This window comes from Noviherbaspirillum humi (assembly GCF_900188095.1).
GTDB lineage: Bacteria > Pseudomonadota > Gammaproteobacteria > Burkholderiales > Burkholderiaceae_D > Noviherbaspirillum > Noviherbaspirillum humi.
This window is the reverse complement of record NZ_FZOT01000009.1, coordinates 113934-169329: the sequence shown is the minus strand read 5'-3', so window position 1 is coordinate 169329 and position 55396 is coordinate 113934. Positions and strand designations below refer to the sequence as shown.

At 56.6% G+C, this 55396-nt stretch carries 48 protein-coding genes and 5 pseudogenes (1 of these 53 running past the window's edge); 24 read left to right on the top strand and 29 right to left on the bottom strand.

The genetic code is table 11. From position 1 onward, the window contains the following. From CHB88_RS14615 to CHB88_RS14600, 3 genes are all read left to right on the top strand, one after another. Nucleotides 1–123, top strand: a 123-nt coding sequence (locus tag CHB88_RS14615; RefSeq protein WP_143131300.1) for an integrase core domain-containing protein, incomplete at its 5' end; no start/stop codon positions are given. A gap of 880 nt (nucleotides 124–1003) precedes the next feature. Further along, nucleotides 1004–1369, top strand: coding sequence for a surface-adhesin E family protein (locus CHB88_RS14610; protein WP_089400059.1), 366 nt, complete (start codon nucleotides 1004–1006; stop codon nucleotides 1367–1369). A gap of 643 nt (nucleotides 1370–2012) precedes the next feature. Next, the gene (locus CHB88_RS14600; protein WP_143131299.1) at nucleotides 2013–2429 is read left to right on the top strand and encodes a hypothetical protein; all 417 of its coding nucleotides are present in this window, start codon (nucleotides 2013–2015) and stop codon (nucleotides 2427–2429) included. Between the two features lie 552 nt (nucleotides 2430–2981). On the opposite strand, the gene CHB88_RS24570 is transcribed toward CHB88_RS14600, so the two are convergent. Beyond that, a complete protein-coding gene (locus CHB88_RS24570) occupies nucleotides 2982–3968 on the bottom strand; it encodes a hypothetical protein (protein ID WP_143131298.1) in 987 nt (328 codons plus the stop codon). 747 nt (nucleotides 3969–4715) lie between these two features. Between CHB88_RS24570 and CHB88_RS14595 the strand changes: the two genes are divergently transcribed. Together CHB88_RS14595 and CHB88_RS14590 are read left to right on the top strand one after the other, a co-directional pair. Beyond that, on the top strand, nucleotides 4716–5114 hold the full coding sequence (locus CHB88_RS14595; protein ID WP_217900174.1) for a rhodanese-like domain-containing protein: 399 nt from the start codon (nucleotides 4716–4718) through the stop codon (nucleotides 5112–5114). A gap of 88 nt (nucleotides 5115–5202) precedes the next feature. Continuing rightward, nucleotides 5203–5739, top strand: coding sequence for an OsmC family protein (locus CHB88_RS14590; RefSeq protein ID WP_176442490.1), 537 nt, complete (start codon nucleotides 5203–5205; stop codon nucleotides 5737–5739). A gap of 726 nt (nucleotides 5740–6465) precedes the next feature. Here CHB88_RS14590 and CHB88_RS24565 read toward each other — a convergent pair. The 4 genes from CHB88_RS24565 to CHB88_RS14575 all read right to left on the bottom strand — a co-directional run bounded on the left by CHB88_RS24565 (nucleotide 6466) and on the right by CHB88_RS14575 (nucleotide 10585). Then, nucleotides 6466–6990 carry a hypothetical protein gene (locus CHB88_RS24565; RefSeq protein WP_143131296.1) on the bottom strand — a complete coding sequence of 175 codons (525 nt, stop codon included), beginning with the start codon at nucleotides 6988–6990 and terminating at the stop codon, nucleotides 6466–6468. 325 nt (nucleotides 6991–7315) lie between these two features. Then, nucleotides 7316–8662, bottom strand: a complete 1347-nt coding sequence (locus CHB88_RS14585; protein ID WP_089400055.1) for a hybrid sensor histidine kinase/response regulator — start codon at nucleotides 8660–8662, stop codon at nucleotides 7316–7318. 91 nt (nucleotides 8663–8753) lie between these two features. After that, nucleotides 8754–10157 (bottom strand): RAD55 family ATPase, encoded by a 1404-nt coding sequence (locus tag CHB88_RS14580; protein ID WP_089400054.1) that lies wholly within the window; start codon nucleotides 10155–10157, stop codon nucleotides 8754–8756. A gap of 11 nt (nucleotides 10158–10168) precedes the next feature. Continuing rightward, nucleotides 10169–10585 (bottom strand): hypothetical protein, encoded by a 417-nt coding sequence (locus CHB88_RS14575; RefSeq protein WP_143131295.1) that lies wholly within the window; start codon nucleotides 10583–10585, stop codon nucleotides 10169–10171. Nucleotides 10586–11525: 940 nt separating this feature from the next. On the opposite strand from CHB88_RS14575, the gene CHB88_RS26010 reads away from it, so the two are divergent. The 3 genes from CHB88_RS26010 (at nucleotide 11526) to CHB88_RS14560 (ending at nucleotide 13094) form a co-directional block, all read left to right on the top strand. Further along, on the top strand, nucleotides 11526–12080 hold the full coding sequence (locus CHB88_RS26010) for a BON domain-containing protein (RefSeq protein ID WP_089400052.1): 555 nt from the start codon (nucleotides 11526–11528) through the stop codon (nucleotides 12078–12080). Then, on the top strand, nucleotides 12035–12304 hold the full coding sequence (locus tag CHB88_RS14565; protein ID WP_089400051.1) for a BON domain-containing protein: 270 nt from the start codon (nucleotides 12035–12037) through the stop codon (nucleotides 12302–12304). Before CHB88_RS26010 ends, CHB88_RS14565 begins: the two co-directional genes overlap by 46 nt. A gap of 199 nt (nucleotides 12305–12503) precedes the next feature. Further along, nucleotides 12504–13094: a DUF1003 domain-containing protein gene (locus tag CHB88_RS14560; protein ID WP_089400050.1), complete on the top strand. Its 591-nt coding sequence runs from the start codon at nucleotides 12504–12506 to the stop codon at nucleotides 13092–13094. 104 nt (nucleotides 13095–13198) lie between these two features. On the opposite strand, the gene CHB88_RS14555 is transcribed toward CHB88_RS14560, so the two are convergent. Next, nucleotides 13199–13924, bottom strand: a complete 726-nt coding sequence (locus CHB88_RS14555) for a Crp/Fnr family transcriptional regulator (RefSeq protein ID WP_089400078.1) — start codon at nucleotides 13922–13924, stop codon at nucleotides 13199–13201. Between the two features lie 492 nt (nucleotides 13925–14416). On the opposite strand from CHB88_RS14555, the gene CHB88_RS14550 reads away from it, so the two are divergent. Beyond that, nucleotides 14417–15295: a slipin family protein gene (locus CHB88_RS14550; protein WP_089400049.1), complete on the top strand. Its 879-nt coding sequence runs from the start codon at nucleotides 14417–14419 to the stop codon at nucleotides 15293–15295. A gap of 291 nt (nucleotides 15296–15586) precedes the next feature. Here CHB88_RS14550 and CHB88_RS14545 read toward each other — a convergent pair whose 3' ends face one another. Then, entirely contained in the window at nucleotides 15587–16048 is a 462-nt protein-coding gene (locus tag CHB88_RS14545; protein ID WP_089400048.1) for a universal stress protein, read from the bottom strand. Between the two features lie 422 nt (nucleotides 16049–16470). Here CHB88_RS14545 and CHB88_RS24560 point away from each other — a divergent pair, with 422 nt between their 5' ends. Beyond that, nucleotides 16471–16785, top strand: a complete 315-nt coding sequence (locus tag CHB88_RS24560; RefSeq protein ID WP_143131294.1) for a hypothetical protein — start codon at nucleotides 16471–16473, stop codon at nucleotides 16783–16785. A 47-nt stretch (nucleotides 16786–16832) separates the two neighbouring features. Here the strand turns inward: CHB88_RS24560 and CHB88_RS25665 are convergent, their stop codons facing one another. From CHB88_RS25665 to CHB88_RS14525, 6 genes and pseudogenes are all read right to left on the bottom strand, one after another. Further along, entirely contained in the window at nucleotides 16833–17054 is a 222-nt protein-coding gene (locus tag CHB88_RS25665; protein ID WP_245844976.1) for a c-type cytochrome, read from the bottom strand. Between the two features lie 32 nt (nucleotides 17055–17086). Beyond that, on the bottom strand, nucleotides 17087–17371 hold the full coding sequence (locus tag CHB88_RS25660) for a c-type cytochrome (RefSeq protein WP_245844975.1): 285 nt from the start codon (nucleotides 17369–17371) through the stop codon (nucleotides 17087–17089). A 100-nt stretch (nucleotides 17372–17471) separates the two neighbouring features. Beyond that, nucleotides 17472–17615 carry a hypothetical protein gene (locus CHB88_RS25655; protein ID WP_245844974.1) on the bottom strand — a complete coding sequence of 48 codons (144 nt, stop codon included), beginning with the start codon at nucleotides 17613–17615 and terminating at the stop codon, nucleotides 17472–17474. Beyond that, nucleotides 17612–18568, bottom strand: a pseudogene (locus CHB88_RS26005) (cbb3-type cytochrome c oxidase subunit I); the annotation flags it as partial. The gene CHB88_RS25655 and the pseudogene CHB88_RS26005, both read right to left, overlap by 4 nt. Nucleotides 18569–18602: 34 nt before the next feature. After that, nucleotides 18603–19381 (bottom strand): annotated as a pseudogene (locus CHB88_RS14530) (IS5 family transposase). 48 nt (nucleotides 19382–19429) lie between these two features. After that, a pseudogene (locus CHB88_RS14525) lies at nucleotides 19430–20101 on the bottom strand (cbb3-type cytochrome c oxidase subunit I); the annotation flags it as partial. 145 nt (nucleotides 20102–20246) lie between these two features. On the opposite strand from CHB88_RS14525, the gene CHB88_RS14520 reads away from it, so the two are divergent. Then, the gene (locus tag CHB88_RS14520) at nucleotides 20247–21248 is read left to right on the top strand and encodes a chemotaxis protein CheB (RefSeq protein WP_176442488.1); all 1002 of its coding nucleotides are present in this window, start codon (nucleotides 20247–20249) and stop codon (nucleotides 21246–21248) included. A gap of 193 nt (nucleotides 21249–21441) precedes the next feature. Here CHB88_RS14520 and CHB88_RS14515 read toward each other — a convergent pair whose 3' ends face one another. Next, nucleotides 21442–21840 (bottom strand): response regulator, encoded by a 399-nt coding sequence (locus tag CHB88_RS14515; protein WP_143131293.1) that lies wholly within the window; start codon nucleotides 21838–21840, stop codon nucleotides 21442–21444. A 67-nt stretch (nucleotides 21841–21907) separates the two neighbouring features. Beyond that, nucleotides 21908–22171, bottom strand: coding sequence for a hypothetical protein (locus CHB88_RS14510; RefSeq protein WP_143131292.1), 264 nt, complete (start codon nucleotides 22169–22171; stop codon nucleotides 21908–21910). A 469-nt stretch (nucleotides 22172–22640) separates the two neighbouring features. Here CHB88_RS14510 and CHB88_RS25640 point away from each other — a divergent pair. The 3 genes and pseudogenes from CHB88_RS25640 to CHB88_RS14500 form a co-directional block, all read left to right on the top strand. Beyond that, nucleotides 22641–22820 (top strand): annotated as a pseudogene (locus tag CHB88_RS25640) (integrase); the annotation flags it as partial. Nucleotides 22821–23046: 226 nt separating this feature from the next. Beyond that, nucleotides 23047–23523 (top strand): NuoB/complex I 20 kDa subunit family protein, encoded by a 477-nt coding sequence (locus CHB88_RS14505; RefSeq protein WP_089400044.1) that lies wholly within the window; start codon nucleotides 23047–23049, stop codon nucleotides 23521–23523. Nucleotides 23524–23766: 243 nt separating this feature from the next. Next, nucleotides 23767–24144, top strand: a complete 378-nt coding sequence (locus CHB88_RS14500) for a GYD domain-containing protein (protein WP_089400076.1) — start codon at nucleotides 23767–23769, stop codon at nucleotides 24142–24144. A 779-nt stretch (nucleotides 24145–24923) separates the two neighbouring features. Here CHB88_RS14500 and CHB88_RS24555 read toward each other — a convergent pair. Continuing rightward, nucleotides 24924–25115, bottom strand: a complete 192-nt coding sequence (locus CHB88_RS24555) for a hypothetical protein (RefSeq protein WP_143131291.1) — start codon at nucleotides 25113–25115, stop codon at nucleotides 24924–24926. A 729-nt stretch (nucleotides 25116–25844) separates the two neighbouring features. On the opposite strand from CHB88_RS24555, the gene CHB88_RS24550 reads away from it, so the two are divergent. Next, nucleotides 25845–26060, top strand: a complete 216-nt coding sequence (locus tag CHB88_RS24550; protein WP_143131290.1) for a hypothetical protein — start codon at nucleotides 25845–25847, stop codon at nucleotides 26058–26060. Between the two features lie 196 nt (nucleotides 26061–26256). Here CHB88_RS24550 and CHB88_RS14495 read toward each other — a convergent pair whose 3' ends face one another. After that, on the bottom strand, nucleotides 26257–26829 hold the full coding sequence (locus CHB88_RS14495) for a hypothetical protein (RefSeq protein WP_089400043.1): 573 nt from the start codon (nucleotides 26827–26829) through the stop codon (nucleotides 26257–26259). Between CHB88_RS14495 and CHB88_RS24545 the strand changes: the two genes are divergently transcribed. Both CHB88_RS24545 and CHB88_RS14490 read left to right on the top strand, forming a co-directional pair. Then, nucleotides 26816–27172: a hypothetical protein gene (locus CHB88_RS24545; RefSeq protein ID WP_143131289.1), complete on the top strand. Its 357-nt coding sequence runs from the start codon at nucleotides 26816–26818 to the stop codon at nucleotides 27170–27172. The two genes, CHB88_RS14495 and CHB88_RS24545, sit on opposite strands and share 14 nt — an antisense overlap. Before the next feature lie 133 nt (nucleotides 27173–27305). Then, a complete protein-coding gene (locus tag CHB88_RS14490; protein ID WP_143131288.1) occupies nucleotides 27306–29444 on the top strand; it encodes a putative bifunctional diguanylate cyclase/phosphodiesterase in 2139 nt (712 codons plus the stop codon). Nucleotides 29445–29815: 371 nt separating this feature from the next. On the opposite strand, the gene CHB88_RS14485 is transcribed toward CHB88_RS14490, so the two are convergent. The 5 genes from CHB88_RS14485 to CHB88_RS14460 all read right to left on the bottom strand — a co-directional run bounded on the left by CHB88_RS14485 (nucleotide 29816) and on the right by CHB88_RS14460 (nucleotide 37165). Next, on the bottom strand, nucleotides 29816–31213 hold the full coding sequence (locus CHB88_RS14485) for a DUF1501 domain-containing protein (RefSeq protein WP_089400041.1): 1398 nt from the start codon (nucleotides 31211–31213) through the stop codon (nucleotides 29816–29818). Nucleotides 31214–31221: 8 nt separating this feature from the next. Next, nucleotides 31222–32916: a DUF1800 domain-containing protein gene (locus CHB88_RS14480; RefSeq protein WP_245844972.1), complete on the bottom strand. Its 1695-nt coding sequence runs from the start codon at nucleotides 32914–32916 to the stop codon at nucleotides 31222–31224. A gap of 64 nt (nucleotides 32917–32980) precedes the next feature. Next, nucleotides 32981–33772: a hypothetical protein gene (locus CHB88_RS14475; protein WP_245844971.1), complete on the bottom strand. Its 792-nt coding sequence runs from the start codon at nucleotides 33770–33772 to the stop codon at nucleotides 32981–32983. A gap of 1213 nt (nucleotides 33773–34985) precedes the next feature. After that, nucleotides 34986–36185, bottom strand: a complete 1200-nt coding sequence (locus CHB88_RS14465) for an FAD-dependent monooxygenase (RefSeq protein ID WP_089400040.1) — start codon at nucleotides 36183–36185, stop codon at nucleotides 34986–34988. Between the two features lie 14 nt (nucleotides 36186–36199). Next, nucleotides 36200–37165, bottom strand: a complete 966-nt coding sequence (locus CHB88_RS14460; RefSeq protein WP_143131287.1) for a Bug family tripartite tricarboxylate transporter substrate binding protein — start codon at nucleotides 37163–37165, stop codon at nucleotides 36200–36202. Nucleotides 37166–37948: 783 nt separating this feature from the next. Between CHB88_RS14460 and CHB88_RS14455 the strand changes: the two genes are divergently transcribed. Continuing rightward, on the top strand, nucleotides 37949–38584 hold the full coding sequence (locus CHB88_RS14455) for a glutathione S-transferase family protein (RefSeq protein WP_089400073.1): 636 nt from the start codon (nucleotides 37949–37951) through the stop codon (nucleotides 38582–38584). A gap of 348 nt (nucleotides 38585–38932) precedes the next feature. Then, nucleotides 38933–42112: a bifunctional diguanylate cyclase/phosphodiesterase gene (locus CHB88_RS25890; protein ID WP_089400038.1), complete on the top strand. Its 3180-nt coding sequence runs from the start codon at nucleotides 38933–38935 to the stop codon at nucleotides 42110–42112. Between the two features lie 135 nt (nucleotides 42113–42247). On the opposite strand, the gene CHB88_RS14445 is transcribed toward CHB88_RS25890, so the two are convergent. From CHB88_RS14445 to CHB88_RS14425, 5 genes are all read right to left on the bottom strand, one after another. Then, a complete protein-coding gene (locus tag CHB88_RS14445) occupies nucleotides 42248–42436 on the bottom strand; it encodes an integrase core domain-containing protein (protein ID WP_425436109.1) in 189 nt (62 codons plus the stop codon). 4 nt (nucleotides 42437–42440) lie between these two features. Further along, nucleotides 42441–43586 carry a glutathione-independent formaldehyde dehydrogenase gene (locus CHB88_RS14440; RefSeq protein ID WP_089400072.1) on the bottom strand — a complete coding sequence of 382 codons (1146 nt, stop codon included), beginning with the start codon at nucleotides 43584–43586 and terminating at the stop codon, nucleotides 42441–42443. A 177-nt stretch (nucleotides 43587–43763) separates the two neighbouring features. Then, on the bottom strand, nucleotides 43764–44528 hold the full coding sequence (locus CHB88_RS14435) for a type 1 glutamine amidotransferase domain-containing protein (protein ID WP_089400036.1): 765 nt from the start codon (nucleotides 44526–44528) through the stop codon (nucleotides 43764–43766). Between the two features lie 18 nt (nucleotides 44529–44546). Beyond that, nucleotides 44547–45110, bottom strand: coding sequence for a hypothetical protein (locus tag CHB88_RS14430; protein WP_217900173.1), 564 nt, complete (start codon nucleotides 45108–45110; stop codon nucleotides 44547–44549). A gap of 34 nt (nucleotides 45111–45144) precedes the next feature. Next, on the bottom strand, nucleotides 45145–46314 hold the full coding sequence (locus tag CHB88_RS14425; RefSeq protein WP_089400035.1) for a zinc-dependent alcohol dehydrogenase: 1170 nt from the start codon (nucleotides 46312–46314) through the stop codon (nucleotides 45145–45147). A gap of 1571 nt (nucleotides 46315–47885) precedes the next feature. Here CHB88_RS14425 and CHB88_RS14420 point away from each other — a divergent pair. The 3 genes and pseudogenes from CHB88_RS14420 (at nucleotide 47886) to CHB88_RS25195 (ending at nucleotide 51696) form a co-directional block, all read left to right on the top strand. Further along, on the top strand, nucleotides 47886–50936 hold the full coding sequence (locus CHB88_RS14420; protein WP_089400034.1) for a PAS domain S-box protein: 3051 nt from the start codon (nucleotides 47886–47888) through the stop codon (nucleotides 50934–50936). 74 nt (nucleotides 50937–51010) lie between these two features. Further along, nucleotides 51011–51115: pseudogene (locus tag CHB88_RS26000) on the top strand (hypothetical protein); the annotation flags it as partial. 11 nt (nucleotides 51116–51126) lie between these two features. Next, nucleotides 51127–51696 carry a transposase gene (locus CHB88_RS25195; protein ID WP_176442487.1) on the top strand — a complete coding sequence of 190 codons (570 nt, stop codon included), beginning with the start codon at nucleotides 51127–51129 and terminating at the stop codon, nucleotides 51694–51696. A gap of 272 nt (nucleotides 51697–51968) precedes the next feature. Here the strand turns inward: CHB88_RS25195 and CHB88_RS14405 are convergent, their stop codons facing one another. After that, entirely contained in the window at nucleotides 51969–52883 is a 915-nt protein-coding gene (locus CHB88_RS14405) for an SMP-30/gluconolactonase/LRE family protein (RefSeq protein ID WP_089400032.1), read from the bottom strand. Between the two features lie 253 nt (nucleotides 52884–53136). Further along, nucleotides 53137–54030, bottom strand: a complete 894-nt coding sequence (locus tag CHB88_RS14400; protein WP_089400031.1) for a LysR family transcriptional regulator — start codon at nucleotides 54028–54030, stop codon at nucleotides 53137–53139. A 326-nt stretch (nucleotides 54031–54356) separates the two neighbouring features. Here CHB88_RS14400 and CHB88_RS14395 point away from each other — a divergent pair, with 326 nt between their 5' ends. Continuing rightward, entirely contained in the window at nucleotides 54357–55316 is a 960-nt protein-coding gene (locus CHB88_RS14395; protein WP_089400070.1) for a Bug family tripartite tricarboxylate transporter substrate binding protein, read from the top strand. Nucleotides 55317–55392: 76 nt separating this feature from the next. Further along, nucleotides 55393–55396: the 5' end (the start) of an RraA family protein gene (locus tag CHB88_RS14390; RefSeq protein ID WP_089400030.1), read on the top strand. It continues 695 nt past the right edge of the window; 4 of the gene's 699 nt are visible here — the first part of the coding sequence; its start codon is at nucleotides 55393–55395; its stop codon lies beyond the right edge, outside the window.

Below are 55396 nucleotides of genomic sequence, written 5' to 3'. Positions count from 1 at the left end.
TTCGACACCATCGAGGACGTGCAGGAATTCGCAACCCGATGGCTATGGACCTATAATCACGAGCGTCCCAACATGGCCATCGGCGGCATCACGCCGAAACAGAAACTGGCGTTGGTCGCATAGTCTCTACCTTCAGCTTGCTTTAAAAATGGGGGGATTACCGTGCTACCTACCGCGCATATTAGTTGCGCGTGTAAGAGCGGGATGAATCATATCCATTCAATGTGACGATAGCATGACATTGAGCAACAAATTATGACTTTGGCTTCCTTATTACCTTTGCCATCGAGCTGGAGGCGTTAGTAGCTTCCACCGTTGGAGATTGTTCACCAGTTGGGACGTATGGACCTTGTGTCCACATCTGGTTTCGCGCTTCCCCTTGTGGACCTCGGTATACGAGTACCCACAGCAGTCCGCCGACAACCGGCGCACCTATCCCAACTGTCCATGTTGCAAGTGATTGCCAGTTTCCCAATTTCCACCCTTTGCGCGATAAAGTGCCTCTGCACTGATTCATCAATCATGGAACCATTAGGCACAAATAGCAAAGCACCTTTCTTCGTCGAAGTACAGTAAGGGAAAGGGCGTTTTGTTATAGCGCTAAAAAGAAGGCCCAGGTCACCTTTCGATGCCTGGGCCGAAACCTTTAAGGAGACAGCAATGTTGAAGGTCATCACTGTGCTTTCAACGTAGCAGGCGCAGACTGGATTTTCCAGGCTGTCTCTCAATCTCTTGCCGATAATCAAGTGTCAGCTCAGAGGGTGAAATCGCCCGGCGTCCAGTTCGAGGTGATATCTCGAATTGTTGCGGCAAAACTTTTTGATCCTTCCCCGACTCTCTACTCAATACCTTTTCCTTTTGGCAATCAAGAGAGGCCCATAGAACCTCTGCCGTAATGCTATGAGCCGATTTCTGAGGAAATCCATAGGAAGACACTAGGACAGCCGGAACGAGGCTCGTAGAATCATGGCACCTGTAGCGTGATAAAAAGGCCAATTACCTGATGAAAAAACTATTCCTTCTTGCCGCGTTTGTTATTTCCCCCGCTTGGGCTAGTTGGACACAAGTGGCAGTCCATGAGGCTGCCGATGTGTACATCGACCCGGCAACCGTCGAGTCATCAGGTAATTCCAAACAGGTTTGGATGCTGGCTGACTTCAAGGAGCGCGGGCAGGGCGGCGAACTTTCTATGCGATCCCATGTTGAATTCGACTGCAGTCGGCATGCCACACGACAGTTACAAGGGTTTGGCCATGAAGAAGCAATGGGAAAAGGTCAGATGGTGTTCAGCGTCTTCAAGCCAGGGGAATGGAAGGAAATCGACGGAGTTACTGGAGACGCAATGCTGAAAGCTGTCTGTTCTCTATGAGCCGCCAAGCCTTCTTCATCTCGGGATTGTCCGATGAGAGTGTGACCTACTAGCGCTGTGGGAAAAGGAGAACCCTTGAAGCCTGTCGATGCAACTGAGGGGCTGATATGTTTTCAGCAGACGGAGCGGTGCTGGGCTAGCTGTCGCGCAGGAGCTGATGGATCATTTCCCGTAGATGAGGATCGTCTATTGCTTGAAGAAGGTTTTCCAGCGAGTAGTGAACCTGTTTGCGTTCCCTCCTGAAGTACAAGACCGCTAATGGAGTGACTGTCCCATTCGGCCACTTATGCGAAGCATAGGCTCCAATCTGGTAGTCGGAAAAAGACTCGTATAGGAAGTCACCCATCACCCTGATCTTTCGGAGCTGTTCCTCAACCCACTCGTTTTCATCCATTTCTGCACAGACCCTTATGACTGCCCAAGGGTTGATCCTAGTCTTAAAACCTGAACCGGGACTGACATCCTGTGGTGTTTCTTGCGAGGCTGACTGCATAACCAATTACCTGATTCGCAAAGAACAATCCAAAGAATCTTTCGATGCTTAGGGCTTCGTTAAGTCCTACCACTGAAATGCTTGCAATTCTGCAATTTCGGCATAGACTCTCAGAACATATTGACTAACTGTAGAGAATTCTGGTGCTTTATGGGTAGCCTTAGAAAGACCGTTCTCGTTGCGATCACTGATCCAGATAACCGGCAGGCTCTCCAGTTTCTGGAAGAGTCCTATACGCTCTACTATGCCAGCAACATGGGAGAAGCGAAAGCATGTCTAAAGGGTCCGATTGACTTAGTCATTTGCGGCCTGACATTTAATGACAGCCGGATGTTTGAACTGCTTGGCCTTATCAAAGCGTTACCATTTGGCCAGATTCCACCCGCCATCTGCATAAGGATGAAGCCTGGCCGGCTCGAACAAAACTATACGTTGCTTATTGAGCAAGCCATCGAGCTTAACGGGGTCGGTGAATTTGTAAATTTCTCAAGCTGGGTGCATGAGAAGGGTAGAGAAACCGCACAAGCTCGCCTGTTAAGCAAAGTGCGGGGTTATCTTGATCGCTGACGTACCTAAAACGCGGGCATGCTGTCCGTAATGACAGCAGTCGAAGAATTACTCTTCATCGTTATCACGTCTCCCGAAGTCCAAGTGCAACGCCTGACGTACCTTCGCCACCGAAGCCTCTCTAGACACTCCAGATTCATATCTATCCCCCAGACATGCCAATAGGTATGGGCAGGGGCGACCGGGCCAGCATCCTGGCTGCCGGGATCAACCATCACCTCGTAAAGCCAATCAATACCGCAGCCCTAACCTCGATTCTGGTTGCAATAAGGACGAACTGAAGGGCCGCTTTGGGTCGGAAGCGGTCGTACGCCAAACTCCTTTATCGCCCGCAAGCAAATGATTGCTGCTGAGGAATGTTCGTCAGAGTTAGTCGGTAACTATGCCGATATGTGCGTCTAATTCAGAGGATGTTCACTAATGTCATCAACGTCATTGCCATCTCCCCTGGACCGCTTGGCGGATTGATGCATGCTCGCACTGCGGTTGTTTCGCTGCGAGTAGATCTACGCTACCGGCGGCATTAAGCACGATTGCTTGACGGGGGAAGCCCTAGCTCGCAGTGCAGACCGCTTCCCCAGAAGACGATAACTTACATCCAAAAAGATAGCGACCATTCAGCACGCAAGCAGCGCCGTCTGGCGTGAACATAAATTTTCCCTTCGGCTGCTCGGAGCGGCACCGGCAACCAACGTTGTCTTGAATTCCAGCGATCGTGTTGCCAGGCCGAGGACACGATGCGGCCTTGCTCGTTTCGGTGGCTGATGCCCCTCCGACAGTAATGGTGGGCTCATATGCAGTAATCGTCGGTGGCGTTCGCTGCACGGGGGTAGATTGGCTGCCTGGGACAGCGGGGGTTTGGCCGGGAGGCCGCGGAAGCGGTTTCTGGACTTTGGCAGTGCCGCTTTGTATTTGCGCGGATGTCTGTGCCACCTGCATCTGCTGCAGTTGTTGAAGCTGCTGCAGAATGTTTGCTTTGTCATCTGGGTTGACGAAATCCGGAACGGTCTGCGTTGCAAGCTGCAAGATGTTGGTCGGCGGCGCAGCCATCATTGTAAAAATACTGACGATGCCCTCGTTGCGAGACTTTTCACCACGAGCTTGTGCCGCTTGAGTCGCTTCCTCGGGATTGCCCTTGAGCCTGCGAATGGATGTACCTGGTATCGGGATATCGGCAAGCTTTCCGTCACCAATGCAAGAGTCAATGACAAATGCGCAGGCATATTCACCCGTTGAAAGCCCACCCGGATTATTCGACCTGTGTGTGATTTTGCTCACTAGAAGATTATCAACTTGGAAATCAACAACGCAATAAGATCCCGCACCTGACATTATTTGTTCTACACCATAAAACATGTGTGCAGACTTGTTCGCATTCGCAGTGACCTGCATGGGTGTACCAGCGCACGCTAACAACTGCTCTACTGGCATGCCAACCATCTTGTCCTTTTGGGACCACAAATCATTTCCTTTGGAAAACTGAACAGCCGCGCATCCATTGAGGGCGAAACACAAGAAAATGACGATAAATTTGCGCATGATTGCTCCTGGTTTATTGATAGAATGCAACTATCCTTTCTAGCTGTCAACAGGCCGGTTTGATATGTGCTGGCGCCAAATGCTTCGCAACTCTCATTGGACGCACCAGATCGAGGATGAGCGAGCTCTCCCAAAACTTATGGTTTCGGCCGCCGCGGTAGTTCTGCCGGCGCTCCAAGACTTACTTCCCCGTTGTCCGGTGGTTGCTGTTCGGTGCGATATAAGTCATGCAGCATCCGTGTCGATTCAGTTCGCGCCCTATGGGAGACGCGAGGGAACGTCCCGCGAAGGAAGATCCAGTCGCGCGCGACATGCTGGGCACGCTGTTTTCGAAACTCCTCCGCCGTCGCCATTCTGAACGTCTGCTTTAGCCATAAAGCGGACAATTTCTTTCAAATGAGTCATGCCAGCAAATTAGACGCAGTCCCATGTTGATGCGTGGCGTCATGATGCCAAGTTTGCCAAGGAAGTAGATCCTCCTCCCGTCATCGATTTGGTTTCTATTTAGGTTTTCCCCGATAAGTCGAGGGAATGTGAGCGAACTACTGTATACGCCAACCTGAGGGTCGAAAAGACTGCCTCGTATTCGCACTGACGAATCCCACGCGCTGCCGCAGGCCGTTCGATCTTGATTTTACGCAAATGTCTCGTTTGCCAAAGTACTAGATTGACTTGGCAATAAACATCATTTCTGGCGCCTGCGCGGGCCGAAAGAACATCCTCGATTCTTTCTGTCAGGAGATAACCATGAACGATTCAAATAGCATGAAAACTGCCTCTGGAATGGTCGCCGACGCGAAGGCGCGCATACAAAATCTGAATCCTATGCAAGTATCCGAAGCGCTCAGGCGGGGAGCGACGCTGGTCGATATTCGAGAGATGGAAGAAAGAAAAAAAGAGGGAACGATCGAGGCCGCCGTCTACGCCCCAAGAGGCATGCTGGAGTTCTATGCGGATCCGACCAGCACATATCACCGACCGGAATTTTATCCGGATAAGCAAATTATTCTGCATTGCGCCTCTGGAGGACGATCGGCACTGGCGGCCGATATGCTGCAGCAAATGGGATATAGGAACGTTGCGCACCTGGATGGCGGCTTTAAGGCGTGGAAGGAACAGGGCCAACCGGTACAGACATTGCCTTGACTTGGCGGTTTGCATCGACGATTTTTCCAAGGCCCGCTTGGGGGCCGGCACGGATCGAAACCAGCAGGGCTTGATAAAGGAGATGGTAATGAATCCAGATCGCATCAAGCAATCTCTTGAAAAAATGACTGCCTACTTCGAGGCGAACCCGCAGCGGGCGATCGCTGCCGATAAGCCGGCGACGGCCACAATCGAGTCAGGGTTGCGTGTAAAGGCGCTAGGCCCCAAGGGCGAGTCGATGATCACCGATATGCCACCGGGAATTGGCGGCGACAATACCGCTCCTACACCAGGCTGGTTTCTTCGAGCCGCACTCGCCAACTGCGACGCGACCATGATCGCCCTGAGGGCAGCACAACTCGGCATGGAACTCACGACGCTTGAGGTTACCGTCGTCAGCGATTCCGACAGCCGTGGTCTGATTAGCGATGAATCGAATATTCCGGCTGGGCCACTTGGCTTTCAGGTCACTGTTCGGATCGACGCAAAAGGCGCCGCTACTGGGGAACTGCAAGACCTAGTTCGCTGGGCCGAGAACCACTCGCCCGTCGGAGATGCCCTGCGACGGGCAGTTCCTGTCACTGTCACTGTCACTGTGATGACAGGTGAACCCGCTGCGTCCTGAGTTCCCTATTGGCCTTGAGCTTAAATCCTCGACTTAAAATCCTATAAAGGCATAAGTCCCGGTCGGGTCCTATCTATAAAATAGACGTGTTTGAATTTTAACGAGCCCATAGCGCTGAACTTGCGCTATGGGTAGTTTTGAGTCGGTCAACGTCGGCAACTTTCGGTCACAAGCAGTCAGTCGCTACCGCAGGCGCGTTGCCGTCATTCCAGTGCAACGACCCGCGATTGCACACCCTCCTTCCCAAAATTACCAGTGACTTGCCACTTCGTTCAGCGCCACCGACACGAGGTTTTTACTAATCTGCCTAATAATGATCTATTCGGTTGGCGTGCTGGCGGTGAAAACCATAAGACAAACGCAGTCCTACAGTGTCTTTCCTCAGTGGCTTTGCCGCCCATCAACCGATACGCGTGCTTTGATTACCCCCAGTAGCCGAAGAGATACTAAAGGTTCAAACCTCGACAATAGCATCCGATCAACCGCCGCTAATCAGAGTAACAACTGTGCTGGTTGACGTTGCGCCGGATTGTTGCTGTTGCACCTCGGCTGCTATCTGGGATGGATCGGGTGCTGGGTCCGGAGTTGGTGCAATAACCGCCGGTGGTGTTGAGGGACTTGCCGGTTCGGGGGAACTGCTCGATCCTGATCCGCAAGCATGGAGGAGCGGCGCAGCAATCAAGATGCTTGCCAGTTTGATTATCGAGCGGCCTTTCATGGCATGCCTCAAAACTGGCAGACGCCGGTCCAAGTTCCGTCCGCTGAACCAGGCGCTTTGGCTCTCATTTGCAGCAGCAGGGTATTGCTATTATTGACGGGTACAGCATTGAATGAAATCGGGAACGTATCTCCCACAGTTACGCCAGTGGCATAAGGAGTGCTTCCGCTGGCAAAACCGATACCAGTTACCGTAGCAGTGCCCTCGATGCGTTGAAATCCATTGCCGAGTGTAGGCATAGCCGTCACTGTGAGCGGTGCTGTGATGGCGATGTTGGCCTGTTTGCTTGCTGATGCGTTTGGATTCATCAAGACCATCACACCCTTCAGCGTATTTGTGCTGAAATCAATTGATGCAAGAATGTTCAATCCCCATCCAGGACCAGCCGTTGCGCCATATTGATAAGCGAATGAGTAGACAAAGTTACCTAGCACAGCACAACTACCTGTCGTTGGCATAGCGGCAACAGCGAGAGCATTTGAACTTGCAGCGATAGAAGCGGCCAAGAGGCTAGCTTGAAGAAAACGGCGCATGAATATCTCCTATGTTGATCCCGATTATTTTTCGGAATGGAAACATAGAGTTACTCGATACCTCTAAGAGGTCAACATTTGCGCTATATCAAAGCAATAATGAGCTATGAATTTTGCTGAAAAACGACACTAATTAATATATTTACAATCAGAATATTGTAATTTTGCAATTAAACTGCTATGGGTAATCGATGTTTTGGTTGCCCTTCACGATCCCTTAGAGGATAGGTTCGGAGGGACCGCTTTGGGTCGTTTTGGTCCGGTCAGATAGGACGACTCTCGGCCAAAAGCGGACCTTCTGAAATTCAAAATATCCAGTGCCAAGCTATGGATTCGTGATGGCACTGATGCCGCCATACGTCAGCGATCGTGCTGCAATCATGGAAAGCAGCGTAGGGTGATGTACCGGCTTGACCAAATAGTGATTGAATCCGGCCATCAGTGCCCGCTCCCGGTCATCGGGCTGGCTATAACCAGAAATGGCAATGGCGTAGACATCCACGCTGGCGAGCTGCTGTCTGATCTGCCGTATGAGTTCGTAACCGTTAAGGCCCGGCAGCCCGATGTCGCAGACTATGACCTGATAGGTGTTGCAACTAGCAAGCTTGAGGGCTGAAACGCCATCGACGGCGGTATGCACTTGGTGGCCGTCCAGTTCCAGTAGCAGTTGCAAGGTCGCGAGCGCATCTTCATTGTCTTCGATAAGTAGGATCTGGCAGCACTGCACCGGCAAGCTTTGCTTGGCATGAGACAGCTCCTCCGCAGGAGCCGCTTCAGAAGCCAGCACGGGTAAAAAGATGCTGAATTCGCTTCCTAGGTTGGTGCCCGCACTATGCACAGTGATACGGCCACCGTGCATTTCCACCAGGCCCTTGGCCACCGACAAGCCGATTCCAAGTCCTCCTTCGGAGCGCGCAAGGGACCGTGGTCCTTGTCGGAAAAGATCAAAGATGTGCGGCAGCAAGTCGGTGTCAATCCCCACGCCATTGTCGCGTACGGTAATTAACACGGTGGTCGCCTGATGTGTCACTTCGAGCGTGATGGTGCCGCCGTCGGGCGTAAATTTGCAGGCATTGGCTAGAATATTGCTAAGCGCTTGCGACAACCGCACCAAATCGCCCTCAATCAGCATTGTCGCCGCCCCAAGCGGTAGCACAAGATGTTGCTGTCGCTGGTCAACCAGAGGACGAATTATTTCCAGTGAGCGTTCGAGTACGTCGCTGACCGCGATGGGCTTTCGGCTCAGTTTTACTTTCCCGCTGGTGATGCGGGAGGCGTCCAGCAAATCGTCGATCAGGTGCGCCATGTGACTTATCTGGCGATTGATGACGCCGTGGATGCGCGGCAGCAGCGGATGCGCCGAAGTCAGTTTTTCAAGCAGGCTGGCGGCATTGCTGATGGGCGCCAGCGGGTTGCGCAGTTCATGGGCCAGCATCGCGAGAAACTCGTTCTGTTGGCGGTTACGTGTTTCTGCTTCCTCCTGCAGCACTTGCGCCCGTACCGCTGCCAGCACCAGGTGTTGGTTTGCTTCGCGCAGTTGTGCCATGAGCGTCAAGATCGCCGTCGTTTCGCCGGCGCCACTGCCGCCGGCGCGCACCGCTTCGACCAAGGCATCAATAGCTGACCTCAAGGGCGCATCGTTCAGGGAAGGCGACAGCAACGGGTTATCCATGTAAGGCTGTCAAGCGTTGAAGAGAAGGCATTATACCAACGACATGCTTCGCATCCTTAACGGCATTCAATTTTCCCGAGTTTGGGGACCCTTAGGCAGGTGGGACCATCTCGATACCGTTCTCAGTGACGACATAAGGTCTTACGTCATTGCTATGTGAGCTGCCGCGCAGTTTCGGGACCGAGATGAGTTTGACGAGTTTGCCATTCGTCTCCTCATAATTCATGTAAATGATGCCATCTACCATAAATGCCCCCGGCCCCAATCCTTGGATCGGTGTCTCCGCCACATTGCGAATCATGACCGTGGTGACGCCTTTCACATACAGGCTGGAGAGCATGCGGAAGAGCGATTCCTGGAAATTGGCACGAAACTGGGGGGCCAGCACCAGTTCCAGTGCGTTAAGGGAGTCGATGACAATCCGCTTGGCCCCGGTACGGTTGACCTCATTTAGCAGTTTGGTCATGAATTCTTCGATCGACAGGTCCAGCGTCGTGTTGTGGACTGCCGTCACCGTTCCTGCTTCCAGCAGTGCTTGCAATCGCGCATTGGGTGCCGACGACAGGATATGTTCAAACGAAGCGATTATGCCGATGTTCCCCGTTGTTGCCCCACTTGCCAGAAACGACGTCGCCAGCATTGTTTTGCCACAACCAGGCAATCCTGCCAATACCACGGAATAACCGGCCGGCAGGCCCCCACCTAGCATCTTGTCAAGCTCCAAGCAGCCAGTGGATAAGCGTGCCAGAGTGGCACGCCCTGCATCTGCAACGACGTTGGTGTCGGCACTAGCTAGCTGCCGTGGGTAGACCTGCACGCCATCCTGGGTAATGCGCATGCTGTGCAGGCCAGTCATATGGTGAGAGCCGCGCATTTTCACGACGCGAATCTTGCGCACGACGGCATTCTGATCCATTTCCTGGCACAAATGAATCATGCAGTCGGCCACGGTGAAGATCGGGTTTTCGTCGTGGTTGGCGTCCGGGTATTCGCCCAGCAGGAAGGTAGTGGCTTGCCAAGTAGCAAGCTGGACGCCAAGACGCTGCACGAAATATTGCAGGTGGGCGCGGCTCAGGTCATCCTTGCGCGTTGCCTGCACCACCGATTTGAAGGAATCAACAAAGATAAACTCTGGCTGGAAGCGTTCTACCTCCGTCATGATGCGTTCGAGCACGCCTTCGAAGCCGTTGTTTTGCAGGTCGTCTGCTAAATTGATGTACTTGATGTTACCGCCAACCCGCGCGCCGTCGAAGAAGGAGTATTGCTGTTGGTAACGCAGCATCTTCAATGGCGGCTCGCCCATGACAGTAAAGAAGATGGCTTTTTTTTCTTGGGCGGCATTGGCAAACATGATCTGGTGTGCCAACGTGGTTTTGCCGCTTCCCGGCGCACCGGTAATTACGACAAACGAATATCGAGGAATACCACCGTCGAGCAGACGATCAAATCCCGGTACTCCGGTCTGTATTTTTTCCAGAGAAACTTTGCTAATCATGGTTGAAGCTGTCAGGAGTCAGGCTGTGTAGTATGTTCTTGCCAGGCAGAACGCAAAATTTGGTTCATCAGAACATCACCAATCATGGACGCAACCAAGTCCGTAAATTTGGTGATCAGGAGGGTACTGCACTGGTGAGCGATGTCATGCTCAAGCGTCACCAGATCTTGTCTAAGCCGGTCGATAACGCCCTCAGTGGAATCGCCTTGCTTGGATAAGGTAAAGCTGCCGCAATGCGGCAGCGCTAGGTGGACTGCGCGGCCGTACAGCGATTGGAAGCCTGTCTCGCCTATCAATGGAACCAGTTCGCTGGCAATCCGCTTCCAAAGCCACAGAGAGCGCTGCACGATATCGTCGGGGCGCGTCTTGACGCCTTTTTCCAGCGTCAACACATCGGAGATCATCTGCTTGCGATTATGGGGTGTCATTGTTTTAACGTGCTGCAATAAGCTGGTCTGTATAGTGCCCTTGTCTAATCAATCCAGCAAGGAATATGCAAAATCGGTGCCATCGTCCGCATCATAGGCGGCCGTTCGCGATGCAATTAACATAAATGCAGCAATTATCTTGAACACAGAAGCGATTAGCTACGAAACCGTCACGCCTCCTTTCCACGCCGCAATGGACTTTCAAAGATACAAACCGGGTGCGGGAGCGTGTACCAGTCGTGCTTCGCGTCATCTAAGTAACGTATGGTCTACGCAAATCGTCCGGCTGGTTTGGGTCGTTAAGCGCCCTTTCCCGCAGCTAAAAGGGGATTCCTTTTGCTGAAGGAGAATCACATGAAATCCCATGTCGATGAACTAAAATGATTTGTTCCTTGGAACAAGGAACGGTTGATCGGACAGATGCCGCCGCTCGAGCTAAAGGAGATCTGGGCGTTCCGCATACGGCTCCAGCTAACCGACAAGGTCCGTGACTTGACCCTGTTCAATCTTGCCATCGATAGCAAGCTGCGCGGCTGTGGCTTGGCCAACCTTCGAGATTGCGTCATTGCCTAAGGCAAGAGCCTTCTGCCGCGGCTCATGGTCATGCAGCGCAGACACACCGCCCGGTGCTGTTCGAAACTACCGAGCTGACCCACCGATCAGTGGCTAACTAGACCGAGAAGGCGCATCCCATGGTTGTGCCCTTTCAGCATGATGCTGCTTTGGTCAGCCGCCTCGGATCGTGCCATTGAGGCCTGAAACAGGCTGCATAGGCGCTCAGGCATCGATCAGATGCTTGCCTACGTTCGGCAGCGCACAGACAAAGTGCCGCTGCCGCCCCACTCTGTTTTAAGGATATCGAAGTCTACTCTGTGCTGCCAAATCAACTTATGCACGCCATGCGCAGTCGGCTTCACAGGATTCACTGACGGGGAATTATATGTCTCATCCTCAATCGGATAACTGGCCCCCAAGGCAGTCTTGTTCCAGATTCTTGAGCGAACTGTTTGACCGCCGCCGAGAGCCCCCCTCGCTCCTCAAAGGTTCGGGCGCCGGGTTCACGGCGTCGGCGAGACCGGATGCACAGATTGAGCAGGACCTGAAGGACGAGCTGAGATTGGAACCATCTGTTCGCACTATCGCAATTGACGTTCGAGTCAAGGACGGCGTGGCAACATCGACAGGTCCTATTGACAGTGACGGTGAACAGCGACGCATAGAAACCGCAGTGCAACGCATCGCAGGCGTAAAAAGCTTATCGACAAAACTGCAGGTTATCGTTCCCGAGCCGGGAGTGCGTACCGACGATGATATCGCGCGCGAGTGCGAGGACGTACTGGCTACCCTAGTCCCGCGATTCGACTATGCCATCCAGGTCATGGTTTCAAACGGCTGGGTTACCTTGTCGGGGGCGTCGCCTGGGGCTACGAGCGCTGGATTGCAGAAAAGATGGTCAGCGATCTGTCCGACGTCTGCGGAGTCAACAGTCAAATAAAAGTCCGACCGACGGTTATCCAGAATGATGTCGATGCCATTATCGAAGCCGCCATTGGTGAGCAAAAGGAGGGGATGCGCCATACTGTTAAGTCCATGGTCGACCGTGACCGTGTCACGTTGAATGGCAACGTTCATTCCTGGGCGGAGCGTCGCGCAGCACTGAATGCAGCCGGGTCCTCTACCGGCGTGAAACGCGTGATCGATCGTATGACATTGGTCTAGATGTTTAGTCCTAACGAGGCCATGCGGCAGGCCCGCACCAGTAGGGTGTCCCGCATATAACTTCATTAAAGACCGTATTTCAGATGGCTCTATGCCACGGCATTCGAGCAAATGAATATATGAAGTTATTTGCAGGACACCATACTAGGGCAAATTTAACAACTTCCACCGGCTCGACTACTGCCGGTTACGGGCGACCATGAGACTTAATTCTAACGATATTGCGCTAAACCTACTTGGCACGCCGTATGAGTTACTCGACAACCATGCCAAGCGGGTGACCAGCCACATTGCAAAAAGGACCCACCTTGCACGAATTGTGTTCAGGGAAGACGATGCTGCACCGACCTTAGGACAGCGTGCCGCTGATGCAGTGGCAAGTTTCGGGGGATCGTGGACCTTCATTATAATTTTCGCGGCATCCCTGATTCTCTGGATAGCGCTGAACTCATTCATCCTCGTCAGATACGACCGGATATTTGATGCCTATCCCTATATTTTGCTGAATCTTTTTCTATCGATGCTGGCCGCCATTCAGGCCCCTATCATCCTAATGTCGCAGAACAGACAAGCGCAGAGGGACCGGCGCGACGCAGAATACGACTATGAAGTCAATTTGAAGGCAGAATTGGAGATTATGTTACTACACGAAAAACTGGATTTACTACGAGACGGTCAGTGGGGTGAACTGCTGGAAATGCAGAAAGAACAGTTAAAATTATTGTCCGACTTAATTTCACAAAGAACAACAAACCAAACAGGCGGAGGTTACCACTCCCCTTTTCCTTAAGGACGCTGCATATAGGCCGTTGAAGTAAATTTCGCGGAACGGGCGTCGGAAATTTTCCAATTCAGCGCCCAGGAGCTTGCTTCCAAACAATGCACATTGACAAATCAACAGTCAACTTCGACAGGATACGGCAATAGACGATCGAACTCCTTCTTCACCACAGCATAACATTCGCAAGCGCGTGCCTCCACGCCGGCCCGGTCGATCACGGTGATATGACCGCGTCGATAGTGAATCAGCCCCGCGCTCTGCAGCTTGCCCGCTGCCTCGGTGACCCCCTCACGCCGGACTCCAAGCATGTTGGCAATCAGCTCCTGGGTCATGGTAAGTTCGTTGGAAGGCAGTCGATCCAGACTCATCAACAGCCAGCGACACAACTGCTGGTCAACCGAATGGTGCCGGTTACAGACTGCGGTTTGGGCCATTTGCGTAATGAGTGCCTGCGTGTAACGCAGCAGCAAATGCAACATCGGACCCGCCCGATTGAACTCATCCTTGAGCCGCTCGCCCGGCAGCCGGTAACCCTGCCCGCCACTTTGGACGACCGCCCGGCTAGGGGTCGTATCGCCGCCCATGAACAGGGCAATGCCTAGTATGCCTTCATTGCCAACCACTGCTATTTCGGCGGAGGCTCCATCCTCCATCACATAGAGCAGCGACACGATGCTTGTGGTGGGAAAGTAGACATGCCGCAACCGGTGTCCAGACTCGTAAAGGACGTCGCCAAGCGACAGGGGAACGAGTTCAAGATGCGGCAACAGGCGGCCGAACTCTTCTGGTGGCATTGCTGCCAGCAGGTGGTTTTGCTGTGGATGCGGTGAGGTAGGCATCATGCGCTCCCGATGATTCATGCATGTACGCAAACTGCGAACGCTAATCAAAGCATACGTCTGTTCTCCGGCCCGCGCATTGCGCTGGTGAGCCAGAGGTGAGGACGGGAATTGAATACAGTCACCTTGTGTGCGCTTGCGCACCGACGGCATCGCTAATGAGACCGATGATAAGGATCACTGGCCTGTTAGAGGCATTCGCCCGGCACGCAGCCGATGCGGTTGAAGACCTAGCCTTCTCGAAGGGACATTGCTCATGGACGGACACTTTCCACCGACTCCTGGTAAGGACGTCGCGGTCAAGGAAAGCGACACTGCTCCGCTCGAACAGGCGCATCGTGATGCCGCACTGGATGAAGCATCGCGCTGCACATTCCCGGCGAGCGACCCCGTCGCGCTTAACTTCGCCTTCGCGGCGCTAGCCACAGCACATCGGGAGCAACATCGGTTGACAATCGATTTTTTTCAGCAAGAGTCCCCAAGGAATCCATCATGAACCCGGTCACATCGTTTCTGGTCATCATCTGCGTGATTGCAGGCGCTGGTCTCGCGTACTGGACCAACCCTTACATTGGCTTGCCGTTCCTGATTATTGGAATGCTCATCGCAATGTCACTGAAGATGGCTAATGCCTGGCAGAAGTTTGTCATTCTAAGGTTAGGGAAATTGCAGAGCGTCAGGGGAGCTGGGCTGTTTGGCATCATTCCCGTGATCGATAATGTGATTGCGGTGATCGACGTTCGCATTCAAACCACCGCCTTCAACGCTCAGGAAGCGCTCACTCGAGATACAGTTCCCGTTAATGTTGACGCAATCATTTTTTGGCATGTACATGACGCGGAAAAAGCAGCGCTGGCCATAACGAATTACCGGGAAGCGATCGATCGGGTAGCGCAAACGTCTCTGCGTGAAATGATCGGTGCATCGATGCTAGGGGCGCTGTTATCTGAGCGCAAGGAGGCCGACCAACTTCTGAAAGATGCCATTGGACGGAAGACGGCGCCATGGGGCATCTCGGTCAGTTCTGTCGAGATCCGTGACGTAGCGATTCCCGTCGCGTTGCAAGACGCCATGTCTCGTCAGGCGCAGGCGGAGCGCGAAAAGCAGGCGCGCGTCATTCTGGGGTCTGCCGAGGCCGCCATTGCCGGCAAATTCGTCGAGGCCGCGGACACCTATGCAGGGCATCCTGCGGCCTTGCAGTTGCGAGCAATGAATATCATTTATGAAACGACAAAAGAGCGCGGCGCCACTATCCTCATTCCGAGCACGATGGTTGACAGCCTGAACCCTTCTGCGGCCACAGTGATCCCTGCAGGCATGAATAAAGAAGCACCTGCCCCTGAGGTTGCTTGGAGCAAGGCTGCCGCCTGATTGAACTTGAGGGCACGATGCCGTCGAAAGGCAGAAATACTGCAGGCTTTTAGGAGCGATTATGCCGACAAACTACGATGCCGTAAGGCAGGTTCTAAATAACGGGTTTTTTTGAATCGGCCCTAATTTATCGGGACACGCAATGGGATAAGTTAGACTGACTTGGATCCGGTACACTTTTCTGGCTTGTTAATTCTTGCTGTAAATGAAATTAGACAAGATCATGTCCCAAAATTTGCTTCAATGAGTGCATCAACGGAAAAGGGGCTAAATCTCGCCGGCAGTTTCGGATTACTTGCCTAATGGAAAGTCTGCTGAAATCATTAACGTACAGTGCAATTTCTCTAGTAAAACAGCATCCGTGGATCCGCGCCACCAGCTTTGAACCCAAGATTTATGCCGGTGATGACCGACGATTACCAGATCGGCGCCCAGTCGTTCCGCCATGTTGCTGATGACATCCGCTGGCTCGCCAGTTTCCACGTGAGTTTCAACTTGCAGTTCAGCGTCTTGCAACAACTTGCTGCCCTCCGCAGCAGCTTTCTCCAGCTTTTGCTTGGCAAGCGCCATCTGATTTTTTGTACTGCTGACGGGGGAAGCACCATACTCGCCCGTTACGAATGAGTCTTGGGGATGGGTAACGGCCAATAAGTGAATTTTGGTGGAAGCAGGTGGGTTGAGTCGAATGCATTCAAGTAGGGCGGAACAACTCTCTACGGTGCCGTTATACGCAATCAGAATTGAGCTGTACATACTGCCTCCAGGATCAGCCTTGCCGTAGCAGCAATTGACGAACCTTTCGCTGAGCTGCGAGCATCGAGTCCGTGGTCTACTGCCCAGTTTCAGTATAGGAGGCTGCTTGTCAATAGACCAGCATGGTGTAAATACTTAAGCTTGACTATGCTTATATAGTGAATTTTGACCGGTCACCAAGATGGCGTCACGAAGGCAACTATTCTGCTGCCGAAAGCAGCCCATAGAGGCGAAATCGCAAACAACCCAAGGATCGATCTCTTCTGCTAGACACAGCAATTACCTCTAGTAAAGGATTTTGAATTTAACGTCAGTATTTTTTAGACGGTAGCGCCAGTTGCGACGATGTCCGTGCGCCGCGTATCGCTTGCAATAACCCAATTTGGATAAGCACCTCCACTTTTCAATGTACGAGGGAAAGCATGAAGACGTTTCTTGTCGAAGGTAAGCAACTGCCTGATTTTGACGAACGGCTAGTAAGCGGGCTTTTATCAGATAGTGCCGGTTACCCGGGCACTGGGCTTCTGCTGCGAATTGGGATTGAGAATGACCAAGGAGAAATCTATCGGATAATCGAAATAGAAAACCGAATCGAAAAGCAAAAACTGTCAGCAGTACTAAGCAGCTTAGGTTTTGAAATGGCTCACCATGAGACCGAGTGCGCGCGCGATCTGCTTAAGGCCCGAAAAGCGGGCTGCGCAGGAAAGGACAACAATTTTCCTCGCTCTGTAGTGTAAGTGCACGCTTGATGACCAGCGATTTAAGTCATGCTCATAAGGGACCGTTATCGCTGCGCGTAATATTTCACCGTCTCGTCAATTTTTTCTGGAGTCATCTGACGTGCAACATTGCGCATCTGGTTATGAATGTCGTTGATCCTACTGCCGTTCGTAAACGCCTTAAGCTGGATACGCAGATAAGCCTTCGATTGTCCATCAAGATGCGGCGTGACGGTCTTCCTGTTACTACCGCCATAGCTCGAGGCGCAGGATGTTACGTTGCGCATCGGGGCGCCGATCTTAACGATCCTGGGCGCCTTTAGTTGCTCCCCAGTGTCGGCGGCGTGGTGCGCGGCAGGTAGGCATAGTAGGCCAAAAGGTCGCGCATGTCTTGGTCGCTCAAGCTGCGGGTGTGGGGTGCCATAATTTCACTGCCCCGGTGCCGAGCCTGGAAATCGCTTAGCTGTTTGTGGATGCGCTCCGGGTTCTGTCCCGCCAGGTTCGGCGTGTTGGCTTTGCTCATACCGCGCGCGCCGTGGCACATTGTACAGCGCAGCGCCAGCGTGACCCCGCGGCCGATGGAAATATTTTCAGCGGCAATCATGCCGGGGCACCAGGATTACATCGCTGGAGCTACCTTGGGCCGATTCACTGCCCGTGCTAAGGGCCGCGCCGGGTGCACCGGCGCGACAGATGACTTCCGACTAGCCGGCGAGCGTCTTGTCCGACTGGGCGTAGGGTATGAAGAGGAAGCCGATGAACACTGAAAGCAGGTCAATCGCCACCACGCCGGCGAGGGAGCCGACGAACCAAGGGTTGCGCATCGAGAACAGACGTTCGTCGTTCATCGTTTCACTCCTACCGGCACGGCCGGCATCGGCGTTTCAGGCATGGCCATCAGCTTGACGATGGGATAGCCGTAGTTCACCACGGTTCAGAACGATCATAAATGACAGCCATAGCGCGACGCTGTTGAGGGCGATCGGAACGCGCGTCGGCGGGTGCAGCGGTCTGCTGAACTGAAACTCGGGTAAATCGATCCGCAGCGTGCGATGGTCGCGCAGCAGGATGAGGATAAACAGCAGGGTGGACACCACCAGCAGCAATCCACCAGGGAAGTTGATGGTGACCGATAGTCCCTTGGGTGCGATGGCCGGATCGGTGTAATCGAAATACGCCATGCGCCACGGGATGCTCAGGATGCCAACGTAATGCAAGGAGAAGGTGACCACGAGTACTCTAATTAACCATAGCGACAGCGACAGCGACAGCCACAGCCACAGCCACAGCCACAGCTGCATCTGTAGCAGCAGCCGCAGCCGCATCAGGTGCATGCTTTCCAGCGCCTTCCTGGTTAATGCGGCCACAGGTCATAGGCGATGATGCAGTGCATGATGCTGGCGCGGCCGAAGATCAGCTGAAAGTGGCCGGTGATCCACTGCGTGTTGTGCACGGTGAAGTCGAGCAGGTTACTCATGTTGATGATGCCGCCGACGCCGCCAATACCGAGCAGAATGAAGGAAAAAGTAATCGCCAGCATCATTGGGTTATGCCAAGGCAGCGCCTTGACCCAACCTAGCATGCCCTTGCCGCCTCGAAGCCGTCCCGCGATTTCGACCGACGCGCTGATGGTGAACACCGTAATCAGCGTCGGCACGGACACCATGCCGGCGAAGATGGCGTGCAGGAACTTGAAACCTTCTCCCACCTGCGGGTCTTGGAACACGTGGTGGATGCGGATCGGAATGAAAAACACCAGGAATAGGACGAAGGCAACTCTTCCCACGGTGTCGCTGTAGAGCGTGTTATGAACTCAAACTGAAAAGGGCAGTAGTTTAGGCGAGCATGAGGCAGACAAAGACAACATAGTGCAGACCTGCCAAGGACTGCGTCAACCGCTCGTAGTCTTTGGCAAGCCGGCGAAACCGAGCCGCCCAAGCAAAGCTGCGCTCCACGACCCAGCGCCTGGGCAACCGCACGAAGTCCCGTTTTGCCTCGGTATGCTTCACCACGACCAGTTCCATGCCGTGCTTCTTGGCCTGTTCTCGAGCCGCTTCTCCGGTATAACCTTAGTCTACACCGCTAGCTCGACCGTTTCGCCGGTTGCTTGTTGAACCTGAAGCGCCAGTTCGGCGACTTGATGCCGGTCCTGCTCATCGGCTGGCGTCACGTGCAAGGCAAGCAGATTTCCTAACGTATCGACGGCGATATGCACTTTTGAACCACGGCGCCGCTTGGCACCATCGTAGCCGCCTCGATTTCCACTCTCCGTTGTCGATTGCACCGTGCGGCTATCCAGAATGACCGCGCTGGGCGATGGTTCCCGCTGCTGAGCCAAGCGCAGCAGCGAGCGCAGGTCATGGGCCATGGCCTCAAAACAGCCCACCTTGAGCCAACGCTATGTTTGCTGATAAACCGCCGTCCAGGGCGGCAAGTCGTGTGGCATCCGTCGCCAAGGCGCACCGCTTCTGACTATCCAGCGCAAGGCATTGAACACGTCGCGCAGCGAATATTCCCGCTGAGCAGCATCTAGCGGCAACAGCGTTTGATACGGGTCGACAAACTCCCATTCATTATCACTTACGTCGCTAGCGTACGGTTTTCTGGATTTCATGCCAGCCACCGACCTATTGCTTTTTTTAGTTCATAACACGCTCTAGAAACGCCCGCCGATCGCCCTTGGAATCAGGGTATAGAAAGCGATGTAGGACGGCACAAGCCAAAAATAGACGATGGCGTGCAGCGTCCAGGAGATCAGGATGCATGCCAGTCCGGCATCGATGGTCGATTTGAACCCGAGCGCTACCGGCAGGATCTGGAATAGGATTTCTCGGGAGGAGCCGACCGAGGTGCAGGCCCACAGGTAGGCGCTGGTGACATTGGCGAACATTGCGAATGGAATGAGCAAGCCGGGATGGTTCTTCTTCCACAGGCGCAGGTTGATGGACATGAGTGCCACCCAGACCCAGGAGCCGATTACCACCAGCACCACTCCGATATAGAAGAAAGCATTGCCGATCATCGGCGGATAGAAGGTGCAGAGCACCGAGGCCAGCCTCATTGCCACCGGCACCATGGCTACCACAGTGCTCAGGACGATTAAACCGAAGCCTCCCCAAGCCCATTTGAATCTTACCAGCGGCCGCTTCAGCGCCAGTTTAACGATGGCGTAGTCGAAGCCCATCGCCACCAAGGTTGGAAACACATAGGCCATAGCCGAACCATTGGCGGTGACTGAGCGGTAGTACAGTTTGGGGTAACTGAGGCCAGGATGCAGCGGACTGCGCACATACATCTGCCATTCGCCCAGCATCAAGGCCAAAAGAAACGTGATGAAGGCGAGTTAAAAATGGGCGAAAACCAGTTTTCTACTTTTGTATAGGCCAATTCATTGCGTTAGCATGCCGCACGAGCCAATAAGCAAAATCATCGCTAGACTGGAACATGCTAGTCCTCACCCCATCTCTGGACCGAGAATCATGTCTATTAACAAGGTTGTCGTCATCGGCACCTCAGTCGGCGGGATGAATGCGCTGCAACGTCTATTAGGCCGTCTACCGCCCGACTTTCCGGCAGCGGTACTGGTTGTGATGCATATTGGAAGCCACTACAGCGTTCTACCGATGATCCTTAAGCGAGGCGTTGGGATGCCATTACGTCATGCCGAGGACAATGAATCGGTCCAGCCAGGCACGGTACTGATCGCGCCCCCCGATCATCACATGCTGGTAGAGGATGGCCTGATCCGGTTGTCGCATGGAGCCAAGGAAAACTTTGCACGTCCGGCGATCGATCCGCTGTTTCGCTGCGCCGCAGTTTATTATCGGGAAAACGCAATTGGCGTTATCCTTACAGGCGTGCTTGATGACGGTACCATTGGCCTGCAGGCAGTCAAGGCCTATGGCGGTGTGGCCTTGGTTCAAGACCCGGACGAGGCCGATGAACCGGAAATGCCGCGCAGCGCCTTGCAGTATGTGCCGGTCGACGATTGCATGCCTCTCGACGGCTTAGCCCAGCGCCTGATCGAACTCACCGCACCCGAAAATACAGCGCAGCGACCCGAGCCAATGGCAGCGGCTGAGTGGGACAGAACTGAAGTACAAAGTCACTTTGCGCTGCGCCAGCGCACGGATATTGATATTCTCGGCCGCATTGCGACGCCCGCCGGGATCGCTTGCCCCGAATGCCATGGCGGTTTGTGGCAAGTCAATGGAGTCAGTCCTTTGCAATTTCGCTGCCATACTGGTCATTCCTATACTGAACAAACGCTGTTCAACGGTCAAGAATCAGCAATTGAGGAAGCGATGTGGGCAGCCCTGCGCGCATTGCATGAAAAACAAATGCTCCTCAAGCGCCTGGCGGCATCGGCCAAGCAAACGGGACGTGAACATGCTGCCGAAGAGCACGAGGCCAGCGCACGTGCTCTCGCTAACTATGCTGAAACGTTGCGCAGTATCCTTACTGGACGCCAGCGCAAATGAATTCCGATATGCGCTACGCCATTAAAAAATCCGATCGAATGGCAGCAAGGGATCAAGGCCGGTCCTAGACGTAATTCTCAGCACGGCCATCAACGGAAATGTGTCGTCGGCCAGTTTGGAGGCGCAGGCCCGAAGATACGTTACGATAAATTTATTTCGATAATAAGAGCAATGACGTCAGTCATCTCGCTGCTTATTGATGCGCCAAATAGGCTTCCACATCCGCAAGGCGATACGGCTTGGGAAGAAAATCGAAATATTCAGTAGCGCCTTGCGCGACTACTATATCGGCTCGTCCTGATACCAGCAGCACGCGCGGTCCAGGGTACATCTGTCGGGCTCGATGTGCCAACTCGATGCCACTCATACCGGGCATGGTCACATCGCTGATCAACACTTGCAAGTCCAGGAGGGATCGCAAACGTTCTAGTGCTTCTTCTGCATCGCGTGCCGCAATCACTTCATGCCCATGAAAGTTAAGCGAGTCAATTACAAGCTCAAGTAGGTCGAGATTGTCATCAACTAACAGGACCTTGCGTTTGACTTTCCTTGGCGGGTCAATTTGGCAAGAGGGATCGGAAGCCGAAGACATACTGATATACCGGATAGTCTGCACCACGTATTAACCCTATATCGCCACTCTCTTGCCTTTGCCGACGTCATTCCTCTTGTAATTTCACAATAGCAAGTACGCTATAGTTATCCACAGGAATGAGCGGAACCACAAAGTAGCCACTGTTGCGTAACTTATCCAAGAGATCCCTCTTGGCAAGTAAGTCCGACGCTTCGATGATCCGGTAGATCTGCCCGTATTCATTCTCCACGCCAATCTTGACAACTTCAGACATGGGGGCCGCATGCTGCTTTAGCAAACCAAGGCCAAAACGGGGAACAAGCTTTCCTTCGAGGAGCGTCGTCTTCATGTCGGCATTCTTGGTCAATAGCTGAACAATTGAGGCAACTAGCGTCGCCGAGTTCGAGGCCCTGATAAATTTCTGTCATTCTCCTGATATTAGATTTCAATATTGATAACGCCGCACTAATATCGCGGCTCCCTGATTTCCTGCGGCGTACCAAAACGCTACGGGCTTTTCGGTCACAGGTGAAAAAAATTAGGACAGTCTGAATGAACATGTCCTGCGAACATTTTGGATAAAGGCCTAAAAAGCAATCGTTAGACACCTTGTCCTCTAAATTGGGTTCCTAACCAAACCGCTCATATGCTCTTTCATTGGTTAGCTAGCAATGTGCTTCCAAGACTTAGAGGTGCGTGCTGAACGCTTTGTCTCTACGTCGTCTGCTTACAATGTTGGACTACTTTGTGCCATATCACCATTTAGGGTGATGCTGTAGCCAGCCACAAGCCGTCGTTTAGGGGCGATTGATCTATATGCGGCAGCCTATGCTACGCACTCCATGCGGTAACCGAAAGCAACAGTGATCCACCGGCGCACCAAGAGCCTGCGCGCTGCTCAACTGCTTCCGGGCCAGACCAAGCTGAAGAGCATCGTGCGCTATCTTGGCGTCGTCGTTGATGATGCTTTGGAAACTGTTGAACTGGCGGGGGTATAGCACGAGGCCGGTTCTGCCCATCTGCCATAAGCGAGCGATTGCCGGCCAAAAGCGGGCACTCAGATCACCAAAACTTGGGGTGCCGATTTCTGCTCAATATGTTATCGGGATTCCTTAGAACCAAACAACTATCTATGGTTGATCATGCATTTTTTCCGAGCTGCGTTGTCCAATTAGTTGGAGGGTTCCGGCGAAACGTGAAAATCTTGCGTAGCAGGAATGAATCATGGCAATTGAGGGTGTATTACACGAAGGCTTCGTTACAACTGAAGCCGACAAGCTTGTCAATTGGGTCCGTACCGGCTCGATGTGGCCAATGGCATTTGGTCTGGCTTGTTGTGCTGTTGAAATGATGCATGCTGGCGCGTCCCGGTACGACATGGACCGCTTCGGTGTCATGTTTCGCGCGTCTCCGCGTCAGTCAGATGTAATGATCGTTGCCGGTACGTTATGTAACAAAATGGCACCGGCGCTCCGCAAGGTGTACGATCAGATGGCAGAGCCGCGCTGGGTGATATCGATGGGATCTTGTGCAAACGGAGGTGGCTATTATCACTATTCCTATTCCGTTGTGCGTGGTTGTGACCGCATCGTTCCAGTTGACATTTACGTGCCCGGTTGTCCGCCGACCGCAGAACAACTCATTTACGGGATCATCCAGTTACAAAACAAAATCAAGCGTTGCAACACGATTGCTCGTTGATCGATTTTTTACTTTAAGTGGATTGACCATTGTATTGCGCGGCACCAAAGGAAACGAGTTCAACGCTGGCATTGACACGTGGAGTCGCTCATCGACACGTCGCCAACAGCAAGCGGGCGGGCGGCCCGTGCCTCACCACATGCTCCTGGTGCACGCACGACGTTCACTGTCTAGCTACCCAAGTGGTACTGTATTGACCAGCATGCTTTCTCCTGAACTTATGCCAAATTGGAGGAGATTCAAGTGCCAAAATATCTTATTGAAGCCAACTATCTCAGCGAAGGTATAAATGGTTTGCTCAAAGAAGGAGGTACTCAGCGACGTGCTGCTGTTGATGCTTTATTCAAGTCGATGGGTGGTACTGTTGAAGCATTTTATTTTGCGTTTGGTAACGAGGACGTTTTCATCATTGGCGACCTCCCAGACAATACCATTGCCGCAGCACTAGCCATTAGGGTAAATGCTTCCGGAGTAACCTCGTGTAAAACGACCGTTTTGCTTACGCCTCAGGAAATTGACGAGGCCGTGAAAAGGACTGGCACTTATCGACCACCCGGTTATGAAATTGACCAAGCCGAAGTCACTAAGTGGGATAGCGAGGGTGGGCATCTTTCACAATAGTCGTCTAGTACAAGACATAAATGAATGGAGATATACCACGACAAAATCTAATCAAAAAAGGGGCTATTCCGGTATGGTGGCTTTTGGTAATGAAGCACCAGGAATTATCAGCCGACGATCGGACATCCAAGCGTTTTTTTCAATGCTTTCTCCGCTTTTGAAAGTGGACGCATTGTCAGTCGAAATTTGGATGATGGCTGTGGGTCGATTGTGTTGAAAAAAGTCGGCATGCAATATGAATAAAGTACTGGGGCCATAGCACTGATTCGTTTGGCGAATCCTGAAGCAAAAAACGTGGCCGAAAATGGGCGTATGACGACTTGATCAAAGCCGTCTGATATAGCCTAGATATTGCACACGAGAATTTCAACAAAATCGGTCGATTGCAGACTATCAGGACTACCAAGGGTGTGGCTTACCGACGACAGCCAACTTACGTAAAAAATGACGACGACGTAGAAAAGCGGTAAGAAAGCCGAGTTCAGAAAGAAACAGCAAGCAAGAAGATTCGGCAGTAATTATGACGGTAACATCTGCAGTTTAGCCAACACACTGTTTTTTTTCAAGGACTTATAAGCATAGTTCGATAGCCCTCCGCTCCACCAAGATTTCAAGGCCGTAACTCGTGGAACCAACGACTTACGGCCTTTTTGCTTTTCTGCCGCTTTGCATACTGTTCTACTCTGATCGGTTAGTTGTTGAAACAGAGTTGAGCGGGAGTTTCTGTTCAACCGCGATTGGTACCGCAAATCAGCGACCTCGGGCGTCTGAATCCAAGTTCATTCGACAGCTGCCCAGATCAACCACTTCGAAATCAAATTGAGGCTCAATTCGTTTTTTAATAAGGAAAGCAAAGCACTTAAAGCCACGGGCAGATCTTCTTTTGATTTGGACTTATAGGGTGTTTGATTTTCATCGTCAAGGCGCAGCGATTTGAATCCCAATTGATGCAGATTCGAAATCTGGTCCACTTTTTAATGCTTTGGCAAATTTCGCCAATTAATTGGCAAACTCGTGCGCGCTCATCTATACCCCGATCCGATTACATAGCTCTTCACACACTTTTGGAAATTCCCAGATCGCGTCTTGATCACCCATCTATAAAATGGTCTTATCCGGGCGCAGATTCGGCGACTCGCACACGTACGTTCATAAATAGTGGTCGGAAGCACAGTCCCAGCAAATTGAGCCCGCAAGGCAGTGACGATTGCCACTGTTTTTTTTGCCATTTCTCAAAAAGTGGCAACAGCTCGTAGTCCTGCAAAGTGATTGGGGCAGCCAGGACGGGCAGGGAGATCCCGAAAAGGATGGATAGGGCCTACTAACTTTTTCATGACTGTCTGCATTTTCTTACAATAGGATAATCGTTGTAGCGGGTGTAACACGTCTTTTCAATACATCTAAAGGATAGGCTCACCTGATGATCCTTCAGTAGAACAGATGCTTGGCCCGGCCAGCGGCCGCACCCCTCACCGCAGCGCCGACGTGTCCGCCGGCGTCGCGGCCTTCGGAGGGCATGTTTCCAAAGTGGTAGGCTGCGCCTCCCGCCCTGCTTGACAGAGATGCTCACAATAGGAACTGTGTGCGGCACTGATTCTCGCTTTGGCTATCGATTGCAGGAGATCGCTTGCAGTCGGACTCGTTCACCTGAAGAGCACTTGTCTAACAAGATGTGGTCATCGGCGCTTTGGGCGTCGAGCATGATCGACAACGGCACTGCAGGGAAAAGGACCCGGTCAGGCCCGGCCGATGTCAGCGCCATCCGTAATCAAGGTAAAGGTGCTGACGTTGAGCAGCTAACTGAACTTGTTGATGCCAATGCCTGGAAGCCGGCCCCGAGAACTCCTGAAGGTGGGTTTTTTATTATTAGCGAGCCAATCAATAAAAAAATCAAACTGGCTTTTAGAACTCAATAATAAATCTGGTGCAAAGCATTTGTAACAATATTTAAGGTTGTGGCGGCTTGCGTCCCAGCACTGGAAGTCAATACAGCTGTTATCGATGGAAAGGGCCAACTTAGAGATAAAGAGCTTGCATGCGGGTCAATGCAAGCTCTTTCCTGTCGAGCTTCAGGCAAGCCGCTGTTCAAGGATCAAGACTTTTCAGCTGTAGTCACTTCACGTAGAACGGTGGAACGCCATAGATTTCAAGGCCGGTCTGCGTCACCACAGGCGTGACCCACAGGTTTGGATAAGACTTGGCGGCACAAGAGCCGTCGTACTGACGTTCAGACTGTATTGCAACCTGCTGGAAGGTCGGGTTTTCCCCGCTGATATACGCGGTCCATGCGGTGCCAACTTTCGACGGCGCGAAAAGAAAGTGGGATCCATAGGCCGGTTGCGTGTAGGGGGCGCCTGCGGCGGGTGCGGCCGCGCCGGAAGCGACGGGAGCGGTGGGTGAAGTCCCCATGTAGGCTTGGCCGCTGCAATCCGCGGTTGCGTAATAAAGCGGCACATGCTTCCAGGTCAGCCCGCTGGACAGGGGACGTCCCTGTGTATAGTCCCAGTGTGCGTCGACATAAATTCTCACTACCTGTCCACTATAAAGGACCGTTACTGAATCGCCCTTGAATCGCCCGACCTCCCTGCCTGTCGAGTCGACGAGGTCCGGCGTGATTTGGCTCCAGGCAGTCGAGGTGGCAGCGGCCGCCATGATGAAAGCAGTTGTTCGAATGAAGCGTTTCATTTTTTTCTCCACTAGCGCGAAATGTGATCGGTCGGAAGCGCAATCAGGAATCAAAAGCGCAGAAACCAGCCTAGAAGCTATCTGCGGGTTTAGAAGATCAACACGGCAACTCTGGCTTGATCTGAATCAATGCGATTTATTGAAGATGAACGTCAAGGCTGGGCTAGGCTATCGAAGGTCAGAAACGATCTTGAACGGCTGTTCTGATGCAGAGGAGAGCCAGGCCTTATTTCAGATTCGATTGGGTGCTTCGGGTCTTCAGCGCCATGAGCGTTGCCGCGATCAAACACGTCTCCCGGGCAACGGCATCTTCCGGGCGGTGCCGCAGGCTCTGACTTCCTGATTAAAGAGCGGGAAGGTGACGCAACCGGCTAGCGCTATCTTCCCGTCCGCTGGAACTCGCTTGGCTCAAAACTTTCTACTCGGTGGTTGCCCTGACATTGCAAGCCTGATTGTGGTGGCTGCGGGAGATCGATATGCAGGAGGAAGATGCGGAGACTGGTTCTGCCCCGACAGCTGGGATTCCCGGGTTCAGTGACGCCTTTTGCCGTCCCGCCGATGAAGCTGCGCGCTTGCGCTCGATGTTCGACCAGGCACCTGGTTTCATCGCCATCCTGCGCGGCCCGGACCACGTGTACGAAGTCGTCAACCGGGCGTATTACCAGCTGGTCGGCCCCCAGGATCTGCTCGGCCGCCCAGTGAGGGAAGTCTTTCCCGCGCTCGCGCGCCAGGGTTACATCGACCTGCTCGACGAAGTGTATGCCACGGGAAAGCCTTTCGTCGGGCACCAGCGCCAGATTCGGTTCCAGCCTTCCCCCGACGCGCCCGAGATCGAACGTTACGTCGACTTTGTCTACCAGCCGCTGATCGAGCCGGACGGCACGGTCAGCGGGATTTTCCTGCAGGGACAGGATGTTACCGAGCAGCACAACATGCAGGAGGCGCTTCGCCGCAGCGAGGAGCGCTGGAAGTTAGCCATCGAGGGCGCGCGGGACGGCGTTTGGGACTGGAAAGTCAACACCGGCGAGGTCGAACTGTCGAAGCAGTACAAGGCTATCCTGGGGTACGAGGAACTGGAGTTTCCCAACCTGTTGGACGAATGGACCAGCCGAATCCATCCGGAGGACCGCAGCGCTACGATCGATGCGCTGATGGAAACGCTTCGAACCGGCACCCCTTTTCATGCGGAATACCGCCTTCGCTGCAAGAACGGCAGCTATAAATGGGTGCTTTCCCGGGGCGTCATCGTCGCCCGAGATCAATCCGGTTGTGCCATTCGGCTGACGGGCACGATGAGCGACATCTCGGAGCGGAAGGAGACCGAGGAAATCATCTGGCGCCACGCCAGTTTCTGTTCGCTGACGGGCCTGCCGAACCGGAGACTGTTCCAGGACCGTCTGGAGCAGGAAGTACGCAAGGCGCACCGGGAGGGCGATCAGGTCGCTTTATTGTTCATCGACCTGGATCGCTTCAAGGAAGTCAACGACTCGCTTGGACATGAAGCCGGTGACCGGCTGCTGTCCCAGGTCGCCCGGCGCCTGCTCAACTGCGTGCGCGAGGGTGATACGGTCGCGCGGCTGGGCGGCGATGAATTTACGGTCATCCTGACCGACCTGCACGACTCTCCGAAAGTGGAAGTCATCGCGCAGAAAATCATCGACCGCCTGGCAGAACCGTTCCGGATCAAGGGCGAGACGGCCCATGTAAGCGCCAGCGTCGGTATCACGCTCTATCCATGTGACGCGGCCGACTCGCAGGGACTGATCCGTAATGCTGACCAGGCGATGTACGCGGCAAAGAACGGCGAGAGAAACCAGTTCCGGTTCTTCCAGAAGCAGATGCGGCTGCGGGCGCAGAAGGGCGCCCGTCTGGTCCGTGATCTTCGCGCGGCGCTTCCCGCCGGGCAGATGATGCTGCACTTCCAGCCAGTGGTGGACTTGTCGACCGCAGCGATCGTGAAGGCCGAGGCGCTGCTGCGCTGGCGGCATCCGAAGCAAGGCCTCATCAGCCCTGACCGGTTCATCCCGGCTGCCGAGGAATCCGGCCTGATCCACGACATCGGGGATTGGGCGTTTGTCGAAGCGGCCACCTGGGCGGCACGCTGGGGCAAGCAACGGGGCGGATGCTTCGAGATAAGCGTCAACCGCTCGCCGGTGCAGTTTCATCGGCCCTCGGGCGTGGATTGGGTCCACGTCATTGAGCAGCGCGGCTTGCCGGCCAGTAGCATCGTGGTCGAAATTACCGAAGGGGTCTTGCTTAACGCGTCCGAGCGTGTCGCCGACGCACTCTGCCACTACCGTGACGCCGGGATCCAGGTCGCTTTGGACGACTTTGGCACGGGCTACTCGTCGCTGGCCTACCTGCAGCGCTTCCATATCGACTACCTGAAGATCGATCGCAGCTTTGTGCATGACCTGGAATGGAACGAAGGCAGCCGGGCGATCACCGAGTCGATGATTGCCATGGCCCACCGGCTTGGCCTGAAGGTCATCGCCGAAGGCATCGAGAAGCCGGAACAGGAAGCTATCCTGCGTCACGCGGGCTGCGACTACGGCCAGGGCTTTCTGTTTTCCAAGCCGGTGCCCCCGCAAGTGTTCGAGCATTTTCTCGTTTGATGCGACTGGATGCCGTGTCGCACCGCGAAGCCAATTCAGCACCAATCAACTGAGGGCATGGAGCGGATTACGCGACACCGCTGCAACCAGGAGCCTGTGAATCGGGATAGCGGGACAGTACGCCGCAATAAACGGCGCTGGAAGATTGAGCGCCTGTTCGCCTGGCTGAACGCGTTCCGAAGAATTCACATCCATTGGGAACATGACGAATGGCTTTAGACCGGCTTTGCACGCCTCGCCTGCTTGATAACCCGGCTTCGTCGCCGTTGACCAACTCGGATTTATTGGACAACTGATTGGGATATCCGCTCCGAACAAGCGTGGTGGCTATCCCGCGAGGCAATCGCCAAAAGCCGCATGCACTTGCACGATTATACGAACCCGATATTACGTGATTGGATGTTGTAGTTCTTCAGGTTCGGCAAGACGTCGAGTAGTGCGGAATCGGAAATTCCCAGCCAACGTCCAAGCGTCGCGGCGTACTGATCCACTGATGTGGTCGGCAACAGGCGGCCCTGGCCGACGTCGTCAGGCCCGTTGCTCGCCACGACGGGCGGTACGCCGTAGAAGCGCTGTCCATTCACGGCTCCTCCCATCACGAAATGCATGCTGCCCCAGCCATGATCGGTGCCATCGTTGTTGCCGGACAGCGTGCGGCCGAAGTCCGATGCGGTGAAGGTGGTGACCTTGTCGGCAACGCCGAGTTCGACCGTGGTTTGGTAAAACGCCGCCATGGCATTCGCCACATTGGTCAGCAGGCCGGGATGGACAGTGAGCAGCCCATCATGGTTGTCAAAGCCGCCCAGCGACACCAGGAAGACCTGGCGGCGCGCGCCAATCGCACTCGCATTGGATATCATGCGCGCGACCATCTTCAGCTGGTCAGCCAGCGAGTTGCCGGCAGGGTATACGGTAGAAATTGCTGGCGCGCCTGCCAGTGCGCTGGTTAGTACGCCGTTCGCATCAAGCGAGCGGCGCATGACGCGGTTGTATTCGCCTTCGAACAATTCACTGCGCTGAGCAGTGACCAACGCACGCAAGGCGTCGGAACACGACGCCGATCCGAACAACGGACTCTTGATGCCTGCCAGTGCCACTGAACCATTGGGGGATATCTGATACTGCACAGCGCTTGACCCGGACAGAAATACCGCATTTCCGGACACGTTGACACAGGTGAACGTCGCATTGCCGTTGCCCGCCTGGAAGAGATCGCCCATGCGTCCACCCCACCCGGAAACCGCCCCTTCCGGCGCGCTCGACTGCCACACCGATTGCTGGTCGTTATGGGAGAAAAGCTTGGGCGGCAAGATCGCGGTGCGATTCACGTACTCCTGCTTGGCGGTTGGCTGGACCAAGGTGCCGACATTCAGGATGACGCCCAGCTTCCCGCCATTGAATATCGGCAGCAGCGGCGAGAGTTCGGGTGCCAACGCATACTGGCGAGCCGCGCCGGTGATGTCGACCGGCGCCGCGAGCGGTGTTAAAGCGTTGGCGTCGAGGACGCTACGCGGATAGGCCAGCGACGGACGCAATTGCTGATATTCGTCGTAACTGGCGATGTCGTAGGGCACCAGCGTATTGGCATAGTCGTTTCCCCCATAAAGGAAGACGCAGACGATGGCCTTGTAATCTGACGCGGTCGCTGCCGACGCTTCGGCGACGGTGGCAAGGTTGAGAGCCCACGGGCTGGCTGCGCCGGCAAGCGAAAGTGCCGAGGCGCGGCGCAGGAAGGCTCGTCGCGATACGTTGAAGGATTCGTTAGCCACCGTCCACCTCACTTTTGCACGATAAAGTCTGGCGCGGCAAGCACCAGTACCAGCGCCGCATGGATACGATTCTTGCGCGTGCTGTCGCTGCCACGCGGCATGGCATCGACAGCGGAACTCAGCATGGCCAAGGTGCCTGCTTCGATGCGACCGGCCGCCAGGACGATGTTGAGTTCGTCGAGTAGCGCACTTGCGTTGTCGGCCAATGCAAGCAACGGGGCGTAATCTGCAGCCAGGTCGTTGATGCCGTTGGCGACGGCCTTCTGCATGAAGTTGATATAGCCAACGACGCTCGACTCGTTGGTGATTTGGAACTCGGGGGCCACCAGGCCGGCACTGCTGATGGCGGTGCTGGGTGGGGCGTAGCCGGGGCGGAAGAAATTGAAGACGGTTGCCGAGCGCAGCGGGCTTTGTCCCAAACGGGTAGCAGGATCGGACGTGTTGCCGACGGGCCAGCTATCGCCGGGGGAATTCACCTGGAATGCGCGAGCCCAGGAGGTAAAGCGAAGCATGGGTTCGCGCAGCTTGCCGAATGCGGGATTGGCTGTATTAGCGGGGTTGCGCGCTTCGTCATCCAGCAGGATGGCCTTGATGACGGCCTTTAGATTGCCCCTCGCGCCCTGGCCGTCGTCGATAAACACCATGGCGACGCGCCCGACATAAGCCGGGGTAGGATTGCTTGTCACCAGCCGCTGGATCAACTGCCGGCTGATGAAGGGGGCGACGTTGGGATGGCTGGCAATGCAATCGAGCGCCTTCTGCAGGCTTTGTGCGCCATCCGTGCCGGCTGGGATGGTTATGCCAAGAAATGACTTCTCGCCCGTCTCGTGGCGGCTGGCCACTTGCTTCATCGGACGGCGCTTGAAATCGGGCGTCGACGTATCGCCACCGGCCAGGTCATAGTCCCAGCCGGTGAAGACGCGGGCCAGTCCCATGACATCGTCCTGGCTATAGGTGTCGATTGGCTTGCCGCCGGACAGCTTGGGCGTGCCGTCGACGTTCAACTGGATCAAGCCGATCGAGAACAGTTGCATGATTTCCCGCGCATAGTTCTCGTCCGGCAGGGCGCCGGTCGCGGCATTGTATTTGACATTGCCCCGGTAGGTCAGAAATTCTCCCATTGGCGCACTGGTCGACACCTGCTGCAGCAGGTTGCGGTACGTGCCGAAAGCGTTGGCTTCCAGAAGATCGAGGTAGGCTGCCGCGGAAAACGTGCGCCAGCCGCCGCCGATAAAGCCGTCAATCGCCCCTACCAGGATCTCGGAGAGCGCAAGCGTGACGCGCTGCCGCAAGGTGTCAGGCGAGGCGACCATTTTGCGCCAAGCCGCCGCGTCCCAGCCAGACTCGGTATTGCGGTACGTGCTGGCGTTAAACCCTTTGGCTACCAGCCAGTCCCAGCGGCTCGGCGAAGGTGGCATCGCCAGTTGTTCATCCAGCCACCCCGCGTAGCCCAGGTCCTGGACTCGCTGCATGTCGGCCCGGGTGGCGCCCATCGCGGCCTGCACCAGAAAACGAGCAGCCTGCACGTCGCTGATGGGCGCCGACGGACTCCGTGTGACGGGGGCTTGCGCCGCATCACCGGTTCCACCGCTTCCGCCTCCGCAAGCGGCTAGAAGCGTCGCGGCGCTCAAGGCTAGGCCATTGCCCGCAAGTTTTTGGGATGCTGCCGGGTTCTCGGAATCGACTTCAAGGTTTGGCATCATGGCTCCTTTCAGGGCATGGCAACGCGTAGGTTGCAGATTCCTTACCCACGCGCTTCAACCTGCATCAGCCGCGTTGCTGTCGGTCATGGCGCTGGCGGTGGATATGGTTCGATTCCCGGTTCTCGTTGCGTTGAATGCGCGCCTGCTCGCGCACGCCGACGTGGCCGTCACGACCTGCTGCGGCTTCCCTGCCGTCGATGCGGGACTCACCTCGTTCCAGCCTGCCGACCTCGCGGTTGGTCAATGAGCCGTCCTTAATGCCGGCCTCGATGCGCTCCTGCTGATGGATGTTGCGTGCCACGTCTGCTTGCATGCGCTGGCTCGATACCGAATTCGTATTCCCTGCCTGGTCGTCGTGCGCCTGGGCGCTGATGTCCCGACTCGCCCGGTTTTCCATCCGAGCGATGCGGCGTCGTTCCTGGCTGTTGAGCTTTCCATCGCTGAGCGCGTTGGCTTCCGTGCGGCTGATTCGCGCCTCTTCCTTTTCCAGCCTGGCGGCTTCCCGGGTGGTCAGTACGCCCGTTTGCAAGCCGGCTTCGATACGTTTCTGCTGATTAACGTCGCGTTGCACTTCAGTGGCAACGCTCTGTGCAAGGACCGGCATGGCAAGCATGGAGGCGTAAGCGAACGGGAGAAATTTAGCTAGTTTCATGGTTGTCCTTTCGAATGGGCGGGACATGGTGTCCGTATCCATCAACGCCTGCGCGTCCATGCTGAGTACGGGCGATACGTAGGTGGAGTCGCCGGATTGATTTTCAGGATAGAGCGTGGTCGGCAAATAGATCTTCGCTTTGCAATCTGAATCGTCGCTGAAGCCGAGCTTAACCCCCGCTGACAATAATTGCCGAAGGTTCACGTCTATGAGTACTCACGCAACGTACCTTCAGCAAAGCATTGCCAAGCGTTCACGAGGTTTCCAATTCAGATTGGACTAATGGCAACTGCAGAGGATCTGAAGCAATGAATGCAATTTAAAACTGGAGGTGACAATGTTCAAGAAACCGGCATTTGGTCTTTCAGCATTTGATGGGCATCCAGCTGGCATTGGCTGAATTCGCTGTCACCAAAGCGGATCAAGGGACGCCCGACAGCATCAAGGGCATCGGGCCCGTCATGACCAGGCGCACATTGACGAGCGCGGCAAGAACGGCAATTTCAAGGACTGGAATGATTCCGAAAAACGGATGAAGGGCGTGGGGACAAGCACTCCATGAAGTTCTCCGAAGCCGGTTTGACGGTCAACGGACAATCCAGGCCGGGTGCCAGCGTTGCGTCCGTGGACAAGAGCGCAGCCGCAAAGGCCGGCGATGGCAGCGCCAAGAGCAGCAAGAGCCAGAGCCGCCGCGAGAGCAGGAAGCCGGCGGAAACTTCCGGCAGCAAAAAATGGTTCGCAAGGAACAGTACCCGGGTGCCCATACAGCCGCTGACGGAAATGGCAATGGCAGGTGCCGCCTGCACGAGCGGCAGCCCGAAGCAGGCGGCAAGTTGCGCCCGTTCTTGATTGAGCAGGTTTTATAGTCACATAACGCCCTTGTGGAATAACGGGGACGTTATGTTTTACGGGCATTTTGATTCAACGTCCGTGATGGGCATTGTCTGCTGACCGACTGCTGCCAGACCTAGCCCAGGTAGGCGCCTTGGATTGACGCTTCCAGCTAATTCGATGCTCTCCACGCCGCATTCCTTTTCAGGCCACGCATCACAACTGGGTCAAGTTACTGCTTTCCGCGAGAGCGCAATGCCAGATGCCTATCCCATGCTTCGCAGGAACGGCTCGCGAATTCGACATCCATGCGATCAGCCAGGAATTGCGCAAGTTGGCGCAACTTGGCGCACGTGGCCTGCCGCAGCTGGCAGGGCAACGAAAAAGTCTGCTCTCGCGTTAGTACGTCCAATAAAACCGTGTACTCGCCTTCAGCGTGACAACGTCCGTGCACGAAACTCTTCGAGCTTCCGTGTCCGGCCAACAGCTGACGCGGGTTGACATATCGTCCAGGGCAGCCCTGTCAAGTCAGCGCCGTCCCTCCTGCCCTCGCTGCGCCCTTAGCCAACGCGTCCTCCTGGCAATGCTATGCGTTGGCCCCATCCTTTCGCATGAACTCCACCGCCTCCTTCTCGATGTCGTAGTCGTACAGCGCCCGGCGCAGCTGCGCCGAGTTGGCAATCTCCTTGTCACGTTGCGCCAGGTCGGCGTACTTGGAGTCGTAGCGCAGCCCGTTCTTGCGGGCCTCGGCCTGCACCAGCGACGTGCGCGGTTGCCGCAGCTCCTGGTACTTGCGTAGCGCATCTTCCAGTGACATGGCATCGTCTTGCGCGCAGATTTGTAGGATCACCGCCAGGGCGGTGCCGTCCTCGATCGCCTGGTTGGCGCCCTGGCCCAGGTGCGGGAGCATCGGATGGGCGGCGTCGCCGAGCAAAGCCAGGCGCCCGTTCACCCACGTACGCAGCGGCTTGCGATCGTAGAGGCCCCACCAGAAGCAGGTCTCGACCTTCTCCAGCAGATGGGTCACGCGGGGGTCCCAACCGGCGAAGGACGCTGCGAGCTCGTCGCGGTCGCCAACAGCGGACCAGGACTCTGCCGTCTGGCTCGTCGTCGGCACGAAGCCGACATAGTTCAGCAACTCTCCGCGGCGCACGGGGAACACCATGAAGTGCTTGCCGTCGCCCATCCAGACCTGATGGGCCTCGGGCCGCCAGTCTGGCAGCTTGTCCGCGGGAAGCAGTCCGCGGTAGGCGCGGCACCCGGCGTATTCGGGCGGCGAAGGTTCCACCACGTGCTTCTGCAGGACCGAGTTGATACCATCGGCCGCGATCACCACGTCCGCGTGCGCCACCTTGCCGTTCTCGAAGGTGAGATGGGCGCCGCTCGCGTCCTGGCTGAAGCCGACGCACCGGTGGCCGGTATGGATCGCGCTTGCGGGAAGCGCATCCGCCAGCACCTTCAGGATGTCCGCGCGATGCATGCCGTACATGCCGTTCCAACCGCTGGAGTCGGTGGTGAGGATCTTGCCGACCACCGAGCCGTCCATGCGGTAGTACTCCGATCCGGAGCCGACCTTGGCGCCGACGCGCGCCAGCGCATCGCCAAGGCCCATGCGCTCCATCTGCCGCAGGCTGTTGGGATAGATGAAGACACCGGCCCCAACCTCGCGCAGCGCGGCCGACTGCTCGTAGACCGCGACGCTGATGCCTCGATGCGCCAGCGCCACCGCCGCGGCCAGGCCGCCCATCCCACCGCCCACGACGGCTACATGAATACGCTTTGCCATTCCAATCTCATCCTTCATTTAGTGGTCTTGCTCTTCCGGCCGAGCAGTTCAGTCACGGACCGGAACTCGGTGGCAATCTCTTCGGACAGCGCAAGACCGGAACCCCACTCCTGCACGATCCCCACCGGCTGCAGCTGGGCCGAGATGTCGGCATTGCGGGCGACTTTCTCCAGCGCCGGCACGATCCTGTCCACCACCGTCTTGGGCACGCCGGCCGGCATGAAGAAGCCGAACCACACGCCCAGGAGGTCGGCCTTGTAGCCAAGCTGGCGCAGCGTCGGGATGTCCGGGAATTCGGGGAAGGGCGAGGAGATCGCTATCGCGCGCAGATTGCCGCTGCGCAGATGCGTGCTCACTGCGCCCAGCGCGATGATTACGCCCTCGATGTGTCCGCCGAGAAGATCCGTGATAGCCGGCGCCGCGCCCTTGTAATTGACCGGGACCAGCTTGGCGCCGGCGGTGGAGTTGATCAGCTCGGTGCTGATCTCGCCCACCGAGCCCGGGCCCGCGTTGCCCACGCGCAGGCCGTTGGCGGCCTTGGGGGCATACGCGATCATCTCCTTGAGGGTCTTGAAGGGCGCATCCTTGCGCACCACCAGCACGGAGGGGCTGCGCGTCGTCAGACCCAGCGGGGTCAGGTCCTGCAGGGGATCGTAGTTGGCGGCTTCCGGCTCGATGACGCGCCGGATCGTCAGCGGGCTGTTCTGCGCATAGAGCAGCGTATAGCCGTCCTTCGGCGCGTGGATGACGGACTGCGTGCCGAGCGACCCTCCGGCGCCCGGTCGGTTGATGACCATGATGGTCGTGTCCAGCAGGCGCCCCAGCTCCTGCGCCATCAGGCGGGCGGCGCGGTCGGCCGCGTCGCCGGCGGCCAGGGGCGTCACCAGGCTGATGGGCATGCGGGGATAGTCGTCTGCGCGCGCGAGGAAGGGGACCGCCCAAAGCGATGCGAGTGCCAGGATGTCTCGTCTCTTGATCATGGTCAGCGTCTCGAAGATTGCGGAAGGATAGGCACGGAAACCGAGCCTGCCGGATGCGCGCTGCGAAAACAAGCGGATGCGTCAAGTATGCCGCTGATTGTAGCGGCCATGCATGGTCGGGACAACGGTTTCTCCCGTAGCGAGGCAATTCCGATTTGCGCACGGGGACAGCCCCGGTGCGCTGCTTGCCGGCTGCGGAGGGGGCTGCTGAAACCTTCTGAGGCCACGGCCCCAATGGCCCCAATGGCGCCAATGACTCCAATTACCTCGCTCACCTCTCGTACCCTGGTCCCGAGCGCGCCGGTCTCTGTCGGCTCGCTCACCGTAGACCTCGAGTTCAGCTCGGCAATGCCGTCGCTCCAATCGCAAGGCGGCTGCTCAATCCTTACTGCATTTATTACGACGGCACAGCACACGTTGACGGCTTTGGTGGTCATCGATGGTGGAGTGCATGCCTGCCGCCAAAATGGTCTCGATTCCCGAGGCGGAACATGCCATGTTCCTTCAAAATCCAGAAGCATCCAAGAAAGCCGTCTTTGATTTCGTGCAAAGTCGTTAGAAAAGCGTCGGCAATATGGTCGCTCGTTACTGAGGACCGAGGAAGTCCAGAAAATACCCACTGCCGACATACCCGTAACAGGAGGGCCGAAGGGTTGCTTTGGGTCGAAGATGCAGTTTGGTCTTGGGCGCAGTCCGGCCAAAAGCAGTCCCTCGGGATGCCAGCTATAGTGAAGCATTCCCGCCTAGGAACCGTGATTTCAATTCACGATGGAGATCCCGCCAATGAGACTCATCGGTATGCTCGATTCGCCTTACGTGCGCAGAGTGGCCATCTCGCTGCAGATGCTCGGTTTGCCCTTCGAGCACCAGCCCCTATCGGTGTTTCGCCATGTCGAGGCATTCAGGCAAATCAATCCGGTCATCAAAGTTCCCACCTTGGTCTGCGACGACGGTACAGTGCTGCTGGATTCAACGTTGATCCTGGAATACGCCGAGACCTTGGCCGCACCCCGTTCGCTCAAACCGTCGCAGCCCGATGCGCTGCGGCGCGATCTGCGCCTGACTGGCCTGGCACTGGCTGCATGTGAGAAGAGCGTTCAGATCTTGTATGAACACATACTGCGCCCCGCCGAGAAGCGGCATGCGCCGTGGTTGGAAAGGGTCAGCGGCCAGTTGCTTGCGGCCTGCGATGCCATGGAGCAGGAGTTGGGTACGCGAGCGCCAGTCATGAATAGAGACACGCTTTCACAAGGCCAGATCAGCGCAGCGGTCGCTTGGCATTTCATTCAAGCCGTGACCGCTGATGCAGCGCCGGCTATCCGCTATCCCGTCCTGCAAGCCTTCTCCGTCGAGACGGAGAAATTGCCGGCTTTCCAGGCGGCACAGCACGGAGAATCGATGTGTCGCCCTACGGGCTAGATGGAAATGACTGAAAAGCCGTTCTGTTTAACTTTTGGACGACTGGAAGGCAGCTTGGGTCGAATCTGACGTTCCGACATGGCCGTCAGGCCCACTCACTACCTGTTGTGGGACGGATGCTGGTCTTCAGCGGGATAAAGGCGACAACTCCGCTTGCCCGGTTCAACCGGCAGGCAAAGGGATCGAAGCGGGGCGCGCACAAGGTTCGTGCACAGCGCCGGATGATTTGGTGCAGACCTGTTCAAATCCATGCAAATGGGATGGCCGATAGTTGAAATGAGGCCGTAGTGTGCGCCATCCAGTGGCATGAGGCTTGCTTAAAGGAAAGCTCCTTGCAAAGCAAAGCCAATGATAAACGCCATTTCCCGCTTGATCGGCCGCCTGACTGTCGGCAGGAAGCTCGCCCTGATCTACCTGCTTGACCTGACGACTGTCATCTTCATATCAGCCATTCTCATCAACGAGAAGTTCATCGCCATCGACTTTGCCCGAAAGGAAATGCTGGGTAGCCGCTACATTACGGCGGTGCACGACAACCTGCTGGCGCTCTCGCGCAAGCAGGCCTTAACGGTTGATGGTGCCGCGTCAATCACACCTGACGGCGAGTCGCTGGCATCGACCATGGAAGGGGCGGAGGCCGCCTTTGGAAACGGCATGGGCACGGCCGATCTCAATCGGCGCCTGGTGCTGGCGCTGCGGGTTATGGACAAGGCGGTGACGGAAGCCGACCCGCCATTCCAGGCGGCGCGTGCGCTGCTGCTCCGCATCGGCAACCAGTCCAACCTCATCCTGGATCCGGATCTCGACAGCTACTACACGATGTCGCTGACGGTGCTGCGCTTTCCCGACCTGCTGGAGACCTTGAATAGTGTCTCCCGGCTGGCCGGACAGCTGGCGCAGGCACCGGCGGCGCAGCGCGCCTCCCTGCAGACCGATTTCCTCATCCTGGAAGGCAGGGTCGATGCCACCTTGCGAGCCATTGAAAGCGACTACGGCGAAGCCTTCGCCGCCAGCAAACCCATCCTGCAGCAGCGTCTCCAACCATCGAGGCAAGCCTTGCTGGAGGCGGTCGGCCGCTTCAATCGCCAAAGCCAGACGATCGCCGGCTTGCGGCCGGGCGAGGCCGATACCGCCCAGCTTCTGGAACTGCACCGCGCCAGCCTGGCTGCGCTGGGCACCGCCTGGAGCGAGGCCGACGAAGCGCTGCGCGACTTGCTCCAGGCCCGCATCGATGACGCCTTCCACCGCATGCGCATGCATCTCGGCACGGCGGTGCTGCTGCTGGTGGTCATCCTCGGGCTGGTGTATTTCGTCGCTCGCCAGATCGCCCAGCCGATCCGCCGCCTGGCCAGCGTTGCGGATAGCGTCAGCCGGTCGGGCGACTACACGCTGCGCGCGGAATGGAGCAGCAGCGATGAATTGGGCCGGCTGGTGCAGGGCTTCAACGGCATGCTGCAGCAGCTCGACCAGCAGCGCCAGCTGCAGCAGGAGTTGGTCGCGCAAGCCAGCGCCGCGGAGGCCCAGCGCGAGTTAATCGATGCCATTCCCATCCCGATGCTGGTGACGGCCGTGCCGCATCATGAGATCCTGCATGCCAATCACGCCGCCCGCGCCTGGGTGCAGGCCGGCGGCGACCCCTGGCAGCGCGGCCTGGATGCGGAATCGCGGGCCCGCTTTTTCCAGGCGTTGAGCGACCTCGGCGTGGTTAATGAATTCGAGGCGCTCTGGAGCGGCGGGCCGCTGCCGACCTGGGCGTTGCTGTCGGCTCGCTGCATCGACTACCAGGGCAAGACGGCGGTGCTGACGACCTTCACACCGATTGGCCAGATCAAGCAGATGGAGCAGCGGCTGGTGCTGTGGGCAAAGGTGTTCGAATCGTCGTCGGAAAGCGTGGTGGTGCTGGATGCCAACGGATGCATCATGATCGTCAACCCGGCGTTCTGCCGCAGCAGCGGCTACGCCGTGACGGAGCTCCAGGGACGCAAGCCGCATTTCCTGATCTCGGAACGCAACCCCGAGTCGCTGTTCGAGCAGGTGCGGCATTCCACCGCCGCCCGCGGCCACTGGCAGGGCGAAATCCTGATCGAGCGGAAGAACGGAGAACCCTATCCAGCCTGGCTGGTGATGAACGCGGTGCGCGACCATCGCGGCGAGATCAGCCATTTCATCGCAATCTCGCTCGACATCAGCGAGCGCAAGGCGAACGAGCAGCGCATCCACTTCCTGGCGCACCATGATGTTCTCACTTCCCTGCCCAACCGTTCGCTGTGCATGGAACGGCTGCAGCTTTCGATTCAGCAGACTCGCCGCACCGGGGGCAAGCTGGCGGTGCTGTTCGTCGATCTCGACCGCTTCAAGAACATCAATGATTCCCTCGGCCACCATGTTGGAGACGGCCTGCTCTGTTCGGTCGCCCGGCGGCTCTCCGGCGCGGTGCGCGCCGGCGATACCGTCAGCCGCCAGGGCGGGGACGAATTCGTGATCATCCTCAACAATGCCCAGAGCGTGGAAGAGATAGGCAAGATCGTCGAGCAGCGGCTGATTCCGGCGATCCGCCAGCCGCACGAAGTGGAAGGCGCGCGGCTCTATGTTTCCTGCAGCGTCGGCGTGTCGATCTTCCCGGATGATGGCCAGGATATAGACACGCTCACGCGGCATGCGGACGCGGCGATGTACCAGGCCAAGAGCCAGGGCCGCAACAACGCGCAATTCTTCACGCCCGCGCTGAATGAAAAGGTGATGCGGCACCTGCACCTGGAAACCGATCTGCGCCATGCGGCCGACCGCAACGAACTGATGCTTTACTACCAGCCGCGCATCTGCGCCCGCAGCGGCCGCCTCGCCGGAGTGGAAAGCCTGGTCCGGTGGCGCCATCCGCGCGAGGGATTGATCTCGCCCGCGCAATTCATTCCCCTGGCGGAAGAGTCCGGCCTCATCATCGGCGTCGGCGCCTGGATCATGCGCGAAGCGTTGCGCCAGCATCTTGCGTGGCAGGCGGAGGGGCTTGGCCTGATCCCGGTATCCATCAACCTGTCCGCGATACAGCTGAAGGATCCCGGCCTCGCCGAGTTGCTGGAGGGCTTGCTGATGGAGATGCCGGTGGACGCGGCCAATATCGAGTTCGAGCTGACCGAATCCCTGCTGATGGAAAACGTGGATGCCACCATCCGCATGCTCGAAGACATCAAGGCACTCGGTTTCCGGCTATCGATCGATGATTTCGGTACCGGATATTCAAGCCTCAATTATCTGCACCGCTTTCCGATCGACCGGCTAAAGATAGATCGGTCCTTCGTCCAGCAGATGCACATGGCGTCGCATAACATGGCGATCACCCGCGCCATCATCGGCCTCGGCCATACGCTCGGGCTGGATGTGGTGGCCGAGGGAGTGGAGCGGGAGGCGGAAGCCTCTTTCCTGCGCGAAGCCGGCTGCGATGAACTTCAGGGCTTCTATTTCGGCAGGCCGATGGCAGCGGCGGATTTCCCGGCGTGGCTGCTGGAGTTCCAGGCGATGGCCACGGCTTGACTACTGCTTTCAGCCTGACGCTAATGCGAGCATGGAGGGCTGCGGCCGGCGGGCGCCGCCGCATTGGCGCCTTTCAACACAATCGTTCGATTGCAGCCAATCTGGTTTTGCCCCTGTACTACCGGTCCGGCGGTATTAGTTATTCAGCGCCTGTCGTTGCCTGAGCCGGCGTGGTGGCAGGTAACTCAAGGCGCTGTGCGGGTGCCTGGTATTGTAGTGCTCGAACCAAGTGTCCAGTTGCTGCATAACCGTTCTGGCATGCGTTTGAGGGAAGGATTCGCCCTTGACTTGCGCGGGCCGGCGTCCATCGAGATCAGGCGCAATCTGCTCATCCTCCAGGCTTCAGGATAACTTTCGTCCAGCCGTGGTCGCGCGCGTCGAAATGCTGGTAGGCCTCCGCCGCCTTGCCCAGTTCGATCTCATGCGAAACGATGAAGGAGGGCTTCGCCCTGCCGGCATGGATCAGGTCGCGCAGCTGACGATTGTAGGCTTTCACATTGCACTGCCCGGTGGCGATACGCTGGCCCTTGAACCAGGACAAGCCCCAGTCGAATACGATCTCGCCTTTCTTGGCCAGGTCGTCAGTTGCGCCGGGATCCTGCGGCGTGAACACTCCGACCACGCCGATGCCGCCGGTGAACTTCACCGACTTGACGAGGTTGTTCATGGTCAGGTTGGGGATCTCGTGTCCGGCGGGATCATGGCATTGGTAGCCGACGCATTCGCAGCCGACATCGGCACCCAGGCCATGGGTAAGATCCATGACGCGATCGACTGGATTGACCTTCGAATCGTCGATGGCAATCGCGCCTATCGATTCCGCCAGCCGGAGCCGGTCGGGGTGGCGATCGACCACCATCACGTTGCAGGCACCCTTGATCATTGCTGAATGGGCGGCCATCAACCCGACCGGACCCGAGCCGTAGATGACGACGGCATCGCCCGGCCGCATGCCGGCAAGCTCGGTGACATGCCAGCCGGTCGGAAAGATATCGGCCACCATCACATAGTCATTCTGCTTTTCCTCGGCGTCTGGCGGCAGTTTCAGGCAGTTGAAATCGGCCCAGGGAACACGCAGGAATTCCGCCTGTCCGCCCTGGTACGGCCCCATGTCGGCGAAACCGAAGGCGGCGCCCGCCATCCCGGGCTGGGGATTGGCCGTCAGACAAAATGCAGTCAAGCCCTTTTCACAATTTCGGCAATGGCCGCAGCTGATATTGAATGGCATGCAGACCCAATCCCCGACTTCAAGGCGCTCGACGGCCGGCCCCACTTCCATGACTTGGCCGAGATTTTCGTGCCCGAAAATCCTCCCCGTTTCGAAGTCGGTCCTGCCCTCGAACATATGCAGGTCCGAACCGCAGATATTGGTGCTTCGGATCTGCACGATCGCATCGGTTGGCCGCTCGATTTTCGGATCGGGGACATTTTCCACGCTGACTTTGCGCGGGCCTCTATAGACCACTGCTTTCATCATATCCTCCAGTTAACATGCGTGCCCGCCTGACGTGGAACCCTCGATTGCCGGGAGCCATGAGTCTGACTGGACTGCGTTACCGCATGACCCGCGCCGACTGCACACGGGCCTCAAATTCTGGACATCAAGCGATATCCAGTACAGATCCGCGGCTACACTGCGGCAGCCTGCGGCCTAGGTTTGGCCAGGCCGATAATGTTGCGGCGCTTGGCTCATCCGATAGCCAGAGTTCCGACGGCCTGTCGCAGCAAGCCCAGCGCCCAGCAACGCCACTCCCAATATGGTCCGAAATGAAGGGCGCGGCAGCCAGCGCATGGAATTGACCACCAGCGCCGGCGGCCGCTCACGCTGCGGATCGGAGCGGGCGGGTTGATCGAGTCTCCGAGCGCCTGCGGCGCCGGAGAACAACTCGGTCATCGCAGCCACGAACGGCACCATGTCCTGCGGTCCGCGGCTGGTCACCCAGTTGCCATCCCTCACGACTTCCTGGTCCAGCCAGGTGGCGCCTGCGTTCACCATGTCATCCCGTATCCCCGGCCAGGAAGTCATGGTTCTTCCCTTGGTGAGTCCCGCGGAAGCCAGCATCCAGGGTCCATGGCAAAGGGTTGCGATCGGCTTGCCTTGCCGGTCGAACGCGCGCACAAAATCGCGGGCTGCGGCGGACTGGCGCAACAGGTCCGGGTTGATGAAACCGCCTGGTATCAGCAGCGCGCCGTATTCCGACGGATTAGCCCGGCCGAGCGTTTTGTCGACGCGCACCATGCTTGCCGGTTCATGCAGATTGACGCCACGGATCCGACCGCCATGCAGCGATACGATGTCGACCTTCGCTCCCGCCAGCTTGAGGGCGGTGACCGGCACGGTGAGTTCGACCTTTTCGAAACCGTCGACTGCCAGTACGGCGATGCGGCGGCCCTTGAGTGCATTTGTTTCACGCATACGTCCTCCAATGCAGGGTCAATACTGGTATGCGCGCGCATCCCGCCGCTTGAGCAGGAAATAGCCGGCACCGATCACCGCGGACGCGACCGCCGCCTTGCCGATGAGCCCCACGCGGTTGTGTTGCCATTCGGCCTTGATGCCCATTTCGGCAAAGACATTGGGAATGTGGCCGCGCATGAGGTCCTGTCCTATGCCTTCCACCACGTTGATCCGATCAGCAAACAGCAATAGCATCCAGTGACGGACGTCGTTTTCGCTGTAACCATATGCGACGTCGCGTATTTTTCCGCTGATGCCGCTGGGAGGCGTGCTGGTTCCGAACACCGGCGTGATGCCAGGCCGTTCGACCGAGTGGTAGACCTTCATCTTCAGCGGCTGGTCTTCGACATCATGCCAATGCAGCCCTTCCAGCCGCGGCGGCGTCCTCTCCATCGGATACGCTGGCCGGTTCTTTGGGTCGAGATCGGCTCCCCAGCCCTTGATATGGGAAAAATCGGCGGGCGATTTTTTACTGTCGTCGCGTTCGCGCCTTGTCGCGCTGTGATCGCGCTGGCTGGTCGGGCGAGTTTGTATGTCCATCTCAGTTCACTCCTCGGAATGGGTTAGGCACTGTTCAATGCAGGGTTTCCAAGCGCGGCGCTCTCGGCGGGACCAGAATGGTCTTGATGCAGTTGTCCAGCTTGCTGGAGAAAATGTGATAGGCGTCGGACACTTCCTCAAGCGGCACCCGATGCGTGATGATTTTCCTGGGTTCCAGGTTGCCCGCGCGGATATGTTCGAACAGTCGCGGCAGGTGGCGCTTGACACTGGCCTGGTTCATGCGCATCGTGATGCCCTTGTTCAGCGCGTTCCCTATCGGGACCAGGTTGTACGGAGGCCCATAAACGCCGACGATGGATACGGTGCCGCCCTTGCGCACCGAGTTGATGGCCCAGTGCAGAGCCGTGGTGGTTCCTGCCTGCCATTTCAGGTATCGGCCGGTGAGCCTCTGCATCGCGCTGCCGGCGGCTTCGCAGCCTACCGCATCGATACAGACGTCGGCGCCCAGCCAGTCGGTCATCTTCTTGATATGGATGGCCATGTCATCGACTTCCCTGAAGTTGACCACCTCGCATTGCGCGAAATTCTTGACGAATTCCAGCCGGTATTCCACGTGGTCGACAACGATGACGCGCCCCGCGCCCATCAGCCACGCCGACTTCGCGGCAAAGATGCCGACCGGGCCAGCGCCGAACACCACCACCGTGTCGCCCTGTTTGATCTCGCCCATTTCCGCGGCCTGGTAGCCGGTCGGGCAGGCGTCGGTCAACAGAACGGCATCGTCGGGATGAATATCCCTGGGGATGACCGTTGGATTGACGTCCGCCAGCGGCACGCGGACGAACTCGGCCTGGCCACCGTCATAGCCCCCCGTCGTGTGCGAATAGCCATAGATGCCGCCGACGGCTGTCGCCTCGGGATTGGTGTTATGGCAGTTGCTGTACAACTCCTTCTGGCAAAAGAAGCAGGAACCGCAAAAGATATTGAAGGGGACGAGCACATGGTCGCCCACCTTCACGTTTTGGACCGACGGGCCTACCTCTTCCACCACTCCGGTGAATTCATGGCCGAAGGTCATGCCGACCCTGGTGTCCGGAACCAGGCCATGATAAAGATGCAGATCCGATCCGCAAATGCATGAGCGCGAAACGCGTACGATCGCGTCGTTCGGGTGTTCGATTTGCGGATCCGGTTTTTGCTCCGCACGTACCCTGTAGGGGCCCCTGAAATTCATTGCCAGCATGAGATTCTCCTATCCGAGAAATAAAGACGGCAGCCACTCGCAAAAACCATGGCGAGCTTCATATCGGCTCCTTCCGGACACGCCGTGCTGCCCTTGATTCATCGATCGATGCCATTTCCCATTTCGCCGTGGCGTCGGCAACCTTCGCGTGCCGCGGCTGGGATTTTTTTCGTCATCTAGGGCGGCTTCGTCTCCCAGGTCAAGATTCTTGCGGCCGGAGGATATTCGCTGCGGAAGGGCAGGGTTGCAGCCAGGGCCGGTACCGGAGGTTCCGATATCACCGGATAGTTCATGACTGCTTCTTCGCTTGGCATGACGGTATTCATCATCGTATGGCTCGATGATCCGTGGCTTTGTCGATGCATCAGCATGCAGGCGAAATCACGGATTTAATGCTGGGTTGAGAACTGCTTTGACCATGTAAGTTCAACAAGAAGCTGAGCGCCGTACGTGTCAATAAGGCGGCTGCAGGCTTCTTGTCTACCGCAAAAAAGACGGCATGCATGAAGCTGTGAAAGATTCCGGTTTCAGTGCGCTGGCAACGTCGCGCAGCAGCTGATTCCAGAAAAGTGTGACCGCCCGTTTCGCCGCTCCGTGGCGGTGTGTGCCGGCCATATCGTCTTCAATTCGGGCGATTGCGGATGCCATTGGATATTGCCAATCAGAGAGAACTGAAGCTCTCTGCCACCGACTCGACTTGAACGTCTACACCAGCACATAGTGGACATAAACCATTACCTAGTAAGTACCTTGGCTTAATATGGAAATCTGCAGCTGGTTAGCCGGTTAATCCTCGGGTTCAATCGTTCTGATTTGGCCATCATTGATGGCCAATTGATGGCCGGCCCCTAATTTTCGAGCACAGCATACGGCTGCTCGGTCTCATCAGACTGCCGCAATATCTCGGACACGATCTTCGCTTCTCGGCGTTCAATAAACCATTCCCAGTTTAGGCAAGCATCTCGCAGCCTTTAGGTGACGCATTCAATAAACTCGTTCTGCCAAGGACTACCGGATTTAATGGAAGGACCGGCCCGATATTCTGATCGCGCAGTCACTTCATCACCGCTGTGCTTTACTTCGACTGCATGCCCACTGTGTTTCCACGGCCGCGTGTCTCGTTACGCAGGCTTATGGCACGCCTCCGCTTTTTCTCGGCTGAGCCGGGCAAGGAGAACACCTCCGGCAAGCTGAAAGTCGAGAACATGCGCTTTTTCCGGCAGCATGAGATAGGCGTTTAAGTTCGGTTTGCGACAGGCTGCTTTCGTATCGGACACGCTTGCCGCGCCAAAGAATCGTGTCGGCGGTGTCAACTGCGAGGCAGGGACTTGCACGGATGATTCGCTACGCCGTTTCTGATTGCCACTTCAGCAAGCTGTGACCGGAGTTTTTGTTCTTTCGTGTCCGTTTTGTTATGGGCACAGGCCGTCCATTCGAAACACCAAATTTACAATCCTGGCTGAATTTAAAGCAGCGAATAGAGTCAATCATGGCATTGTTGGCAACACCGTATTCACTCACGCAATCTTTTTTCCTGCATAAGTTTTCCTGTTTTCCTGTGTGAAGCAACGATGCGTAATTCGGCGATCAGCCCCGACAAAATAAAGGAGATTCTGCGCCTAAAAACGGTCATGCGGCTTTCGCACGAGCAAATCGCGCAAACATTGGGTCTTTCGAAAGGGGTGGTCGGGAAATACGTGAAATTGGCAAAAAATGCCGGGCTCGATTGGCCAGCAGTGCAACCGATGGGCAATGCCGAACTCAAGCAGCGCCTACAGGGGCGGCGGCGACAACCACTTCGGTATGTGACGCCCGACTACGGCCGTATCCATTTTCGTTTAAGCCGCGACGGCAATACCCTTCGAACGGAATGGGAGCGGTATCAGGCCGACCATGCAGAACAGAAAATCTACCGATATACCCAGTTCTGCGAACATTATCATTCCTTCGTCTTGCGGCTCGGCCGCTCCCTGCGGCAAGTTTTTCGTTGCGGCGAGAAGATTTTCAGCGGCTTCACCGAAACCGCCGTTCCCGTGGGCGACGGCAGCTGTGCGCATATTTTTCTGGCGGTAATAGGCGCTTCCAGGCTCGCCTTCGCCTGCGTTGCGGCCGCAGATACGGCGGATGACTGGATCCGCTGCGCTATTCGGGCCTTGCATTTCTACGGCGGCGTGCCTCGATTCATCGTTTCGGATGGCTCTCACGGAATGACACCTATCGATGCCGCACGGGACAATGAGCTGGTGCTTAGCTTCGCCCGCCATTACGGTACCTCGGTCATGCCGTCGATGCCTCAGGATGTCGGACAAAGGGCGCCGGCCGTATTGCTCATCAGATTCGTCGAACGCTGGATCTTGCGAGAGCTGCGTCTCCGGCAGTTCGCCACGGCAGCGCAAATCGAGGCTGCTCTGCAGCCCTGCCTGGAGCGCTTGAACCATCGTCCGTTCCGCCAGTTGTCCGGCAACCGCGCCACTGCATTTGCCGAGCTGGACCAGCCCGCCTTGTCTTCGTTGCCGGCACAACCCTATGAATTCCCGGGTCCGCTGCCCAGGCCGCTACCGGCGAAGGCTTTGCATCCAGCTGTCAAAGGCAAGCCGAAAGCCAAGATAGTGGTTGCGGAATCCGATGCTGGCACGCGTACCTACCTGGAACAGTTGTTCGGCAAAGAACACGAGGTTATCTCGGCACCCAACGGCCCCTTGGCATTGCAGGCAGCCATAGAACACCGGCCGGAGCTGGTGCTGAGCGGACTGCCCCGGCCGGAACCGGGCGGTTTCGATCTCCTTGACGCTCTGCGCGCCGAAACGTCCACTTCGGCGACAGCGTTCGTCCTGCTGTTCTCCAGACCCATCGACAACGCCGATGAGGAAGGCTTGCTTGCCGCAGTCGACGACTGGCTTCCCAAGCCGTTCAATGGGCGCGAGCTGCTAAGCAAGGCAAGAGGGATGTGCGCCCTGACGAGATCCCGGCGCGAAGCGCAACGCAGCGATGATCGACTGAGTGCGGGGCGCTTGACCATCCTCGATGGCTTGAGCGAGGGATTCATGGCAGTCGACTTCGGTTGGCGGATCACATACCTCAACGCCGCGGCCGAAATGCTGTCCCGCCTGCCGCGCGCTTATCTGGTCAACAGAAACTTCTGGGAAGTCTTCTACACGCTGAAGGGAACATTGGCCGAGTTTGAATACCACCGCGCCATGTCGAGCCGCATGCCGGTACGCTTCGAATACTATGATGCGCATTATCAGGCATGGACCGAGATGAGCGCATCGCCGATGGAGGAAGGTGGGCTTCTGCTGTGCGCCAACGACATTACCGACCGTAAGCGTGCGCAGGAAGTCCTACAGGGGGCCGAAGCACGGCTGAGCGCCGAGTTGCAGGCGATGAGCCAGTTGCAGCTTCTTGGCATCCGCCTGCTGGACGTTCCGGACTTTGCACCCGCACTCCAGGAAGTGTTGAGCGCAGCGATTTCCATGCTCGGCGCGGCAATGGGAACGATACAGCTTTACAGTCCGCAGACGCAGACCTTGGAAATAGTCGCGCAGCTCGGATTCAGCGAGGAATTCCTGGCGCATTTCCAGTCCTTGAAACGCGACGAGAATACCGCAAGCGGCAGAGCCGCCACACATGGCAAGCGCATCATCGTTCAGGATGCCTATCTGGATCCCAGTTTTGCGGCAAGCCGGCCGCTTCTCGCTTCGGCGGGCGTTCGGGCCTGGCAATCCACGCCCCTGTTCAGCCGCGATGGTAAATTGCTGGGAGTCCTTTCCACCCATTTCCGCGAGCCGCACTACCCCCTGGACCGTAAGCTGCGCATGCTCGACCTTTATGCGCGCAAGGCGGTGAGCATTATCGAACGCTTGCATGGCGAGGTGGGACTGCGCGAGCAACAAGAGTTTTTCGGGATGATATTGAACAGCACCATCGATGGCCTGATGACCTTGGATGCCGAGTCCCGATTCACCTATTTCAACGTGGCCGCAAGAAATATGCTTGCCGAACAAGGGATCAACGCTGACAGCCTGATCGGCAAACAATATCTCACCGAAGCGTTTCGCGAGGCGAGAGACGATGAATCAGGACTCGCATTTCTGCGCGCGACGCGCGAGCGGGTGCCGGTCGAGGTTGAAAATTACTATGTACCTTTCGACCGCTGGTATCTGATCCGCTTTTTCCCGATGAATGGGAACGGAATGGTGATCGCCGTGCAAGACATTACCGAGCGCAGGCGCGCCGTGGAAGCCTTGCGGGAGAGCGAAACCCGGTTCCGCGCGCTGGCCGAGGCCTCTCCCGGCCTGATCTGGCAGGTGGATCCCAAGGGGAACGCGGTTTATCTGAATCCGCGTTTTCGGGAATTGCTGGGTGTGCCGCTGAAGGATCTTATGGGCACCGCGTGGCATAAGGTGATTCACCTCCAGGATCTGCCATCCTATGTGGCCGCGCTCGACGAGGCCATCCGCCAGCACGGGCGTCTACGGCATCGGGTGCGTGTCAAAAGAACGGATGGAGAATGGCGCTGGCTGGAAACCAATGCGCTACCCTGGTTCACTTCTGAGGGCGAATATGCCGGGCACGTCGGCATCTCCATCGATATCAGCGATGCGCTAGAGACTGCAAGGTAGCCGTGTTCATTCTGAAGTTGCGACCGCGTCCCAAGCCAGGCTGACGGCAGGGTAGACACCTGCTGCAAGCGCTGATGCTGTTGCCACCCGAGCGCTGTGGCTATCCAGCCGGATACTGGACGACGCCTCTGCTGCAGGATCAGGTTCGACAGAACCTGAACATTGACTGCTACACCTCGACCCTTCGCCGTTGCCTGCACCGGATGGGGTACCGCTGGAAGCGGCCGCGGTATGTGCTGGTACCAGACCCGCAGAAGCGGGGAAAAAGGAACGCATCAAGCGTAGTCTGGGCCGACTGCGAAAGCGCAGTGTCATCCTGGTCGAGGACGAGACGGATCTGCTGCACTTTCCGCCGCTGCGCGCGATATGGTCGCCACGCGGCAGTGCGGCCAGCGTTATGCTCAGCGGGGCTAATATCCGCCGCGTGGTGTACGGCTGCATGAGCTTGCATACCGGCCATCGCCTCTTTTATGTCAGCCAGCGTCAACGTGCGCTGGATTTCCAGGCGTTTCTGCGCTTGGTACGGCGGTACTATCGCGGCTGGCATGTGGCCATGCTGCTCGACAATGAAACCAGCCATACTGCCAAGTCGACCCAGGGCTTGGTCCAGCGCCTTGGGACCCGGCTGGTCTGGTTACTCAAGCGGGCACCCGAATTGAAACCGATGGAATTGCTATGGTTGCAGGGCGAAAAACGGCGAGCACCAACTGGCAATATCGCTCCATCGACGAACACGTCGCTGCCTTCCTTGCCTTCGTAAAGAGCTTGTCGAACGCAGCACGACGCGCAGCAGGTATCTTGCCCCAACACTTCTGGCTGCGCCGTGCAGCGTCAAATCACTTCTGTGCACATACTTAGTGCCGCAAGTCTTCGTGGTTGTTCTGCAATGCCTATCTCGGACCCTCGGCCTGGTATCCAGAGGAATGTGACAGCATACTAGGAACACATCCTTCGATCTATGACTCCTGTCCGATTCACGATCTACCGATGCGGGACCTGTTTTTCCGGCTGCCACATTCATTACCCGAAATCTCATGCGGCCATTTTCTGGCCCGGTATTTCCAAGCGGGTTTGCAAGATCGAGCCGGTGTGCGACTCGGTGATAAACAGCGTTTTATTATCCGGGCCGCCGAATGCGAGGTTCGTGGTCGAGAAGCCAGCGCAGCTTTTGATGCGATGCAGAGGCTCGGCGAATCTCGACAGGCGCCAGACGGAACCGAAGCCGGTATGGGCGATAAGCAGGCATCCTTCTTCATCCAGCGCCAAACCATCCGGTCCGCCCAGACCGCCGTGCAGATTGGCGAATACGCCTACCTTAGTTACTAGTCCGCTTTTCGACAGCGGTATACGCCAGATCTGCTGTGCTCGGGTGACGGCAACAAACAGCTGGGTCATCCCGGGGTCGATGACAATGCCGTTCGGGCTGGGGATGGTGTCCAGCAGGCAGGTTAGATTTCCCTCCGGTGTGAGCTTGTAGACCCGGCCGGTAGGATCCTGCAGGCCAGTCTGCCCCTGGTCGGTGAAATACAGATCGCCATTGGCGGCAAAGACCAAATCGTTGATGCCCTTGAAGCTTTCCGATCCGACCGAGTCGAGGACAGGCGTGACTCGTCCCGTGTCCGGATCCAGCTGCATCAAACCGTTCTTATAGTCGGCGATGAAGATCTGCCCATCGCTGCGAATCTTCAAGCCATTTGGCCAGCCGTCGTATTCGGCAACCAGCTCCCACTCGCCGTTGATGTCGATGCGGAAGATGCGGCCGTACGGGATGTCGGTAACGTAGAGCCGGCCATGCTTGTCAAAGCAGGGGCCTTCCAGGAATGAATCGATCTCCAGGCCGCCACGATTGGCATCGCTCCATCGGGTCTTGCGCGGATTGCGGAACCTGTCAGGCAAGGTGGTGAAAATGCTGGTCTCTACGATGGGAGGCGGCGAGAAAAATGTCATGGTCTTGATCTGCGGGTTAAATTGATAGCGCTGCGAGCGCTGCTGCCGGCAACTAGCATGGCGGCAGGGTGGATCGAGTTAAATCAATCAAGGTAAGTAGAAAATGCCTGGGATCGCGACGCCAGCCAGCGGCCGGAGCCCATCACTCTGCTGCCTGTCGTGAGAAGCTTAGGGGTGCCGAGGATCGGTTTCGCGAAATCATACACGCCGGGCACGTGAGGGACAACACGACGAGCTTTTCGCCAGAATCATGTCAAGTGGTGAGACACATCATCTCACGATTGTCCTGCAGCAGCGCGATCAGCCTTCGCACGGCAGGAGACAGATAGGCGTTCTTCCGATAGGCGATGCCCATCCTGCGCCGCATGGTGGTCTCCGGCAGACAGACCTCGCGCAGGTTGGCGCGCCCGGTGGAAAGATTGAGTCGCGATGCGAATCCGAGCAGTCCGGTGCGCTCGACGAGCGGCAGCAGCAGATTCAGGACGGTTGAGGTTATCTGCACCGTCGGCCGCGGCAATCCGCATCGGTCGAAGGTCTGATCCAGCCATTGGCGGCTGGCGACCGTGGTCGCGGGAAGCACCCATTTATGATCCAGCAATGCCTGCATAGTGACGGGGCGGCGGAAGATTTCATGGTTTGCACTCGCCAGTACCACCACATCATCTTCAATGATCGGCACTCCCTCGAAATCGCTGTTTTGCACCAGCGGCCCCACCACCAAGTCAAGTTCGCCGTCCTTGAGACGCGCCAGCAAGGCGTCGTTCATCGCCACGACCAGCTGCAGGGTGACGTTCCTGGCTTCGCCCAGCAGCTTCTCCGAAATGTCTGGAAGAAGATGCTCGGCCAAGGTCGGTACGCAGCCAAGCCGTATATGGCCCTCCAAGCCCTGGGCGAAGTCTTGGATCTCGCGCATGGTCTCATCCATCAGCAAACCCATCTGGCGGGTGCGAGCCAGAAGCACCTTGCCGGCTCCGGTGAGCTGGATGCCGCGGCCGGAGCGCTCGAACAGCCGCTCGCCAATTTCCTCCTCGAGGCGATCGATGCATTTCGTCAGCGCTGGCTGCGTCCGGCACAGCTTCTCTGCGGCTCGGCCCACATGCCCTTGGCTGGCGATTTCTTCAAAGTATTTGAGGTCGCGGAAGTCCATAAATTCATTCCTGAGATTTATGAGTACTAAAAAAAAAGAAAATATACATCATCAAAAGGTGTCCGTACACTTCTCCCAGAATTAAAGAGCCAACGTTAACGAAACACCCGTCTTTATTTCCACTCAGCATTAATTCCTAATGATTGAGCCAAATGCGAAATGGCAATGCTTTGTGGAATAGCCTCAGGCTTTCCGGCTCCCAGCAGGGTGATCTGGGACTGACGAGTTCGATACCTGCGTGTCCTGAGCTGACATTGGTTCCTTTTTCGATAAGTCATTGCGCCACGTCGGCCGATCAACACAAGGAGACTTTTGTGAAGTTCATCATGCGCCTGTCTCTGGGCTTGGCATTTGCTGCTACCGCAGCGGTAGCCACCGCCCAGCAGACCTTTCCCACCAAGCCTATCCGTCTCGTCGTTCCATTCCCTCCCGGTGGCGGCACCGATATCTTGGCCCGCGTCGTCGCCAACAAGCTGCAGTCGGGCAGCGGCTGGACCGTCGTCGTCGAGAACCGCCCTGGCGCCGGGGGCAACATCGGCGTTGATGTGGTCGCCAAGGCCCCGGCCGACGGCTACAACATCGTGATGGGGCAAACCAGCAATCTGGCGGTCAATCCCACGCTCTACGCGAAGCTGCCGTACAACCCGCTGAAGGACTTGGCGCCGGTCACTACCATCGCTTCAGCGCCCCTGGTGCTGGTGGTATCTGCCAATTCGCCGTTCAAGACCATTGCCGACATCGTCGCTGCAGCCAAGGCCAAGCCGAGCGCGGTGACCTTCGGTTCGCCGGGCAATGGTACGGTGGCGCATCTCAGCGGCGAACTACTGCAGCGTGCCGCCGGCATCAAGCTGCAGCACATCCCGTACAAGGGCGCCAACCAGGCCATGACCGATTTGGTGGGCAATCAGATTGACCTGTACATGTCGTCGATCCCCACGGCGCTGGCGCAAATCAAGGGTGGCAAGCTGCGCGCCATCGCCGTCACCTCTACCAAGAGGGTGCATGACTTGCCGGCTGTGCCCACTGTAGCGGAGGCCGGCTTCAAGGGCGTTGAAGCAGCGACCTGGTTCGGCTTTCTTGTTCCCGCCGGCACGCCCGCGCCAATCATCCAGAAGCTGAACGCCGAAACCAACAAGGCATTGAAGACCCCCGAGGTGCGCGAAAAGATTGCTGCCGAGGGCGCTGAAGTCCTGGGCGGCACCCCGGAGGAATTCGCCGCGCTCATCAAGAGCGAAATCGCACGCTGGGGCGTGGTTGTCAAGGAATCGGGCGCCAAGATCGATTGATCCTCCCAGCCATACCAAAGCGCCTGGCGAGCAGGCGCATTCCATACACACTCTCCAACTCACATAGATAGCCATCATGG

Excerpts from the sequence above, each read along its gene's own strand:
- CHB88_RS25655 (WP_245844974.1), bottom strand. The coding sequence starts at position 17,615 with ATGAACGACGAACGTCTGTTCTCGATGCGCAACCCTTGGTTCGTCGGC.
- CHB88_RS14510 (WP_143131292.1), bottom strand. The coding sequence starts at position 22,171 with ATGAAGACGACGCTCCTCGAAGGAAAGCTTGTTCCCCGTTTTGGCCTT.
- CHB88_RS14455 (WP_089400073.1), top strand. The coding sequence starts at position 37,949 with ATGAGACTCATCGGTATGCTCGATTCGCCTTACGTGCGCAGAGTGGCC.
- CHB88_RS14505 (WP_089400044.1), top strand. The coding sequence starts at position 23,047 with ATGGCAATTGAGGGTGTATTACACGAAGGCTTCGTTACAACTGAAGCC.
- CHB88_RS14520 (WP_176442488.1), top strand. The coding sequence starts at position 20,247 with ATGTCTATTAACAAGGTTGTCGTCATCGGCACCTCAGTCGGCGGGATG.
- CHB88_RS14600 (WP_143131299.1), top strand. The coding sequence starts at position 2,013 with ATGGGTAGCCTTAGAAAGACCGTTCTCGTTGCGATCACTGATCCAGAT.
- CHB88_RS14555 (WP_089400078.1), bottom strand. The coding sequence starts at position 13,924 with ATGCCTACCTCACCGCATCCACAGCAAAACCACCTGCTGGCAGCAATG.
- CHB88_RS14480 (WP_245844972.1), bottom strand. The coding sequence starts at position 32,916 with ATGATGCCAAACCTTGAAGTCGATTCCGAGAACCCGGCAGCATCCCAA.
- CHB88_RS24550 (WP_143131290.1), top strand. The coding sequence starts at position 25,845 with ATGATCGACAACGGCACTGCAGGGAAAAGGACCCGGTCAGGCCCGGCC.
- CHB88_RS25660 (WP_245844975.1), bottom strand. The coding sequence starts at position 17,371 with ATGATTGCCGCTGAAAATATTTCCATCGGCCGCGGGGTCACGCTGGCG.
- CHB88_RS24565 (WP_143131296.1), bottom strand. The coding sequence starts at position 6,990 with ATGCGCCGTTTTCTTCAAGCTAGCCTCTTGGCCGCTTCTATCGCTGCA.
- CHB88_RS14425 (WP_089400035.1), bottom strand. The coding sequence starts at position 46,314 with ATGCTGGCAATGAATTTCAGGGGCCCCTACAGGGTACGTGCGGAGCAA.
- CHB88_RS24545 (WP_143131289.1), top strand. The coding sequence starts at position 26,816 with ATGAAGCGTTTCATTTTTTTCTCCACTAGCGCGAAATGTGATCGGTCG.
- CHB88_RS24560 (WP_143131294.1), top strand. The coding sequence starts at position 16,471 with ATGAAGACGTTTCTTGTCGAAGGTAAGCAACTGCCTGATTTTGACGAA.
- CHB88_RS14565 (WP_089400051.1), top strand. The coding sequence starts at position 12,035 with ATGGTCAGCGATCTGTCCGACGTCTGCGGAGTCAACAGTCAAATAAAA.
- CHB88_RS14400 (WP_089400031.1), bottom strand. The coding sequence starts at position 54,030 with ATGGACTTCCGCGACCTCAAATACTTTGAAGAAATCGCCAGCCAAGGG.
- CHB88_RS14405 (WP_089400032.1), bottom strand. The coding sequence starts at position 52,883 with ATGACATTTTTCTCGCCGCCTCCCATCGTAGAGACCAGCATTTTCACC.
- CHB88_RS14465 (WP_089400040.1), bottom strand. The coding sequence starts at position 36,185 with ATGGCAAAGCGTATTCATGTAGCCGTCGTGGGCGGTGGGATGGGCGGC.
- CHB88_RS25665 (WP_245844976.1), bottom strand. The coding sequence starts at position 17,054 with ATGCGCAACGTAACATCCTGCGCCTCGAGCTATGGCGGTAGTAACAGG.
- CHB88_RS14560 (WP_089400050.1), top strand. The coding sequence starts at position 12,504 with ATGAGACTTAATTCTAACGATATTGCGCTAAACCTACTTGGCACGCCG.
- CHB88_RS14420 (WP_089400034.1), top strand. The coding sequence starts at position 47,886 with ATGCGTAATTCGGCGATCAGCCCCGACAAAATAAAGGAGATTCTGCGC.
- CHB88_RS14490 (WP_143131288.1), top strand. The coding sequence starts at position 27,306 with ATGCAGGAGGAAGATGCGGAGACTGGTTCTGCCCCGACAGCTGGGATT.
- CHB88_RS25890 (WP_089400038.1), top strand. The coding sequence starts at position 38,933 with ATGATAAACGCCATTTCCCGCTTGATCGGCCGCCTGACTGTCGGCAGG.
- CHB88_RS14435 (WP_089400036.1), bottom strand. The coding sequence starts at position 44,528 with ATGCGTGAAACAAATGCACTCAAGGGCCGCCGCATCGCCGTACTGGCA.
- CHB88_RS26010 (WP_089400052.1), top strand. The coding sequence starts at position 11,526 with ATGTCTCATCCTCAATCGGATAACTGGCCCCCAAGGCAGTCTTGTTCC.
- CHB88_RS14495 (WP_089400043.1), bottom strand. The coding sequence starts at position 26,829 with ATGAAACGCTTCATTCGAACAACTGCTTTCATCATGGCGGCCGCTGCC.
- CHB88_RS14610 (WP_089400059.1), top strand. The coding sequence starts at position 1,004 with ATGAAAAAACTATTCCTTCTTGCCGCGTTTGTTATTTCCCCCGCTTGG.
- CHB88_RS14585 (WP_089400055.1), bottom strand. The coding sequence starts at position 8,662 with ATGGATAACCCGTTGCTGTCGCCTTCCCTGAACGATGCGCCCTTGAGG.
- CHB88_RS14545 (WP_089400048.1), bottom strand. The coding sequence starts at position 16,048 with ATGTACAGCTCAATTCTGATTGCGTATAACGGCACCGTAGAGAGTTGT.
- CHB88_RS14395 (WP_089400070.1), top strand. The coding sequence starts at position 54,357 with ATGCGCCTGTCTCTGGGCTTGGCATTTGCTGCTACCGCAGCGGTAGCC.
- CHB88_RS24570 (WP_143131298.1), bottom strand. The coding sequence starts at position 3,968 with ATGCGCAAATTTATCGTCATTTTCTTGTGTTTCGCCCTCAATGGATGC.
- CHB88_RS14595 (WP_217900174.1), top strand. The coding sequence starts at position 4,716 with ATGAACGATTCAAATAGCATGAAAACTGCCTCTGGAATGGTCGCCGAC.
- CHB88_RS14575 (WP_143131295.1), bottom strand. The coding sequence starts at position 10,585 with ATGACACCCCATAATCGCAAGCAGATGATCTCCGATGTGTTGACGCTG.
- CHB88_RS14515 (WP_143131293.1), bottom strand. The coding sequence starts at position 21,840 with ATGTCTTCGGCTTCCGATCCCTCTTGCCAAATTGACCCGCCAAGGAAA.
- CHB88_RS14440 (WP_089400072.1), bottom strand. The coding sequence starts at position 43,586 with ATGAAAGCAGTGGTCTATAGAGGCCCGCGCAAAGTCAGCGTGGAAAAT.
- CHB88_RS14550 (WP_089400049.1), top strand. The coding sequence starts at position 14,417 with ATGAACCCGGTCACATCGTTTCTGGTCATCATCTGCGTGATTGCAGGC.
- CHB88_RS14590 (WP_176442490.1), top strand. The coding sequence starts at position 5,203 with ATGAATCCAGATCGCATCAAGCAATCTCTTGAAAAAATGACTGCCTAC.
- CHB88_RS14430 (WP_217900173.1), bottom strand. The coding sequence starts at position 45,110 with ATGGACATACAAACTCGCCCGACCAGCCAGCGCGATCACAGCGCGACA.
- CHB88_RS14460 (WP_143131287.1), bottom strand. The coding sequence starts at position 37,165 with ATGATCAAGAGACGAGACATCCTGGCACTCGCATCGCTTTGGGCGGTC.
- CHB88_RS14580 (WP_089400054.1), bottom strand. The coding sequence starts at position 10,157 with ATGATTAGCAAAGTTTCTCTGGAAAAAATACAGACCGGAGTACCGGGA.